At 57.1% G+C, this 57,671-nt stretch carries 51 protein-coding genes and 4 tRNA genes (2 of these 55 cut by a window edge); 33 read left to right on the top strand and 22 right to left on the bottom strand.

Annotated features, from left to right (window positions below; translation table 11 throughout):
* The 10 genes from cheZ to ACIGG6_RS06855 all read left to right on the top strand — a co-directional run.
* Positions 1–547, top strand: partial view of a protein phosphatase CheZ gene (cheZ, locus tag ACIGG6_RS06900; RefSeq protein ID WP_399843428.1) — the 3' portion only. It extends 149 nt beyond the left edge of the window; 547 of the gene's 696 nt are visible here — the last part of the coding sequence; its start codon lies beyond the left edge, outside the window; its stop codon occupies positions 545–547.
* A 133-nt stretch (positions 548–680) separates the two neighbouring features.
* Positions 681–1,847: a flagellar biosynthesis protein FlhB gene (flhB, locus tag ACIGG6_RS06895; RefSeq protein WP_399843484.1), complete on the top strand. Its 1,167-nt coding sequence runs from the start codon at positions 681–683 to the stop codon at positions 1,845–1,847.
* Complete coding sequence (gene flhA / locus ACIGG6_RS06890; protein WP_083026253.1) at positions 1,844–3,925, top strand: flagellar biosynthesis protein FlhA; 2,082 nt, start codon at positions 1,844–1,846, stop codon at positions 3,923–3,925. The genes flhB and flhA overlap by 4 nt, the downstream gene beginning before the upstream one ends.
* 52 nt (positions 3,926–3,977) lie before the next feature.
* Entirely contained in the window at positions 3,978–6,167 is a 2,190-nt protein-coding gene (gene flhF, locus ACIGG6_RS06885) for a flagellar biosynthesis protein FlhF (RefSeq protein ID WP_399843425.1), read from the top strand.
* Positions 6,164–6,763 (top strand): hypothetical protein, encoded by a 600-nt coding sequence (locus ACIGG6_RS06880; RefSeq protein WP_399843423.1) that lies wholly within the window; start codon positions 6,164–6,166, stop codon positions 6,761–6,763. Before flhF ends, ACIGG6_RS06880 begins: the two co-directional genes overlap by 4 nt.
* 171 nt (positions 6,764–6,934) lie before the next feature.
* Positions 6,935–7,285, top strand: a complete 351-nt coding sequence (locus ACIGG6_RS06875; RefSeq protein ID WP_399843421.1) for a flagellar protein FlhE — start codon at positions 6,935–6,937, stop codon at positions 7,283–7,285.
* Between the two features lie 26 nt (positions 7,286–7,311).
* Complete coding sequence (locus ACIGG6_RS06870) at positions 7,312–8,013, top strand: RNA polymerase sigma factor FliA (RefSeq protein WP_399843418.1); 702 nt, start codon at positions 7,312–7,314, stop codon at positions 8,011–8,013.
* Positions 8,014–8,052: 39 nt separating this feature from the next.
* Complete coding sequence (locus ACIGG6_RS06865; protein WP_399843415.1) at positions 8,053–8,868, top strand: motility protein A; 816 nt, start codon at positions 8,053–8,055, stop codon at positions 8,866–8,868.
* Positions 8,869–8,872: 4 nt separating this feature from the next.
* A complete protein-coding gene (locus tag ACIGG6_RS06860; RefSeq protein WP_399843413.1) occupies positions 8,873–9,544 on the top strand; it encodes a flagellar motor protein MotB in 672 nt (223 codons plus the stop codon).
* Positions 9,545–9,567: 23 nt separating this feature from the next.
* Positions 9,568–11,595: a sensor domain-containing diguanylate cyclase gene (locus ACIGG6_RS06855; RefSeq protein ID WP_399843410.1), complete on the top strand. Its 2,028-nt coding sequence runs from the start codon at positions 9,568–9,570 to the stop codon at positions 11,593–11,595.
* On the opposite strand, the gene ACIGG6_RS06850 is transcribed toward ACIGG6_RS06855, so the two are convergent.
* A complete protein-coding gene (locus ACIGG6_RS06850; RefSeq protein WP_399843408.1) occupies positions 11,567–12,157 on the bottom strand; it encodes a hypothetical protein in 591 nt (196 codons plus the stop codon). The two genes, ACIGG6_RS06855 and ACIGG6_RS06850, sit on opposite strands and share 29 nt — an antisense overlap.
* Before the next feature lie 193 nt (positions 12,158–12,350).
* On the opposite strand from ACIGG6_RS06850, the gene ACIGG6_RS06845 reads away from it, so the two are divergent.
* Together ACIGG6_RS06845 and ACIGG6_RS06840 are read left to right on the top strand one after the other, a co-directional pair.
* Positions 12,351–14,462 (top strand): adenosylcobalamin-dependent ribonucleoside-diphosphate reductase, encoded by a 2,112-nt coding sequence (locus ACIGG6_RS06845; RefSeq protein WP_399843406.1) that lies wholly within the window; start codon positions 12,351–12,353, stop codon positions 14,460–14,462.
* Positions 14,463–14,520: 58 nt separating this feature from the next.
* Complete coding sequence (locus tag ACIGG6_RS06840; RefSeq protein ID WP_399843403.1) at positions 14,521–15,276, top strand: ribonucleoside-diphosphate reductase; 756 nt, start codon at positions 14,521–14,523, stop codon at positions 15,274–15,276.
* 61 nt (positions 15,277–15,337) lie between these two features.
* Here the strand turns inward: ACIGG6_RS06840 and ACIGG6_RS06835 are convergent, their stop codons facing one another.
* Both ACIGG6_RS06835 and uvrA read right to left on the bottom strand, forming a co-directional pair.
* On the bottom strand, positions 15,338–16,075 hold the full coding sequence (locus ACIGG6_RS06835; RefSeq protein WP_083026246.1) for a Crp/Fnr family transcriptional regulator: 738 nt from the start codon (positions 16,073–16,075) through the stop codon (positions 15,338–15,340).
* 123 nt (positions 16,076–16,198) lie between these two features.
* On the bottom strand, positions 16,199–19,048 hold the full coding sequence (uvrA, locus tag ACIGG6_RS06830; RefSeq protein WP_399843400.1) for an excinuclease ABC subunit UvrA: 2,850 nt from the start codon (positions 19,046–19,048) through the stop codon (positions 16,199–16,201).
* 170 nt (positions 19,049–19,218) lie between these two features.
* Between uvrA and ACIGG6_RS06825 the strand changes: the two genes are divergently transcribed.
* The 4 genes from ACIGG6_RS06825 to ACIGG6_RS06810 all read left to right on the top strand — a co-directional run bounded on the left by ACIGG6_RS06825 (position 19,219) and on the right by ACIGG6_RS06810 (position 22,971).
* Positions 19,219–20,598: an MFS transporter gene (locus ACIGG6_RS06825; protein WP_253503457.1), complete on the top strand. Its 1,380-nt coding sequence runs from the start codon at positions 19,219–19,221 to the stop codon at positions 20,596–20,598.
* Positions 20,599–20,677: 79 nt separating this feature from the next.
* Positions 20,678–21,271 (top strand): single-stranded DNA-binding protein, encoded by a 594-nt coding sequence (gene ssb, locus ACIGG6_RS06820; RefSeq protein WP_253503459.1) that lies wholly within the window; start codon positions 20,678–20,680, stop codon positions 21,269–21,271.
* A 75-nt stretch (positions 21,272–21,346) separates the two neighbouring features.
* Positions 21,347–22,240, top strand: a complete 894-nt coding sequence (locus ACIGG6_RS06815; RefSeq protein ID WP_062360473.1) for a sugar nucleotide-binding protein — start codon at positions 21,347–21,349, stop codon at positions 22,238–22,240.
* Positions 22,237–22,971, top strand: a complete 735-nt coding sequence (locus ACIGG6_RS06810) for a lysophospholipid acyltransferase family protein (protein ID WP_253503461.1) — start codon at positions 22,237–22,239, stop codon at positions 22,969–22,971. Before ACIGG6_RS06815 ends, ACIGG6_RS06810 begins: the two co-directional genes overlap by 4 nt.
* 61 nt (positions 22,972–23,032) lie before the next feature.
* On the opposite strand, the gene fabB is transcribed toward ACIGG6_RS06810, so the two are convergent.
* Positions 23,033–24,250 carry a beta-ketoacyl-ACP synthase I gene (fabB, locus tag ACIGG6_RS06805; RefSeq protein ID WP_253503463.1) on the bottom strand — a complete coding sequence of 406 codons (1,218 nt, stop codon included), beginning with the start codon at positions 24,248–24,250 and terminating at the stop codon, positions 23,033–23,035.
* A gap of 12 nt (positions 24,251–24,262) precedes the next feature.
* Complete coding sequence (fabA, locus tag ACIGG6_RS06800; RefSeq protein ID WP_228168895.1) at positions 24,263–24,778, bottom strand: 3-hydroxyacyl-[acyl-carrier-protein] dehydratase FabA; 516 nt, start codon at positions 24,776–24,778, stop codon at positions 24,263–24,265.
* 270 nt (positions 24,779–25,048) lie between these two features.
* Between fabA and ACIGG6_RS06795 the strand changes: the two genes are divergently transcribed.
* Entirely contained in the window at positions 25,049–26,887 is a 1,839-nt protein-coding gene (locus ACIGG6_RS06795; RefSeq protein WP_399843394.1) for a putative bifunctional diguanylate cyclase/phosphodiesterase, read from the top strand.
* On the opposite strand, the gene ACIGG6_RS06790 is transcribed toward ACIGG6_RS06795, so the two are convergent.
* From ACIGG6_RS06790 to ACIGG6_RS06750, 9 genes are all read right to left on the bottom strand, one after another.
* On the bottom strand, positions 26,888–27,388 hold the full coding sequence (locus ACIGG6_RS06790; RefSeq protein ID WP_399843481.1) for a DUF2878 family protein: 501 nt from the start codon (positions 27,386–27,388) through the stop codon (positions 26,888–26,890).
* Between the two features lie 18 nt (positions 27,389–27,406).
* Complete coding sequence (locus ACIGG6_RS06785) at positions 27,407–28,675, bottom strand: class I SAM-dependent methyltransferase (protein WP_399843392.1); 1,269 nt, start codon at positions 28,673–28,675, stop codon at positions 27,407–27,409.
* Positions 28,672–29,436 carry a DUF1365 domain-containing protein gene (locus tag ACIGG6_RS06780; RefSeq protein WP_399843389.1) on the bottom strand — a complete coding sequence of 255 codons (765 nt, stop codon included), beginning with the start codon at positions 29,434–29,436 and terminating at the stop codon, positions 28,672–28,674. The genes ACIGG6_RS06785 and ACIGG6_RS06780 overlap by 4 nt, the downstream gene beginning before the upstream one ends.
* Positions 29,433–30,782, bottom strand: a complete 1,350-nt coding sequence (locus tag ACIGG6_RS06775) for an NAD(P)/FAD-dependent oxidoreductase (RefSeq protein WP_399843386.1) — start codon at positions 30,780–30,782, stop codon at positions 29,433–29,435. The genes ACIGG6_RS06780 and ACIGG6_RS06775 overlap by 4 nt, the downstream gene beginning before the upstream one ends.
* The gene (locus tag ACIGG6_RS06770; protein WP_399843383.1) at positions 30,779–31,564 is read right to left on the bottom strand and encodes an SDR family NAD(P)-dependent oxidoreductase; all 786 of its coding nucleotides are present in this window, start codon (positions 31,562–31,564) and stop codon (positions 30,779–30,781) included. The genes ACIGG6_RS06775 and ACIGG6_RS06770 overlap by 4 nt, the downstream gene beginning before the upstream one ends.
* Positions 31,565–31,629: 65 nt before the next feature.
* Positions 31,630–32,061 (bottom strand): nuclear transport factor 2 family protein, encoded by a 432-nt coding sequence (locus ACIGG6_RS06765; RefSeq protein ID WP_399843380.1) that lies wholly within the window; start codon positions 32,059–32,061, stop codon positions 31,630–31,632.
* A gap of 102 nt (positions 32,062–32,163) precedes the next feature.
* Entirely contained in the window at positions 32,164–33,576 is a 1,413-nt protein-coding gene (gene phrB / locus ACIGG6_RS06760) for a deoxyribodipyrimidine photo-lyase (RefSeq protein ID WP_399843377.1), read from the bottom strand.
* A gap of 33 nt (positions 33,577–33,609) precedes the next feature.
* Entirely contained in the window at positions 33,610–34,530 is a 921-nt protein-coding gene (locus tag ACIGG6_RS06755) for a MerR family transcriptional regulator (protein ID WP_399843375.1), read from the bottom strand.
* Between the two features lie 236 nt (positions 34,531–34,766).
* A complete protein-coding gene (locus ACIGG6_RS06750; RefSeq protein WP_399843372.1) occupies positions 34,767–35,831 on the bottom strand; it encodes an NAD(P)/FAD-dependent oxidoreductase in 1,065 nt (354 codons plus the stop codon).
* A 187-nt stretch (positions 35,832–36,018) separates the two neighbouring features.
* Here ACIGG6_RS06750 and ACIGG6_RS06745 point away from each other — a divergent pair, with 187 nt between their 5' ends.
* Positions 36,019–36,921, top strand: a complete 903-nt coding sequence (locus ACIGG6_RS06745; RefSeq protein WP_399843369.1) for a TIGR01777 family oxidoreductase — start codon at positions 36,019–36,021, stop codon at positions 36,919–36,921.
* Between the two features lie 25 nt (positions 36,922–36,946).
* Here the strand turns inward: ACIGG6_RS06745 and rapA are convergent, their stop codons facing one another.
* Together rapA and ACIGG6_RS06735 are read right to left on the bottom strand one after the other, a co-directional pair.
* Complete coding sequence (gene rapA / locus ACIGG6_RS06740) at positions 36,947–39,892, bottom strand: RNA polymerase-associated protein RapA (protein ID WP_399843366.1); 2,946 nt, start codon at positions 39,890–39,892, stop codon at positions 36,947–36,949.
* A gap of 114 nt (positions 39,893–40,006) precedes the next feature.
* Complete coding sequence (locus tag ACIGG6_RS06735) at positions 40,007–40,810, bottom strand: TlpA family protein disulfide reductase (protein ID WP_399843363.1); 804 nt, start codon at positions 40,808–40,810, stop codon at positions 40,007–40,009.
* A gap of 66 nt (positions 40,811–40,876) precedes the next feature.
* Between ACIGG6_RS06735 and ACIGG6_RS06730 the strand changes: the two genes are divergently transcribed.
* Complete coding sequence (locus ACIGG6_RS06730; RefSeq protein WP_399843360.1) at positions 40,877–41,125, top strand: hypothetical protein; 249 nt, start codon at positions 40,877–40,879, stop codon at positions 41,123–41,125.
* 97 nt (positions 41,126–41,222) lie between these two features.
* Positions 41,223–42,431 (top strand): ABC transporter substrate-binding protein, encoded by a 1,209-nt coding sequence (locus ACIGG6_RS06725; protein WP_399843357.1) that lies wholly within the window; start codon positions 41,223–41,225, stop codon positions 42,429–42,431.
* A gap of 72 nt (positions 42,432–42,503) precedes the next feature.
* On the opposite strand, the gene ACIGG6_RS06720 is transcribed toward ACIGG6_RS06725, so the two are convergent.
* The 6 genes from ACIGG6_RS06720 to typA all read right to left on the bottom strand — a co-directional run bounded on the left by ACIGG6_RS06720 (position 42,504) and on the right by typA (position 50,059).
* On the bottom strand, positions 42,504–43,829 hold the full coding sequence (locus ACIGG6_RS06720; protein ID WP_399843355.1) for a branched-chain amino acid ABC transporter permease: 1,326 nt from the start codon (positions 43,827–43,829) through the stop codon (positions 42,504–42,506).
* Positions 43,829–44,833: a branched-chain amino acid ABC transporter permease gene (locus tag ACIGG6_RS06715; RefSeq protein ID WP_159340648.1), complete on the bottom strand. Its 1,005-nt coding sequence runs from the start codon at positions 44,831–44,833 to the stop codon at positions 43,829–43,831. Before ACIGG6_RS06715 ends, ACIGG6_RS06720 begins: the two co-directional genes overlap by 1 nt.
* A 16-nt stretch (positions 44,834–44,849) precedes the next feature.
* The gene (locus ACIGG6_RS06710; RefSeq protein WP_399843351.1) at positions 44,850–45,578 is read right to left on the bottom strand and encodes an ABC transporter ATP-binding protein; all 729 of its coding nucleotides are present in this window, start codon (positions 45,576–45,578) and stop codon (positions 44,850–44,852) included.
* Between the two features lie 107 nt (positions 45,579–45,685).
* Positions 45,686–46,456 carry an ABC transporter ATP-binding protein gene (locus tag ACIGG6_RS06705; protein WP_399843348.1) on the bottom strand — a complete coding sequence of 257 codons (771 nt, stop codon included), beginning with the start codon at positions 46,454–46,456 and terminating at the stop codon, positions 45,686–45,688.
* Between the two features lie 48 nt (positions 46,457–46,504).
* Positions 46,505–47,947, bottom strand: a complete 1,443-nt coding sequence (locus tag ACIGG6_RS06700) for a sodium-dependent transporter (protein ID WP_399843346.1) — start codon at positions 47,945–47,947, stop codon at positions 46,505–46,507.
* Positions 47,948–48,232: 285 nt separating this feature from the next.
* On the bottom strand, positions 48,233–50,059 hold the full coding sequence (typA, locus tag ACIGG6_RS06695; RefSeq protein ID WP_399843344.1) for a translational GTPase TypA: 1,827 nt from the start codon (positions 50,057–50,059) through the stop codon (positions 48,233–48,235).
* A gap of 163 nt (positions 50,060–50,222) precedes the next feature.
* Between typA and ACIGG6_RS06690 the strand changes: the two genes are divergently transcribed.
* The 13 genes from ACIGG6_RS06690 to rpoB form a co-directional block, all read left to right on the top strand.
* Entirely contained in the window at positions 50,223–51,206 is a 984-nt protein-coding gene (locus tag ACIGG6_RS06690; RefSeq protein ID WP_253502945.1) for a biotin--[acetyl-CoA-carboxylase] ligase, read from the top strand.
* Positions 51,203–52,042: a type III pantothenate kinase gene (locus tag ACIGG6_RS06685; protein WP_054644986.1), complete on the top strand. Its 840-nt coding sequence runs from the start codon at positions 51,203–51,205 to the stop codon at positions 52,040–52,042. The genes ACIGG6_RS06690 and ACIGG6_RS06685 overlap by 4 nt, the downstream gene beginning before the upstream one ends.
* 127 nt (positions 52,043–52,169) lie before the next feature.
* Positions 52,170–52,253, top strand: a tRNA-Tyr gene (locus ACIGG6_RS06680).
* 106 nt (positions 52,254–52,359) lie between these two features.
* Positions 52,360–52,433 (top strand) — tRNA-Gly (locus ACIGG6_RS06675).
* Between the two features lie 15 nt (positions 52,434–52,448).
* Positions 52,449–52,523: transfer RNA gene (locus tag ACIGG6_RS06670), tRNA-Thr, on the top strand.
* Positions 52,524–52,674: 151 nt separating this feature from the next.
* Positions 52,675–52,750 (top strand) — tRNA-Trp (locus tag ACIGG6_RS06665).
* A gap of 72 nt (positions 52,751–52,822) precedes the next feature.
* The gene (gene secE, locus ACIGG6_RS06660; RefSeq protein ID WP_188640082.1) at positions 52,823–53,206 is read left to right on the top strand and encodes a preprotein translocase subunit SecE; all 384 of its coding nucleotides are present in this window, start codon (positions 52,823–52,825) and stop codon (positions 53,204–53,206) included.
* A gap of 8 nt (positions 53,207–53,214) precedes the next feature.
* Complete coding sequence (gene nusG, locus ACIGG6_RS06655; protein WP_159340656.1) at positions 53,215–53,748, top strand: transcription termination/antitermination protein NusG; 534 nt, start codon at positions 53,215–53,217, stop codon at positions 53,746–53,748.
* A gap of 122 nt (positions 53,749–53,870) precedes the next feature.
* Positions 53,871–54,302, top strand: a complete 432-nt coding sequence (gene rplK, locus ACIGG6_RS06650) for a 50S ribosomal protein L11 (protein ID WP_139527863.1) — start codon at positions 53,871–53,873, stop codon at positions 54,300–54,302.
* A gap of 2 nt (positions 54,303–54,304) precedes the next feature.
* Complete coding sequence (gene rplA / locus ACIGG6_RS06645; RefSeq protein ID WP_253502942.1) at positions 54,305–54,997, top strand: 50S ribosomal protein L1; 693 nt, start codon at positions 54,305–54,307, stop codon at positions 54,995–54,997.
* Between the two features lie 302 nt (positions 54,998–55,299).
* Positions 55,300–55,806 (top strand): 50S ribosomal protein L10, encoded by a 507-nt coding sequence (gene rplJ, locus ACIGG6_RS06640; protein ID WP_062373728.1) that lies wholly within the window; start codon positions 55,300–55,302, stop codon positions 55,804–55,806.
* Positions 55,807–55,918: 112 nt separating this feature from the next.
* Positions 55,919–56,290 (top strand): 50S ribosomal protein L7/L12, encoded by a 372-nt coding sequence (rplL, locus tag ACIGG6_RS06635; RefSeq protein ID WP_253502939.1) that lies wholly within the window; start codon positions 55,919–55,921, stop codon positions 56,288–56,290.
* A gap of 361 nt (positions 56,291–56,651) precedes the next feature.
* On the top strand, positions 56,652–57,671 hold the 5' portion of the coding sequence (rpoB, locus tag ACIGG6_RS06630) for a DNA-directed RNA polymerase subunit beta (RefSeq protein ID WP_399843338.1). The gene runs 3,057 nt beyond the window's last position; the window shows 1,020 of its 4,077 coding nt (coding positions 1–1,020); it begins with the start codon at positions 56,652–56,654; its stop codon lies off the right edge, out of view.

The raw sequence follows: 57,671 nt of genomic DNA, 5'->3' as shown, positions 1-57,671 counted from the left end.
GATCCCCGACGCCCGTGACCGGCTGCACTACGTGGCGACGATGACCGAGCAGGCTGCAGACAAGGCGTTGAACGCCATTGATCGTGCGCAGCCGCTGCAAGATCAGCTCTCTGAGCGTGCGGAAGCACTCGACAAGCGTTGGGCCGAGTGGTTCGAAGCACCAAAAGAGCTAGACGACGCAAAGGTGTTGGTAAAAGAGACGCGCACCTACCTGAGCGACGTGCCAGAAATTACCTCAGCGACCAACAAGGAGCTGATGGACATTATGATGGCACAGGATTTCCAGGATCTTACCGGTCAAGTCATCAAGAAAATGATGGATGTAATCCGTGAGATCGAACATCAGCTGGTACAGGTACTCATCGACAATGTTCCCGGTGTTGAAGCTCGTGAAACGATGCAGCGCAAGGCCGAAGATCAGTGGAAAAATGAGAAAGCTCGCCGCAATGAAGATCTTCTTAATGGGCCGCAGGTGAAAGAGAACGCCCCTGATATCGTTACCGGCCAGGATCAGGTAGACGACTTATTGGACGAATTAGGCTTTTAATGCTGGGTTATTAGCTCATTGTAAGCCGCTGCATCTGGCAAAATAGGTAGACTGTTCAGCCGTCCTTTAGGGCGGCTGAGTTTATGGTATGCCTTATTTTGGTCAACTGGCCACTCGTCAGCCGGATAACAGCATGGCAGATAACGACAGCGATCAGGAAAAAACCGAAGAGGCCACGCCCAGGCGATTAGATAAAGCCCGCGAAGAGGGTCAGGTGCCTCGATCCCGCGAATTAACTACCTTCATGATGCTGCTGGGTGGGGTGATGGGGTTGTGGGGTATGGGGCAAATGCTCTATGACCAGCTTGGGATGGTCATGGAGCAGGCGTTTTTATTTGAGCGCCGCCATGCCATGGAAAGCACACCTATGTTGGTGAATGCGCTGGATCTTGGCCAGCGAACCCTCATCGCTATGCTTCCCTTATTTTTACTGCTCACGGTGATTGCACTGGTTGCACCGGCACTGCTAGGTGGCTGGTTAATCTCTTCAAAATCGTTGCAGCCTAAATTTTCAAAATTAAACCCAGTGAAAGGGTTAAAAAGGATATTTTCTGCTCAGGCCCTTGCTGAGCTGGCTAAGGCGATTGCTAAGTCCATCTTGGTGGGCAGTGTGGCAGCTGGCTTTTTATATTTTAATATTGGCAAATTCATGGGGCTAATGGACCAGCCCGTGCAGCAGGGACTGGTCAGTGCGCTGAATATGGCAGCGCTGGCGGCGGGCCTCATCGTCCTGTCACTGATCGTGGTTATTCTCATTGATGTGCCATTTCAGCTGTGGAATAACGCCAAACAGCTGCGTATGACCAAAGAAGAGGTGAAGCAAGAGCATAAAGACTCTGAGGGCGACCCCCATGTGAAGGGTCGTATTCGCCAGCAGCAGCAGGCCATGGCCCGCGGGCGCATGATGAGCAAAGTACCTGAAGCTGATGTCATTATTACCAACCCAACCCACTATGCGGTGGCGCTGGTTTACCAGGAGGGGCGTATGGGGGCTCCTCGGTTGGTGGCCAAAGGGGCCGATGCTGTTGCCGCTCGAATCCGTGAGATTGGCGAGGAAGCAGGTGTTCCGCGCTTGGAGGCAGCACCCCTGGCGCGCGCCCTGTATCATCATGTCGACTTAGAAGCTGAAGTGCCCGCCGAACTGTACACTGCCGTGGCCGAAGTGATGGCCTGGGCCTACCGCCTGAAACATGTTGCACAACAAGGAGGCGAGGTGCCCCCCACACCCGATAATTTACCGGTACCCCCGGAAATGGATAGTCCCGGCCGTCGTGCCGATGGCAATGAGGCGCAACCATGAAAGGCTTAAGCCAGTTGATCAATCAGCGTAACTGGATGAACGATGTGAGCATGAAGCTGCTCGCCGGTCCGCTGCTGATTTTAATGATTCTGGGCATGATGATTCTGCCCCTTCCGCCGTTCGCGCTGGATCTGCTGTTCACTTTTAATATTGCGCTATCGATCATGGTGCTGCTGGTCAGTATGTTTGCCGAGAAACCGCTGGATTTTGCCGCGTTTCCGGCCGTTCTACTGTTTACCACACTGCTGCGACTCTCCCTTAACGTGGCTTCGACTCGTGTGGTATTGATGGAAGGCCATGAAGGGGGAGATGCGGCCGGCAAGGTCATTGAGGCCTTTGGTACGTTCCTGGTAGGCGGTAACTTTGCGGTAGGCTTGGTGGTCTTCTTAATCCTGGTCATCATCAACTTCATGGTGATCACCAAGGGTGCCGGCCGTATTGCTGAAGTGGGCGCTCGCTTCGTGCTTGATGCCATGCCCGGTAAACAGATGGCAATTGATGCCGACTTGAATGCCGGCCTGATTGGCGAAGATGATGCGAAAAAGCGCCGCGCCGAAGTTGCTCAAGAAGCTGACTTTTATGGCTCAATGGACGGTGCCAGTAAGTTCGTCCGTGGTGATGCCGTGGCAGGCTTGGTCATCATGGTGGTTAATATCATTGGCGGCCTGCTGATTGGCATGATGCAGCACGATCTGGGATTTGCCGATGCTGCCCGCACTTATACGCTGCTAACGATTGGTGATGGCTTGGTTGCCCAGATTCCGGCGCTGGTGATCTCCACGGCGGCAGGTGTGACTGTTTCACGCGTCAACACCGAGCAGGATGTTGGTCAGCAAATGATCAGCCAACTGTTTGTGAACCCCCAAGTAATGATCTTGGCGGCCATGGTAATGGGCCTGTTAGGCCTAGTACCTGGTATGCCCAACTTCGTGTTCCTGCTATTTACAGCGCTGCTGGGTGGTTTAGCCTGGTACCTGATCCGTCGAAAAGAGCAGACCTTGGTGAAGGAAGAAGTCTCCGCTGCACCGCCTCAAATACAGGAAACCCCTGAAGCCAGCTGGGAAGATGTTCAGCTGGTAGACACGCTTGGTTTAGAGGTGGGGCATCGCTTGATCCCCTTGGTGGATTCCCGGCAGAAGGGTGAACTGCTGGGCCGTATTAAAAGCGTACGCAAGAAGTTTGCCCAGGAAGTGGGCTTCCTGCCGCCCGTGGTGCACATTCGCGATAACTTAGAACTACCACCCAATACCTATGTGCTCTCCATGAAGGGAGCGGAAATTGGCCGCGCTGAGGCGCAGACCGGTAAATGGCTAGCCATTGATCCTGGTCAGGTCTCTGGGGAGCTTCAGGGTACACCGACCCAAGACCCTGCCTTTGGCTTGCCAGCAGTATGGATTGACGCTAACCAACGGGAGCATGCTCAGGTATACGGGTACACGGTCGTGGATGCTAGTACGGTCATCGCCACGCACCTTAACCATCTGCTGCACCGTCACTCGCCTGAAATGCTGGGCCGCCAGGAGGTTCAAAAGCTGCTGGACAAGTTGGGCGAAGATCAAAAATCGCTGGTCGAAGAAGTAGTGCCGAAGTCCATCACCCTCACCGTGCTGCAGCGCATTTTGCAGAACCTACTGGATGAGGATGTCTCGATTCGTGATATGCGTACCGTGCTGGACACCCTGGCAGAGTATGCGGGTCAGCAGAAAGATCCCAACGAGCTAACGGCTCTGGTGCGTATTGCGCTGGGCAGGGCCATTACCCAGCAGTGGTTCGCGGGCCAAGATACGCTGCATGTGATGGGGCTGGATGCGCAGTTAGAGCAAGTGTTGTTGCAAGCAATGAACGGCAATGGTGCGATGGAGCCAGGGCTGGCGGATACCTTGATGAATCAAGCGCAGCAAGCGCTAGAGAAACATGAAGGCAGTGGTGAAGCGCCTGTGCTGGTGGTTCAGCACTCGCTACGGGCCGTGTTGTCGCGCTTCCTGCGCCGCCGCATGCGCCACTTAGTGGTGATGTCTCAAGCGGAAATTCCCGACGACCGCACCCTGCGCGTTACTACGCTGGTGGGTGGCCGCTAATGGCCACACTTCGAGCGGTAACAGCCTTTTACGTTTTGGCAACAGGTGAAACATGAGCGTTAGACGTTTTGTCGGAGCAAACAGCCGCGACGTAATGCGCCAAGTGCGCGAAGTGTTAGGTGATGATGCACTTATTGTCGCCAACCGTCGCACCGAAGGCGGCGTTGAAATTCTCGCCATGGCGGATGACGCCGTTGACCAGTTCGACCCGTCGCCGACGACGCCAGCGGAGGAGCCGAAGGCTAGCCCCGCGCCAGCGCCTGTCTTTTCACTGCCAAAGCAACCAGACCCCCTAGAGGCGATGAGTGAGCGTCTGCTTCGGGAAATGCAAGATATGCGCGAACTACTGGCCCGCCGCCAGCCGTTGCCAACGACTCAAAGCGGTGCAGACACCGCCTACGAGCACCTACGGCAGTTGATGGCCCGGGTTGGCTTCAGTGCAGAGCTGAGCGAAGAGGTGCTGGAAGCATTGCCAGATGAGTTGAGCGCGCTCGAGGCTACTAACGACGCGCCGCTTAACTGGCTGCGTGAGCAGTTAATGGCACGGCTTAACGTGCTGCAGCACGAAGAGAGCTTTTTTGATCAAACGGGCATCGTCGCATTGGTTGGCCCCACTGGAGTGGGTAAAACGACCACTACTGCGAAGCTTGCGGCACGCTTTGTGATGCGCCACGGCACTCGCCCAGTGGCGCTAGTGACCACGGATAGCTTCCGTATCGGCGCTCATGAGCAGCTGCGCATTTATGCACGGCTCTTGGATACGCCAATGTATGCCCTAGACGCTGAACAGCCGATTGATGAATTGGTTGGTCGGCTACAAGGCAAACAGTGGGTGATTATTGATACCGTGGGGATGAGCCAGCGGGATCAGCGGGTGATTGAACAGATCGCCCATTTACAGGGTGGAAAGTCCACCGTGCGTCTGGTGCTGTTGCTCAACGCCGCCAGTCAGCCGGAAACGCTAGAAGAAGTCGTATTGCGCTACCGCCAAGCGGCGAGAGCCGCAGGTGCCGAGTTAGACGACTGTATCATCACGAAGCAAGACGAAGCTGGGCGGCTTGCGCCGGTATTAGACATCGTCATGCGCCATGGTATGAGGGTGTTGTTTGGCTCCTATGGCCAGCAGGTGCCAGAAGATATGGCGGTCGCGACACCACCCGCACTGATTGATCAAGCACTGTCGGCCAACGTTTCGAGTAGCGCGCGTGCTGAAACAGCCCCACTCAGCTTGCCACGCTGGTCGCGGGATGTGTTAGGGCAGGGGCGCAGGCTCTCCTCGGTGTTAACCCGCTTGCGTCAGCGTGTCGTCGATTTTCACCGCTTGGAAGCCGCCTGGGACATCGCAGCGCTGCCGGGGGTGATACAAGACCAGCGCCTAGATGAGCTGTTAGCCGAAGCCTCCACCACTCGTGACGCGTTAGGGGTGGTTTGGTCGCCCCGCCGCAACGAGCGAGGTTGTGACTGGTCGATGCCAGATGTTGCCCTGAATGAGCAAGGTGCTTGGCTGGCACTGACTCGCCTTCAGCACCGTCAGCCAGCGGGCTGGCAGCCACGTTTGGTGCGTTGTGCAGGAGATGTTGCGGTTCATCTGCTGCCTACCCTGCCAGACGCTGAGGCGCTGGCTTGGCTAAACGCTCAGCATCTGACGTGGGTCAGCATGGTGCCCGCGAGCCAGCGGGTATACTGCCAGGGCGAGCGCTATACCCTGCGCTCCCTGTTCCAAGAAAGCACCTTAACCCATAGCGTGGGCATTCGTTTCCGCGGGCAAAGCATGCAGCTTTCCAGCGCCTATGTTGAAGCGCAGGACGTATCAGGTAACCCCGTATTGGCGTGGGTCGGTGAGGTAAGCGACCCTGAAAGCACTAAGCGAATCGTGCGCCGCTACTGGCTAACGCCTGCACGTTTGGGCAGCGATGTGTTAACGCTTTTAATCACTCAACTGCAGAGTGACGGACTGGCATCGCTCACCAAGCGTGCTTGGCAGCAGCTTAAAGAGGCCGACGGTGGTGATGTCAGCAGCGAGCTGCGCCTGCTGATGGCCAGCGGCGCGGCTGCAGTAGCTGGCCATCTAGATATCGTTGACGATGAGGACGCTCAGGCCCTGCGAGCCGATTTGCTGCGCTTGTTAGGAACCCAGCGCAAGCGGCGTGATACGGCACTGCTTGATGCATTAGTACACGTTCTGATGGCGCGCGATGCCATTCGTCAGCTAGGTAGCGTCAGTCGTGAGGGCGTGGTATGAGTGGCCAGGATCAGGCGGCTGGCCTGCGCAAATGGGCCGATTTACAGCGCCAGCAGCGCGGTGCTGATGAAGTCGGCCATAACGTGGAAAGTGACGAGACAGTGCCTGCCGCTCCCGTTAACGAAGAGGAAGCCGCCGCGTATACCCAGGAGGCTATGGCACCGACGGTAGCTGCTGCTGCCGAGCCTGCCACCGTGGCGCCTCCAAGACCGAAAAAAACGTTAGTGGTAGTAGGCTTACCTCATGCTGGCGCAGCGCAGGTGGACAAAGTGCGAGGTCGGCTGGGGCAATGGTCGGCCCTTGGGAGGCAATGGGCAGGTGACCCACAGGATTGGGATGTTCATATTGTCATGCCTGACAGCGCCTCGCTGACTGACTTAGCCGAGCGTTACTCACGCTGGGCGTTGTGGATCAACAGTGATGCTGACGCCTTTGCCACTATGTACCGAGTGTTGCGCCAATTACGCGAGCATGGCGGTCCGCAGCGTCTTCTAGCCCTTCATGAACCCCACCTGCCGCGCCAGGGGTTGCTGGATAATTTGGGCAATGCTTCCGCTCGTTATTTAGATATTGAGCTTCTGCTGCTGGCGCGCTAGCGGCGGGCCAGGGTGCATTTGTCGCTCAAGGGGAGAGTTATGCAGAGTTTGGCGAGTTGGGTAAGTAACGCTAAGCAGATGGCTATTGAGGCGTTGATAAAACCTGCAAAGTTGTTAACAGTAAGAAAAATGGGCTGTTTAGGGCTAGTAGCAGGGTTATGGTTTTTCGCGTTGAATACGCAGGCCGCAACCGGTAGTTGGAGCAGCCAAGTGCCTAGTGTGATGGTAGCAATGAGCGACCGTACCAGCAGCAGCCAGGCGATAACCCCGCCAGCGGGCGTCCCGCTGCGTAATGCTGCGCTGTCGCGAATTCAATGGCGCTTTGAGTCACCGCCGGGAACGCCTGTGAACGCTTGGCTATGTCATCCTGAACGCTGTGTTGCACTATCAGGCATGCGCGGTAGCACGACCGCTCTATCGGGAATGTTGGCGAGCGCACCGCTGTACTTTCGGTTTACGCTGCAGCCAGGGCAACGCCCTGTGCGAGTACAGGGGTTACAAGTGATCGTGAACTATCAGTAAAGGTTGTTAAGCCGCGAGGCACGAGGATGTATACAGCACAAGGCAGGATCAAACAGAGTGAGCTGTTAACTCAATACATGCCACTGGTGAGACGTCAGGCCTTAACGCTGCAGGTAAGGTTGCCCGCGAGTATTGAGCTGGATGATCTGATCCAGGCGGGTATGGTGGGCTTGTTAGAGGCATTAGGGCGCTTTGATGCTGCCCAGGGAGCAACATTTGCTACCTTTGCAAGCCAGCGCATCCGGGGCGCGATGATGGACGAGCTGCGCACTCGTGACTGGCTGCCCCGCAGCGTACGCCGCTCGGCACGGGCGGTAGATGATGCTGTGCGTCGTTTAGAGCAGCAGCTGGGGCGCCCCCCGGAAGAGGGGGAGATTGCCCGTGAACTGGAGATGCCGCTAAGTGATTACCAGCAACTGCTCAACGATACCAATAGCGGGCAATTATTGCCGTTCGAAGAGCTCATTGCGGATGGCGGCGAGCCTGCGGGGGACGACACTCACCGACAGCCGTTTGAACAATTATTGGATGAACAGCAGCGGCAAACGCTGATCGACGCCATTGAAGCACTGCCCGAGCGCGAGAAGCTGCTAATGGCGCTGTATTACCAAGAAGAGATGAATCTAAAAGAAGTGGGCGCTGTGCTCGGTGTCACCGAATCACGGGTTTCACAGCTTCACAGCCAGGCGGTGAGTCGGCTGCGTGCTCGCCTACATGAGACTAATTAACCCTCTCACTCACTAACCATAACCGGCGAGGAGCCGTTGATGAATCCATCTACGCTGATCGGTATATTTGCCAGCATGCTGCTGTTGGTAAGCGTTTTATTTTTTACCGCAGAGTCGCCCGAGAGCTTTATTAACCTCCCGGGGCTTGCCATTGTCATCACCGGTACGCTGGCGGCCACGTTTATCAGCTATCCGCTGAAAGAAGTGCTGCGTGTGGTGCGTCTGGTTGGTTTAGTTTTCCGCCGTGAAAACACCTATGTGCGAGATGACATCAATGAGTTGGTTTCCATGTCGCGCCTTTGGTTTAAGGGGGATGTTAGAGCGGTTGAGAAAGAACTGGAACATACCCGTAATCCGTTTTTGCGCACCGGTATTCAACTGGTCATTGCAAATACAAAAGAGGATGAAATCTTCGACATGCTGCGCTGGCGTATTGCGCGGCTGAAAGCCCGCGAGCATGCTGAAGCCCAAATTTTCCGCACCATGGCCACCTATGCACCGGCCTTTGGCATGATTGGTACTTTGGTAGGCTTGGTCAACATGCTCGAAGTGATGGACGCGGGTGACCTGGAAGTAATTGGGCCTCGGATGGCGGTGGCGCTATTGACTACCTTCTATGGCATCCTGTTGGCCAACTTGGTGTTTAAACCGATTGCCGTGAAGCTAGAGCGGCGTACGGAAGAGCGTCTTATCACTATGAACATGGTGCTGGAAGGCATTTCGCTAATTACCAAGCGCCGCCTGCCGTCGTTTATTGAAGAGACGCTTAATTCCTTCGTAGCGAATTACCACGACGAAATTCGTGACGCGAACGTTAAGCCTCGGCCCGATATGGGTTCCGCATTAAAAGGGTAGCGTCATGCTCGACCGCGATTCACGGCATGCTTTAGAGCTTCCCGCCGAAGTGGGAGAGAGTGACGAGAGCTGGCTGACCAGTTACCTGGATGTATTGACGCTGCTGATTACCCTGTTTGTACTGCTGTTGGCGCTTACGCCATCCGGCGGTGGCGAAGGGAGTGAAAGCAGTATCATGGATCCCTCGAATGCCGTTACGTCACTGCCATTGGCTAGCTTAGCCACAGGAATACTTCCCCGCCACGATGGCTTACATCCCCAAATGGCAGGGCTTGATATCCCTGGGGTGAGTGTCTCCCAGGGACAAGAGGGCGTTACGCTACGTATTGACGATAGCCTTTTATTTCCCAGTGGCAACGATGTACTAACGCCCCAGGGGCAAGTTGTGTTAGAACGGCTCTCTTCGGTGCTACAGACTTTTGATGGTCAAATTTCCATTGAGGGCCACACCGATAACGTGCCGATCGCGACCGCTCGGTTTCCGTCGAACTGGGAGCTTTCAGTGGGGCGGGCCATCGCAGTGGTACGCCAGTTAGAGCGGCAGGGTATTGCCATTTCACGTATGCGGGCCGTCGGCTATGCTGACACCCAACCCATGGAAAGTAACGCTACTGCGGAAGGACGAGCTGCCAACCGACGCGTTGAGCTGTTGCTGAAGCAACAGGTCGAGGGGTAAAGAGATATCTCGAGGCTATCTTCGTGTCGAAGCAACGTTCTCTACTTCAATCGTTTGGCGCTGTCATGGTGCTGGATGAAGAGTGTAGACACATTCAAGCGGTGAGTAACAATCTCACCCAACTGCTGGGCATGGCTGAGCCAGCACACCAGCCGCTGACGTTAGGCAGCGTGTTGGGCAAACGGCTAAGCCGTCGGCTAAGCAAGGAGCTCCAGGGGCAACAGCGGCTAGCGGGGCCATTAGCGTTTAGCCGTGGCGCTATTCGCTTTCAACTGCACGCTTACCGCACCGAGAGTAGCGTGATAGTGGAGATTGAGCCGTTGAACCCACTCGGCAAACGCCGCTTGTTGGGCACCGTCAACGAGCGGCTAATGCGCCTAGCGGAAGCCACCCAGCAAGAAGAGCTGTTGGATTATCTCGTAACGGCGGTGCAGCAGCTAACTGGCCATGACCGTGTCTCCGTTTGCCATTTCGACACCGATTGGCATGGACTGATTGTCGCTGAAGCGCGGGGGGGGCATCTGCCTGCTCTTTTAGGACAGCGTTTTCCGGCCAGTGATTTTCCCCTGACGCTGCGGCGCGCTTATGAAAGCCATCCGGTTCGGCTGATTGAAGATACTGATGCGCCAAGCGAACCACTTGTGCCAAAAGGCACAGGCGCAAACCTGCGTCACTGCTTTCTACGTGCGCCTGCCCCGGCCCGTCAGCGCTACTTACGTCGTCTTGGCGTGCGGGGTGCGCTGAGTATGGCCATGCAGGGTGATGCCGGCTTATGGGGGCTGCTGTTTTGCCACTCGGCCACTCCCCATCCAGTAGCGCCGCCCGTACGTGACGCGGTGCGTACTCTGGTACAGATGGCCACCCAGCGGCTGCTGTTACTCCGAGCACGCCAAGAAGCTCGCTATCTGCAACGCGTTCAAGATAGCTTGGTACTGTCGGCCAATGCCCGTTTAGAGCCGCAAAGCCCACAGGAGATTATCCATCAGCAGGCTGAAACGTGGTGTTCGCTATTTCGTGCCCACGGCGTTGCGCTATGGCTGAAGGGCAGTGTGCATGCGAGTGGTACTACACCAGACTCACCTACCATTAGCCAGTTTGTTAAGCGTCTTGAAAAAGCACATCAACATAGTGGCCCCTGGTGTACGCGGGGGATTGCCGCTGAGCCGCTAACGTCATCGCTTTGTATGCCTGAGCAGTGCGGTATCCTGGCTGTACCACTTCCGATGAGCCCGGCGCAGCGAGGGTGGCTGATCTTCTTTCGCCCAGAACAGGTGGAAACACTCTATTGGGCGATGCAGCCAACCTCCGTACCCCAACCCCAGCCTGCGATTATGATGGCGCCTTCTGCTGCCTGGCGTGAAGAGGTAGTGGGAAAAAGCGAGGCGTGGCAGCGTGTTGAGCGACTTGCCGCTAAGGACTTAGGCGAAGATTTGACGCTGGCAATTTCCGCCTATGAAATCAGTACATTAAATATGCACCTGGAGCGGGAACGCAAAGCGTTAGCCGATGCCAATCAGCGCTTAGAGCAACTGGCGCATTTTGACCCGCTCACCCAGGTATGGAACCGTTACCGTATTGAGCAGGCTATTGATGCCGAGCTGGTGGCCGCCAAACGCTACGGCGCCACGTTTGCGCTGCTACTGTTTGACGTTGACCGTTTCAAACAGATCAATGACACCCACGGCCACCATATTGGGGACGATGTGCTCGTGTCGCTGGCGCGTCTAGTCGAGGAGTCACTGCGTGGCTGCGACCATCTAGGCCGTTGGGGCGGTGAAGAGTTCGTGGTATTGGCTACCCACTCCGATATGGAAGCGGCGGTAGGGCTTGCCGAGCGCCTGCGTGGCTTGGTGGCCACCCTGCAGGTAGAGGGAGTTGATCAGCCAATTACCATTAGCATTGGTGTCGCTGTCTGGCAGCCAGGCGACAGCTGTAAAACGCTGATGGCCCGGGCCGATGCCGCTATGTATCAAGCCAAGCACAGCGGCCGTAATCGAGTAGAGGTTGCGGAAGAGCGTGCGCTTAACCCGGAGGAGCAGGTGCCTCTGTGAGAGAGGCGCCGCTACACAGCGACTGCATGCGTTGAATGGCGTTGCCAGCACCTTCCAAACTAAAGGTCATGTACCACGGTTCCTGCTCACCCTGGTCAAATCCTAAAAACAGCTGCTCGCCCGACTGCATCTCAGCGATCAGCGTCTCCATGTCGCTCAAATAGAAATGGGCATAAAAGCCGTCATCGCCCCGCTCGGTAATAAACTCCGCCATGGTATCGACAATCGGGTTGTCACCAATCCGCAGCCGAGTGGGTACCAGGTTCACCGCTCGGCTCTCTCCCTGCTGCTGCGCTAGGGTGACGCGCATCTCCAGCCACGGTAAATCACAGACTTCTTGAGTAGCATTTATGCTTAGCGTGGCATCGGAGTAGCTGTGGGTCTCCACAGCACGAAAGTGGCGCTCTTCTCCTAGTGTCAGTGCCATGGATTGCCAGTGCCCATGGGTAGCCACTGATTCCACATTAAATGTAGCGGCCAATGAAAGGGGGGCTGTGACAAGCAGCATGGCGGTGACGGCGAAAGTTGATGTTTTCAGGAAGTTCATAGGTCGTATCGTCATCGAAAACCTTAAGCCTATAGCGTGTTGGGAATAAGCAAAAGGGTAAGGTGCTGATTTTTCTATATCTAGTGTTGTTGACGTCAAAAAACGGCCCATATAGTAGAAAGTCGGGGCTATACTCCCCTACGATGCCACGTATAATCGGCCCGTTTTTTAGCGCTATCGCTACCCATCGTGAAGGAGTTTCGTGAACATGAGTACCGCAGCCAAGGCGATGAAGACATCCAGTGAAGTCCCTATGCAGGCTCCATCTAGGGAAATCTGGAATGCCAAATATCGGTTAAAAGATCGTCATGGCCAACCGGTGGATCAAGATGTCGCAGCGACCTTTGAGCGCGTGGCCCGGGCCCTAGCTGCCGTAGAGGGTGAAAAGGCCGATGAGTGGCTACCCAAATTTCGCTGGGCGCTGGAAAATGGTGCTATTCCCGCTGGGCGAATTCTCTCTAATGCGGGGGCCGAAGCCTACAAGCCCGCCGTCAGTCTGATTAATTGCACCGTTTCTCGCACTATTCGTGACTCCATGCGCGATATCCTCGACTCCGTGGTCGATGCGGGTATGACATTGAAGTCGGGTGCCGGTATTGGCTACGACTTCTCGACCCTGCGCCATAAAGGTGCCTTTGTGTTTGGCGCAGGAGCGGGCACCAATGGCCCGCTGGCGTTTATGGATATCTACGACAAGATGTGCTTCACCGTGGCGTCTGCCGGAGGCCGTCGCGGCGCGCAGATGGGTACCTTTGATGTGGGGCACCCGGACGTGCGCGAGTTTATTCAAGCCAAGCGCGAAGCAGGGCGGCTGCGTCAATTTAACCTGAGCCTACTCATCACCGATGAGTTTATGGAAGCGGTGAAGCACAACGCCGATTGGCCGCTGGCCTTCCCACTGCATCCTGGTGAGAAAGAGGATGTGAGCGCCGAAGAGGTGATTTACCGTGACTGGCCGGTAGTGGAAGAGGGCTACACGGTGGATGCCGAAGGGCGCGTGGCCTGCCGTGTTGTCGAGGTAATTAAAGCTCGTGAGTTGTGGGACACGATTATGTCTTCTACCTACGACTACGCCGAGCCGGGCTTTATCCTGATTGATCAAGTGAATCGCATGAACAATAACTGGTTCTGCGAGGATATCCGCGCCACTAACCCCTGCGGCGAGCAGCCACTACCGCCAGAGGGCGCTTGCCTGCTGGGCTCGGTCAACCTGACCAAGTTTGTGATCGAGCCGTTTAGCGCCGAGCCGCGGTTTGATTGGGAGCGCTACCGTAAAGTCGTGGCGATTTTCACCCGTATGCTCGACAACGTGGTGGAAATTGCTGGTCTGCCACTACCTCAGCAACAGCGCGAAATTGAAGCTAAACGCCGCCACGGTATGGGCTTTTTGGGGCTTGGTTCGACGCTGACCATGCTGAAAATTCCCTACGGCTCTCAGGCGTCGCTGACGTTCACTGAAGAGGTCAGTCGTCATTTGGCGTTGGAAGGGTGGAAGCAGGCGCTGGAGCTTTCTAAAGAGAAGGGCATGGCGCCAGTGCTTGAAGAGGAGCACACCATTACGCCCAAGATGATGCGCGAGCGCCCTCAGCTCGCCAGCGACGGCTACGAGGTAGGTGACAAGGTGCCGGGGCGGATCCTGCACGCCCGCTACAGCCAATACATGGCCAAAGTGGCCGAGCTTGAGCCGGAGCTGGTAGCGCAGCTCGCCGAGCACGGTGCGCGGTTTACCCACCACAGCTCGATTGCCCCCACGGGCACCATCTCGCTCTCCATGGGCAACAACGCTTCCAATGGCATTGAGCCGTCGTTCTCCCATCGCTATTTCCGCAACATCATCCAGTCCGGTAAAAAGACCAAGGAGCAGGTGGAGGTAGTGTCGTTTGAACTAGCGGCCTACCGTCACTTTATGGCTGCCGATGCGGTAGAAAGCGATCTGCCGGACTACTTCATTACCGCAGACTCTGTCACTCCCGAGCAGCACGTCGCCGTTCAAGCGGCAGCTCAGCAGTGGGTGGACTCGGCGATTTCCAAAACGGTCAATGTACCCGCCGAGTTCCCGTTTGAGCAGTTCCAAGACCTCTATCTGCAGGCCTACGAGAGCCGTTTGAAAGGTTGCACTACCTTCCGCTTTAACCCGGAAGCCTTCCAAGGCGTACTGGTGCGTGAGGATGACCTGAAAAACACCACCTATGTGTTTGAGCTGGAAAATGGTGAAACCCTTGAGCTAACTGGCGATGAGAAGGTGCTTTACGACGGTGAAGAGCACAATGCCGCTAACCTGTTTGATGCCTTGAAAGAGGGCACCTACGGCAAATGGTAATCGTAAGCGCAAGCAAGGCTTAGCTTGATGAGCTGTCTAAAGAACTGGGGAGAACGTTATGGCGGTTGAAATTACGTCGAAAATTGTCGGTTACCGTATTAAGCAACAAGGGCAGCCCGCGCCTGCTCCAGAGCTATCAGATGAAGACCCATTAACGGTCCGCATTCCATCGCGCCCGGAAGGCACACTGGAAGCAGTGTCTGAAAAAATCTCTTATGTGGGGGCTGAAGGGCGCAAGAAGGTCTACTTGCTGGTCTCGTTTATGCCAGTGGAAGGCGTGATTGGCGGCCAGCGTGTGGTGATTGAGCGTCCGGTGGAGTTCTTCTTTCCCTCTGGGCAGCTCTCCAGCGAGCATCAGTGGATCACTGCTACCATGCGCAGCCTATCGCTGGCAGCGCGGGGGGGATATGTCACCCAGGCAGTGGCAGACTTACGCAAGGTGGCCTGGGATAAAGGCTTGGTACGTTGTGGCATGAACCGCTGGAACAAGCCCATGTTTCACGACTCGGAAGTGGCTGCGATTGCCTGGTCGATTCAGCGGATTCTCTATCGGCGCGGTTTTTTAGATCAGGAGGGCAACCAAGTGCCGGTGGAAACGCTGGTTGCACGCTATGCGCACCGCATGCAGCATGGACATGCTTGGCAGCCGGAGGAGCCCCCGGCGGCTGAAGACTCTGCCGTCGCATCGGCTTCTGGCGAAGCAAGCGGCGGCCCCGCTACGGTAGGCACATGCCCTGAGTGTCGGGGTGATTTGATCATGATGGATGGCTGCCCAACCTGTTATGCCGGGTGCGGCTGGTCAAAGTGCGGTTAATAGCACGCTGATAAAACTGCCGTGTACCTGGCAAAGGGCGCGGCGTTTTATTGTCGCAACCTCAGTCCTTAAATAGCGGCCTGACATTATCGGTAAGATAGCAGTCGTCAAACTCACCTTCCGTGGCCAGCGCCTCAAGGTTTGGAATCGAGACATGGTGGCGGTCGCGGAAGACCAAGCCATCTTCGCTCAGCGCGCTAAAGGTGCGACTCACGTGTACCGGGCTTAAGCCTAAAATATCGGCGAGCTGCTCCTGAGAGAGCGGGAGACGAAACTGTCCGCCAATATCGTCGTTGGTTTGGCGCAAACGCAGGTACATCTCATGGAGAAAGTGTGCCATTTTCTGGCGTGCGCTGCGTCGGGCCAAGTTCACCAAACGCTCAGTGAGCAGCGCTTGTTGACGGCTGCCGATGGCAAACATGACCGACGTGAGCGGCAGTGACTGGCTAAATATATCCAGCATACGTTTATGGGGGAAATGGCACACCACGCCATCGGTAATCAGGCGCACGTTCTCAAGGCGTTGAGAAAAGGCAAATTCCCGCAGGCCAATGATATCGCCCGGGAGAAACACTTCGAGAATCTGCCGATCACCGTTTTCCAGATGACGGTAAGAGTAAGCCCAGCCGCTGCGCAGCGTGCAAAACTCGTTGGCTGGCGAGCCCATTTCCCACAGTAGTGCGCCTGACTTAATCTCAGTCGGGCTCTCCTCTAACGAGTTTAGCAACTGCTTTTCATCGTCAGTCAGTGTGCAGTAGTGGCTAAAGTGGCGAATAATGCAGCTTTTGTCCTGATCCACAGCGTCCTTCTCCTAAACGGTATCAACCATTGTTAAACGGCATCGCTACATACTATAAGCAGTACCCGTTGGGCTTGCTTACTCTTTTGATGTTCCCGGCACCGGGTGCCGGGTAGCTAAGCGTTAGGAAGTGGATGATGCGCGTTTGGCCCGCTCCAGTAGTGGCGCCAGGAAGCGCCCGGTATGCGAAACGCTCTGCTTGGCAATCTGCTCGGGCGTGCCCTCAGCAATAATTTGCCCGCCGCCAGAGCCACCTTCCGGCCCAAGATCAATGAGCCAGTCGGCGGTTTTGATCACATCCAAGTTGTGCTCAATCACGACAATCGTATTGCCGTGATCGCGCAGTCGGTGGAGTACGGTCAGCAGCTGGCGAATATCTTCAAAATGTAGGCCTGTGGTAGGTTCATCCAAAATGTAGAGCGTTTTGCCGGTGTCGCGCTTAGCTAGCTCTCGGGCCAGTTTGACACGCTGTGCTTCACCGCCGGATAACGTGGTGGCGCTTTGCCCTAAGCGAATATACGAGAGCCCTACGTCCATTAGCGTTTGCAGGCGGCGGGCAATGGCGGGCACCGGGCTGAAGAATGCCAGCGCGTCCTCCACGGTCATTTCCAGCACTTCGTGAATGGTCTTGCCTTTATAGTGAATATCCAGCGTTTCGCGGTTGTAACGCTTACCTTTACACACATCGCAGGGTACGTAGATATCCGGCAGGAAGTGCATCTCTACCTTGATCATGCCCTCGCCCTGACAAGCTTCACAGCGCCCGCCCTTGACGTTAAAGCTGAAGCGGCCTGGCTTATAGCCCCGCGAGCGCGCCTCTTGGGTACCCGCAAACAGCTCGCGAATGGGCGTGAAAATACCGGTGTACGTCGCAGGGTTAGAGCGCGGCGTACGGCCAATGGGGCTCTGGTCGATATCGATCACTTTATCGAGCTGATCAAGCCCTTCAACCTTCTCATAGGGCGCTGGGGTCAAGGTGGTGGCGCGGTTCAGCTCACGGGCGGCAATGGGCATCAGCGTGCCGTTAATCAGCGTTGATTTACCCGAGCCAGAAACCCCCGTCACGGCAATAAATAGCCCCAAAGGTAAGCTCAGCGTAACGTTTTGCAGGTTATTGCCTGTCGCGCCACGCACGACCAACTGCTTTTCCGGATTGCCGGGAATACGGTAGGGCGGCACGGCGATTTCACGGGTGCCGGAAAGATACTGACCGGTGAGCGAGTTGGGGTTGTCCATCACTTGCTGGGGCGTGCCTTGAGCGACGATTTCACCGCCATGAACACCGGCGCCGGGGCCGATATCCAGTACATGGTCCGCCGCGCGAATGGCGTCTTCGTCGTGCTCCACCACAATCACGGTATTGCCCAGGTCGCGCAGGCGTTCCAGGGTTTTCAACAAGCGGTCGTTGTCCCGCTGGTGCAGGCCGATAGAGGGCTCGTCCAGAATGTACATGACGCCCACCAGCCCCGCGCCGATTTGGCTGGCTAGACGGATGCGCTGGGCCTCGCCACCGGAAAGAGTGTCGGCGCTGCGCTCAAGGTTCAGGTAATCCAGGCCCACATTGACCAAGAACTCTAGGCGGGCATGGATCTCGTTAACGATCTTATCGGCAATTTCGCCTTTAAGCCCCGGCAGGGCCAGCTCGGCAAAGTAGCGCCACGCCTCGCCAATCGGCAGATGCACAATATCGGCAATATTGTGGTCATCCACATACACATGGCGCGACTCTTTACGCAGCCGTGAGCCACTGCAGGTCGTACACGGCTGCACGGCAATATATTTGGCGAGATCATCGCGCACCATGTTGGATTCGGTTTCCCGATAGCGGCGCTGCATATTGGGTAGAACGCCCTCAAAGGCGTGCTCCCGGGTCACTTTGCGGCCGCGATCCCCTACGTACACAAACGGAATTTGCTCATCACCGCTGCCGTTAAGAATGATGTCGCGCTCGTGGCGGGCAAGCTCCTGCCAGGGGGCTTCAAGCTCAAACCGATAGTGCTTGGCCAGCGCCTGCAACTGGGTGAAATAGTAAATGTTGCGCCGATCCCAGCCTTTAATGACGCCTTCTGCGAGGGAAAGCTCTGGATGGCTAATCAGCTTGTCTGGGTCAAAGTACTGCTGAACGCCGAGGCCATCACAGGTAGGGCAGGCGCCCGCAGGGTTGTTAAAAGAGAACATGCGCGGCTCAAGCTCCGAGAGCGAGTAGCCACATACCGGGCAGGCAAAGCGCGAGGAAAAGGCGAGGTCTTCCTGCTCGCCATCCATAAAGTGAATCATCGCCGTGCCGTCGGCCAGGTTTAGCGCGGTCTCAAACGATTCCGCTAAGCGCTGGGCGATATCGTCGCGCACTTTAAAGCGGTCCACTACCACGCTGATATCGTGCTTTTTGCGCTTATCCAACGGCGCGATATCGTCTAACTCCAGCACCTGACCGTCGATTTTCACCCTGACAAAGCCCTGGGCGCGAAGTTCGGCGAGCAGTTGCAGGTGCTCACCCTTGCGACCTTTTACCACTGGGGCCAGCAGCATTAGCTTGGTGCCCTCGGCGAGGTTCATTACCTGATCGACCATCTGCGAAATGGTCTGGGCTTCTAAGTCTTCACCGTGTTCTGGGCAACGGGGCGTGCCTGCGCGGGCAAACAGCAGACGCAGGTAGTCGTAAATTTCGGTGATAGTACCCACGGTTGAGCGCGGGTTGTGGGAGGTGGATTTCTGCTCAATAGAGATCGCAGGAGAGAGACCTTCGATGTGGTCCACATCGGGCTTCTCCATCATCGAGAGGAATTGGCGTGCATAGGTAGAGAGCGACTCCACGTAGCGACGCTGCCCCTCGGCATAGAGCGTGTCAAACGCCAGCGATGACTTACCGGAACCGGAAAGCCCGGTAATGACGATAAGCTTGTCGCGAGGCAGCTCCACATCGATCTGCTTGAGGTTGTGGGTGCGGGCACCCCTGACCAGAATGCTGTCCATCAACACCTCGAATCGCGTGGCAAAAGCGTAATTATACGATTGCTGTCCCCTTCCCGGCAAAACTGTCTCTGCCTGCGTCACCGCGCTTGGCGTTTCCAGCGTGATGACAAAGCGCTAGAATGGACGGTTATCTCAGGCCGTTCGGCCCATCCACCATACACAAGGGCATTATGCGCAAGGTTTCCGCACTGCTGCTGGTCGCTGAACGCCGTGCAATCAGCGGTTTGGCCGGTCTTTACGCGTCTCGTATGCTGGGACTGTTCATGGTTCTGCCGGTGCTCGCGCTTTATGCCGACACGTTGACAGGCGCTACGCCGCTACTGGTTGGCGTGGCGTTAGGCATTTATGGCTTAACCCAGGCGACGCTGCAAATCCCGTTTGGTTTGCTCTCTGACCGCATTGGTCGTAAGCGTGTCATTGCGATGGGGCTGCTGATTTTTGCGTTTGGCAGCGTGGTAGCGGCCATGGCAGATAGCATTGGCGGGGTAATTTTAGGTCGCGCCCTTCAGGGGGGCGGTGCCGTGGCGGCCGCCATAATGGCTCTATTGGCAGATCAAACCCGCGAGCAGGTACGCACGGCGGCCATGGCCACTATTGGCCTTTCGATCGGCGTATCGTTTGCCATTGCCATGGTGCTTGGCCCTTGGTTAGCCTCCTGGGCGGGGCTCTCTGGGGTGTTTTGGTTTACCGCACTCCTAACATTGGTGGGACTGTTAGTCCTTTGGCGCTGGGTGCCGCCTGCGCCGCGCCGGTTACGCCACCGTGACGTAGGGCTGGATCGGAAGCAGTTTAAAAGTGTGATTACCCGGCCGGATTTGTGGCGGCTTGATCTATCGATTTTTGCGCTGCATCTTGTCCTCATGGCAATCTTTGTGGCTATCCCCTTCCGCTTACTCAATGCGGGGGTAGCAGTGGAGTACCATGGATTAGCCTACCTAGGCATTATGGCACTCTCTTTTGTGGCGATGGTGCCGCTGGTGATCATAGCGGAAAAGCGCCAGCGTATGAGGCTGATGTGCCTATTGGCGATTGGAGCCATCGCTGCCAGCCTAGCCAGCCTAGGGTTGTCGCTTTCCCAGGGGCATTGGCTGTTTGTTTGGCTATTTGTTTTCTTTACCGGCTTTAATTTGCTGGAGGCAACGCTGCCTTCCATGCTTAGCAAGTTGGCCCCAGCGGGTGCTAAGGGCACCGCAATGGGGGTGTATTCCACCAGCCAGTTTCTCGGCGCTTTTTTAGGTGGCACGTTGGGCGGCTTGCTGGCGAATACCTGGGGGCTTAACGCGGTATTTATTGGTTGCGCGGTGCTAGCGCTGGCTTGGTGGGTAGCCATGTGGCGGATGCCTTCTCCACCGCCGCTCTCCAGCGAAGTGGTGGCGTTACACGATACGCAGCCTGATGCGATCAACTTATTGATGGAGCATCTTGCCGACGTGGTTGGTGTGGAAGATGTGATGGTCGTGCCGGAGGAGCGCCTCATGTATTTGAAGGTAAACCGGAAAGAGCTCGATCAAGCGGCGCTGGCAAAACTGATTCCACCGCCGCGACCCTAAAGAATTAGCGCTCATCTGCTAAAAACAGCAGGTAGCGACCTACTCAGTTATTTGTCCGATTACGTAAAGGAGCGACCTCATGGCGCGCGGTATTAACAAAGTTATTTTGATTGGCAACCTGGGCCAAGATCCTGAAGTGCGATTCACCCCTTCTGGCACGGCGGTAGCAAACTTAAACCTAGCCACTTCCGATACCTGGATGGATCGCCAAAGTGGCCAGCGCCAGGAGCGCACCGAGTGGCATCGCGTGGTGCTATTCAACAAAACCGCTGAAATCGCCCAGCAGTACCTTAAAAAAGGCTCAAAAGTGTATATTGAGGGCCGCCTGCAAACGCGCAAATGGCAGGACCAGAACGGTCAAGATCGTTACAGCACGGAGATCGTGGCTAACGATATGCAAATGCTGGATAGCCGTGGCGGCGACTTCCAGGGCGGTGGTGCCCCGCAGGGTGGCTACGCTCAGCAGGCCCCGGCTCAGCAAGCGCCTCCTCAACAAAACTATGGCCAAAACCAGCCCCAGCAGGGCGGCTACCCCCCTCAGGGTGGGGCTCCTCAGCGCGGTGGACAGCCAGCGCCGCAGCACCCGCAGCCGGCACCGAATAACCAAAACAACAGCTATGGCGCCCCCGATCCGGGCAATTTTGATGATTTCGACGACGAAATTCCGTTCTAAAAAGCACCTTACACATGTTCGTCGATGCGTGGCGCAGTTGCCGCCACGGTTTTGGGTTGAGGGGGAGAGGCTGTCTTGAAGCTGCTGATACTAGATGCCGGGCACTGCTTAAGTTTAGCGCTAGCCCGTGAAGCGAGCCGGCGCGCGGATACCGAGCTAGTCATTGAGCAAGGCCTTGCTGTTTCGCCGAGTCAGCTACAGGCGATAGCGCCCGATGCGGTGCTCATTCCCCCGCTGGCGCACCCGCTGAGCATGACGCCCGCCGAGGTGAAAGCCCATGCGGATGCCGTTGATCGCTGTGTGGATGCCTGCCAAGCCCAAGACGTGGCGCTGGTGTGGTGTGTCTCGGATCAGCTCTATGAAGAGGGATTTGATATCCCGATTGATGAGCATGTCGTGCCTGCCCCACGTGATGAGTGTTTGCGTCGATTGGTGCAAACAGGCGATCGTATCCGTGCCGAATACCATCGCCATCTGATTGTGCGTTTAGGGCCGCTGTTTGCGTTGGAAGGTAGCCACGCCTGGCTGAGTGAAATTATCGACAGCTTTATCACGGGGCAGACGGTGCGCGCAGCAGAGGACGTAGTGTTTTGCCCCACCTCTGCCGACGCGGTCGCCATGGCGTTGATTGGCATGCTACAGCAGCAGGCCTGCGGCGCTGATGCCTGGGGAGCCTATCACTTGGCGGGCACTGAGCCGGTCAGTGCGTTCACTTTTACATCAATGGTGCGTACTCAGCTGGCCACTCACCTAGAAGGGCGTGGCGAACATATTGATTTAGGGGAGATACAGGCCCTTAATCATCATCACGACGCCAAGCTGCGTCGGGTATTAAACTGCCGTCGAGTGTTGGATGTTTTTGGTGTGCATCAAAAACCTTGGCGGCTGGAAGTGGGACGCATGCTGGATGCGTGGTGCTTAACCCGTGACCAGCAGCGTGATGACGTTGGGACAGGAGAATCAGTTTGATCAATGTGGTGCGCAGCCTGGTGTTCTATGCGGGTTATTTTACTGCCATGCTGCTTATTGGCGTTCTGTTTCTACCCATCGCGCCGTTTCTGCCGTTGGCGGGTCGCTATCGATTGTTAAACCTCTATAACTACTTTTTGGTGGTTTGGTTTCGCATTGCCTGTGGCGTGCGCTACGACATTCAGGGGCGAGAGAATATTCCGTCAGGGCCCTGCGTAATTCAGGCGAACCACCAGTGCGAGTGGGAAACCGTATTTCTGCAGGTGATGAAGCCGCCGGTATGTACTGTGCTAAAGCAGGAGCTACTGCGCTTTCCCATCTTTGGTTGGGGGCTGCGTCTGCTGCGCCCGATTAGTCTTGATCGCTCAAAGCCAGCCCGCGCCATGAAGCAGGTACTTACTCAGGGTGTTGAACGCTTAGGCACAGGCCTTTCCGTGCTGATTTTTCCCGAAGGTACTCGCGTTTCCCCCGGCGTGCGTAAGCGCTACAACAAAAGCGGTAGCGTGGTGGCGTGCCGTGCAGGTGTGCCAGTCCTGCCGGTGGCACACAACGCTGGTGAGCGCTGGCCTGGGCGGCACTGGGTAAAGCATCCGGGTGTACTGCGGGTGCGCATTGGAGCGCCCATTGAGACTTCCGGGCGTACGCCCGATGAAGTCTTGGAAGATGTAGAGGCTTGGATAGAGGGTCAGCTACAGGAAATTTCAGAGGTACCACGGCCAGCGTCTCGCTAATCGTTTTATAACGCAAAACGGCGCCTCGAAAGGCGCCGTTTTTATGCTGCTTAAGTGCTGATCAACCGTTATAGCGCTGGAAGACTAAGCAAGCGTTCGTACCGCCAAAGCCAAAGCTATTAGACAGCACGCGGTCGATGGTGACGTTATCGCGACGCTGGGTCACAATATCGAAGCCATCGGCCTGCTCATCCAGCTGATCAACGTTTGCCGAGGCAGCTACAAAATTGTGCTGCATCATCAACAGTGAGTAGATGGCTTCTTGTACGCCTGTTGCTCCCAGGGAGTGGCCCGTTAGCGACTTGGTCGAGCTCATAGCAGGCGTTGAGTTGCCAAACACATTGCGGATGGCCTTCAACTCAGCCACATCACCAACCGGCGTAGAGGTGCCGTGGGTATTGATATAGTCGATATCGCCCTGCACGGTCGCCATCGCTTGGTGCATACAGCGTGTAGCACCTTCGCCAGAGGGAGCCACCATGTCGTAGCCATCAGACGTTGCGCCATAGCCCACCAGCTCGCCGTAAATCTTCGCGCCACGAGCTTTGGCATGCTCCAGCTCTTCAAGCACCAGCATGCCGCCGCCGCCAGCGATCACAAAGCCGTCGCGCGCCTGGTCGTAGGGGCGAGAAGCCTTGTCAGGCGTGTCGTTGTAGTGGGTGGAGAGGGCGCCCATTGCATCAAACAGGCACGAGAGCGTCCAGTGCTCCTCTTCGCCACCACCCGCAAACACCACATCTTGCTTGCCTAGCTGGATCTGCTCCATGGCATTGCCGATACAGTGAGCTGAGGTTGCGCAGGCGGAAGAGATTGAGTAATTCACACCTTTGATTTTAAACGGCGTTGCCAAGCACGCAGACACTGTGCTGCCCATGGTGCGGGTAACACGGTATGGGCCTACGCGGCGTAGGCCTTTCTCGCGCATGGCGTCGGCAGCTTCAACTTGGTTGGCGCTTGATGCTCCCCCCGAGCCTGCAATCAGCCCCGTACGCACGTCAGAAACCTGGGCTTCAGTTAGCCCGGCGTCTTCGACTGCTTGAGCCATGGAGACATACGCATAGGCTGCTGCGTCGCCCATAAAGCGGCGCAGTTTGCGGTCGATTAACGCGTCCAAGTCGATATCAACGCTGCCTGCTACATGGCTACGGAAGCCACGCTCAGCGTACTCTTCCTTAAAACGAATACCGCTGCGCCCGTTTTTGAGCGCGTCTAGGACCTGTTGCTGGTCGTTGCCTAAGCACGACACGATGCCAAGGCCGGTGACTACCACTCGTCGCATGGGAGCCTCCTGTTAGAAATTCGCAGTGGAGGTGAATAGGCCAACGCGCAGGTCATTAGCCTGGTAGATGTCGCGTCCGTCAACGGACACAGTGCCGTCGGCAATGCCTAGGATAAGCCGACGAGTAATAACGCGCTTCATATTAATGCGATACGTCACTTTTTGTGCGTCGGGCAAAATTTGGCCGCTGAACTTCACTTCGCCACAGCCTAGCGCACGGCCACGGCCAGGATGGCCAAGCCATCCCAGATAGAAGCCCACCAGCTGCCACATCGCATCAAGCCCTAAGCAGCCGGGCATCACGGGGTCTCCTGGGAAGTGGCAATCAAAAAACCACAGATCAGGTGTGATATCCAGCTCGGCGATCAGTTCGCCCTTGCCATGCTCACCGCCTTCTTCGTGAATGTGCTTAATGCGATCAAGCATCAGCATGTTAGGAGCTGGCAACTGTGCATTGCCGGGGCCAAATAGTTCGCCGCGCGAGCAGGCCAGCAGTTCTTCGCGATCAAAGGAATGTTGCTTGGTCACTGAATCGTTCCGAGTATGAAGATGGTTGTTGCGCCTAGTCTACTTCCCGAAACCGCTGAATGCACGTCGCGGGCGGCTTATCGTAACGTTCTAACACTTTTTAATGGGTTGCCGATAACCCAGGTTACCTTATTGTGTTGTTCGGATTAGTGAATTCGCCCAATAAACGGTGTATTGACGTAATATGCTCTATCCAAGATTTTAGTGAGACGGCATGATGTCGTCATCGTTTGTTTTTGTTAGTGACTGATTAGGACAACAAGAATCGCCATGTGGCTGCCTGTCTCTCTTAATCGCCCGTTGGTATGGGTGGCGCTGATGGCGCTACCTGCCTGCGTGTGGATCCCCGATGCGGCGCTGCGTATGGTCGCGGCTAGCTTCGTTACTTTAGGCTTGTGGGATGCCTGGAACCAAGTGCGTCAGCAGCGTCTACGCCTGCGTCTTTCACAGGATGCGTTGGGGTTGTCTGGTGATGCGATGGTCATTAGTGATGTCCAAAACCGTGTGCTAGCGGTGAATCCGGCGTTTACCGAAATTACCGGTTATGAAAGCCAAGAGATGATAGGCCGAAAGCTAGACACCCTGGCGGCTCAGCGCCATGACAAAGCGTTTTATGAAAACTTTTGGAGCACCCTAAAAGCCACTGGGCGGTGGGAAGGCGAAATGTGGAACCGTCGCAAACATGGCGATGAGTACCCTGAATGGCTCAAAGTGCGTACCGTCACCGACAAGCGAGGCAAAATCACCCACTTTATCAGCTGGTTCTCCGATATTTCGGCACAAAAAGCTCGTGAGAACGATTTAAGGCGTATCGGCTATGAAGATCCGCTAACAGGCCTACCTAACCGGCGTCGCTTGCATGACTTAATGGCGTCCAGGCTGCGCCACCTGCGTGCAGGTGAAAGCTTGGATATGGCGCTGATTGATATTGACGGACTTAAGTCGGTTAACGATAGCTTAGGCGTTGAGCAGGGCGACCGGCTGCTGGCTCGATTTGCCCAGCGGCTCACCAGCTATATGGCGGGAAGCGTAGTGGGGCGGCTGGGTGGTGATGAGTTTATGGTGATTCGCACCACCACCTTTGATGACCACGACAAGTGGCTAGGGAATCTGCGCGACCATATGTGCAGCCCCTTCGAGATTAATGAGCAGTCGCTGCGATTAGGCCTCACCATTGGTAGCTGCCGTGCGCCGGAAGATGGTCAAGATTCCAGCGTGCTGTTTCAGCGTTTAGAGTCAGCGCTTTACAGCGCTAAGCGGCTGGGTCGCAACCACAGCCTGCGGTTTCGCCCCGCGCTGGATAAACAGGATAATCCCCAATTAGCATTAGTCAGCGACCTGCGTGCCGCGCTGATCTCCGGTGACCAGTTAGAGCTTCACTACCAAACCCAACACCATCCCGGTAGCGGTGAGTTGGTAGGTATGGAAGCACTGCTGCGCTGGCGTCACCCCAAAGGTGGCATGATATCGCCGGGAGAGTTTATTCCCCTGGCCGAGCGTCACGGCTTGATGGCAGAGTTAGGCAGTTGGGTGATCGAAAAAGCCTGTGCTCAGCAAGCGCATTGGCAAAATAGCGGCATGCCGAAGACCACTGTTTGGGTCAATATCTCTGCCCTTCAGCTCTTTCAGGGCGATCTAGAAACCCAGCTTGCCACCTGTCTTGAGCGTTACCAGCTAGAGCCGTCACAACTTGGTTTGGAGCTGACCGAATCGGTGTTACTAGACGAGCGAGCAGGGGACATGGGGCCACGTCTGCAGGCACTAAGAGAGCTTGGCTACTCAATCGCTATTGACGACTTTGGCACCGGCTACTCGTCGCTGGGATATTTGAAGCGGCTACCAGTAGATAAAATTAAATTAGATCGCGCTTTTATTAGCGAGTTGCCCAACGACCAAGCAGATGCCGCGATTGTTACAGCGGTACTGGCCATGGCAAAAGGCATGGGGCTGGAAGTGATCGCCGAAGGAGTCGAAACCCAGGCCCAGTGTCAGTTCCTGGTAGAAACAGGCTGCACCCTGGTACAAGGATTTTACTTTGCTAAACCGATGCCCGCCGCCGAGCTTGAGCAGCGCTGGGCACCGCTACCGCAGGCAGAAGGCGCACATTAATTAATTGCTAGCGGCTAAACGCTGAATGTAACGGCTGATGCCCCAGCAGAGCGCTGCCCAGATGACGGCCTGTGCTGGAAGTAGCCACGGTGCCAAGCTAACGTTTGCCAGCGCTGCACCGCCTAAGTAAGAGAGCGGCCCGCTAATCGCACCGCACACGGCGGCCACTAGCGGGTAGCGCCACAGCCAAGCCAGGGAGTGAAACACCAGGGTGGCGAACAGGGGCCACAGCATCCATAACCACAGCGGCAATAAGCCCGCGACTAATGTCTGCTCGCCAAAATCGAAACCGCCCGCCAAGTGTAGTCCACCGTCTAACGCTAGACCCAGCAGCGCAAATAGCGCAATAAAACGCCATTCGCCAGGCTTGGCCCAGTGCCAGAAGTGCCAGCCAAGCAGCGCTGCCCCAGTCGCTGCGGCGACCCATGAGCCGCCTAATACACACAGCATCCAGCCCGCCTCAAAGCGCAATGCGTTAAACAGCATCGCACGCACGGGCATATGGGATCGCTGTGCCACTTACAAGGCTCCGGTAAGCGGTACCGGTTTGGCCGCGGGCTTCGCCAGCAAGAGGTGGCAGGTGCCGATGGAGCGCTCGATAAAGCCGCCCTCGCAGTAACATAAGTAGTAGCGCCACATGCGAATAAAGCGCTCATCGTAGCCCTGGTTGCGTACTTGATCGAGGCTCGCCTCAAAGCGGTGGCGCCACTCCCGTAGCGTACGCGCATAGTGCTGACCAATCTCGTCAAGGGCGACCACGTTCAGCGACGTTTTACGCATCACGCCAGAGAGCATAGCGTGGTGGGAGGGCAAAAAACCGCCGGGGAAAATGTAGCGTTTGATAAAGTCCATATCCCGCTTGGCCTCTTCAAACCGCTGGTCGCGAATGGTGATGGCCTGCAGCATGGCCTGCCCATCGTCGGCCAGCAGGCTGTCCACCTTCTCCAGATACGTATTGAGATACTGGTGGCCAACCGCTTCGATCATCTCCACGGAAATCAACCGGTCAAAACGTCCGGTGAGTTCGCGGTAATCCTGCTTAAGCAGGGTGATTTTATTTTCCAGCCCCTCTTCTTTGATGCGCTTGGCCGTATGCGCGTGCTGCTCTTCGGAAATCGTGGTGGTTGTGACGTGGCAGCCACGCGTTTTTGCCGCGTGTATGGCCAGCCCGCCCCAGCCTGTGCCAATTTCCAGCAGGTGGTGCTCAGGCCGCACATCCAGCTTTTCTAGCATGATATCGAGCTTGTAGGTGGAGGCCTCCTCCAGGCTGGCTTCCGGGTAGGGGAAAACGGCGCTGGAGTACATCCAGTGGCGTTTATCCAGGAACGTCGCAAACAGGTCGTTACCAATATCGTAATGGGCGGCGATATTGCGCTTAGAGCCGGACAGGCTGTTGCGCTGGAAGCGGTAAACAAGCCCCAGTAGCCAGCGGGTAAAGCGCGCGCTACCGTTCTCCATATTGCCATTGACGTGCTCCAGGTTCGCCGCAAATAGGCGCACCAGAGCCACCACATCATCGGCATCCCAATCGCCATCCATATAGGATTCCGCAGCGCCGACCGTGCCGCCAAAGGCAAGCCGTTTCCAAGCGCGGGAGTGTCGGATCACCACGGTCACCTGGATTTCTCCCTCCTGGCCTAGGTGGTGGCATTGGTTGCCTTCAATCAGCGTAATTCGGCCGCCGCGAAAGGCACCCAGCTGCGCCATTAAGCGCGGCTTTAGCCAGCGGGTGAAGCGATCTTGACGCGCTGGCTGACTGTTGGGGGGTGTGGTACGCAGGGTGGTCACTTTGAAGTCTCCTTGCGCTTAGGGTGGTTATAAACGGGGATGCGCTTAAGCCATAGGCGAAGCGCTTCAAAATGGATTCCCGCGACCGTTTTCAGACTCATCCAAGGGTGCTTGGCGAGGGTTCCCAGCAGCACATCGCGCGTGGCGGGCGCTGCCTCAAGGGTGAGCGTGGCATCAAAATGAAGCTGCTCGTGCTGCCAGTTTTCCATGTGTAGATAGAGCTGCTCGCCGGGGGCGTTGAACTTCCAGCGGTAAGTCATCTCCATGGGATTAAACGGCGATACGTGCATCGCTTTGGCAAAGCTTGCCTGATGGGTATAACGGCCAGTCTCAACGTGGCAGGCGTAGCAGGTGCGCTCCCGCCAGGGCATATTGGTGACTTCGCCTAATACAGCCGCTAGGCGGCCATGCTCATCGTAGGCGTAATACATCGTAATCGGGTTAAACATCGTGCCCAGGATGCGTAGCTGGGTCAGCATGCAGATCCGCCCGCTGGGAGCGCTGCCCAGCTGGCGGGTTAGCTCTTCACGCACGGCGGTACGCAGTGGCCGGTCAGTAGGGGCCAGATAATCTTCGCGGCGAAAGCGTGCCAGTGCAGGCCTGCGGGCGCTAAACCCAGGCACGCCGTCGAACAGCGTCGGCAGCTCGTCAAGGTCTAGCCACACCATCCACATCTGATAGCTAAACGCGTGTGTTTTCGGCGTAAAGCGGCGGTGGCGTAGCGTACCGCGATAGATGCGCGAACGCGGCGCGGCAATCATCCCAGCCCCTCCCCCACGCTATTAGGCATCAGTTCATGCGCAGGTAGCGCGGTAGGCGTGGCAGGTGGCTCTGCTGCTTCATCGCAGCCGAGCGCCTGCGCCACGCGTAGCGCGCTCCAAACGCCGTCTTCATGAAAGCCGTTGCGCCAATAGGCACCGCAAAAGTGAGTGCGTCGCGCTACGGACGAAATTTCATCATGGCGCATTTGCGCCGCTTGGCCTGCCAGGGTGAACTGGGGGTGGGCGTAGGTATAGCGTCCCAACACCTTGCTGGGATCGATGCTGTCTGAATCGTTGAGCGTGACGCAGAAGGTGGTATCCGCCTCTAGGCATTGCAAGATATTCATGTTGTAAGTCACTGAGACGCGCTCATCGGCACCTCGCCCGTCCAAGCGGTAGTTCCAGCTCGCCCAGGCGTGCTGACGGCGGGGTAGCAGCGCTGTGTCGGTATGCAGCACCACCTCGTTATCCTGGTAAGGCATCGCCGATAGAATATCGCGCTCGGCAGGTGTCGCATCGCCTAACATCGCCAACGCTTGGTCGGCGTGGCATGCCAACACCACCTGATCAAAACGCTCGCTGCCTTGGGCGGTTGTAATGGTCACGCCGGTATCGCTGCGAGTAATGTTGGTCACCGGTGTATTCAGGCGAATACGTGCGGCATAGGGAGCGGTCAGCGCCGGAATATAGCGCTTTGAACCGCCTATCAAGGTGTACCACTGGGGGCGGTGATTCACCGACAGCAGCCCGTGGTTACGGAAAAAGCGCACAAAAAACGTCAAGGGGAAGGCGCGTAAGTCGCCGATGCTGGCTGACCAAATGGCAGCTCCCATGGGGAGTAGGTAACGGCGCTGAAATGCCTCTCCATAGCCGTGTTGGTCAAGGTACTCACCCAAAGTCATGTCGGCAGGTAGCCGCTTGCTCTCAAGATCGGCTGTGGCCTGCTTGTTAAAGCGCAAAATGTCGCTGAGCAGGCGATAAAAAGAGGGGTTGAGCAGGTTGCGCCGCTGGGCAAACAGCGAGGCTAGCGTATGGCCATTGTACTCAAAGTCCACATCCGTCTCGTGAACCGAAAAGCTCATTTCAGTGGCTTGGCTGGGCACGCCAAGGGTGGCCAGCAATCGCTGAAAGTGCGGGTAGGTCCAATCGTTGAAAACGATAAATCCAGTGTCGATGGCGTACTGCGTGCCGTTCACCTCAACGTCCATGGTGGCGGTGTGGCCCCCTAGCCGGCTATCGGCTTCAAACAGAGTCACCTCATGCTGAGAGGAGAGGTACCATCCGGCCGCCATGCCGCTAATGCCGCTGCCGATGATGGCGATGCGCTGTGACGCTGTGGCGCTCATGGGTGCTCCTTGGTTTGCCGCGTCATACGCAGGCCAATCCACCGCCGCAGGGCAGGGGGTAAAATGCCCAAGCATTTCACGATATAGGTGAAGCGCCGTGGAAAATGAATATCCAAACGTCCTTTTGCGAGCCCAGCAATAATCGCCTCGGCAGCTTCATCGGCAGTGACTTGCATGGGCATGGGAAAGTCGTTGCGGTCGGTAAGCGGCGTTTTCACAAAGCCCGGGTGAATCAGGCTTACGTCAATCCCCTCCTGGTGAAGATCAAGACGCAGAGATTCCAAAAAGTAGCTAACGGCTGCTTTCGAGGCGCCATAGGCCTCCGCGCGGGGCAGCGGCAGATAGGCTGATGCGCTCGATGTAGCGGCCAAGCGGGCAGGTTTGCACTCTCGGCGAGCGGCACGCAGCAGTGGAAGTGCCGCTTCAACGCCATAAAGCGTGCCAAACAAGTTAGGGGTAAAAACGCGCTCGACTAGCGCCATATCGAAGTGTCGCGCATCCAGGTATTCACAGGTGCCAGCATTGAAGAGTGCAATGTCTAGTGCGCCCAGCCACTCAGCGATCTGTTCACCCGCCGCGAGCACGGCTTGATGGTCGCTCACATCCAGCGGCAGCGGGTAAGCGTTGCTATGGCCATCGCAAAGGGCGTTGAGCGCCTCTTCGTTGCGGGCGCTGAGAACAACGCTGTGGCCCTGGGCGATTAGCTGCTTAGCTAGCGCCTCACCAATGCCAGAGGTCGCGCCGGTTAACCAGATTCGCTGGGGTGTTTTCCATGTGCTCATCCTGCTCTCCTGTAGCGGCCTGGTAGCACGCAACCTGCGTGCGTATAAACGAGATCACACTCCTTTCAGCCAAGGCGCTGCTTTAGCCAGCGTATGATGCGCCCCATGATAGGGAGGTGCTCATACAACATGGCGCCGGCGTCAAAGTAGTCACGGTGTCGCGATACTCTTCCGTCCTCTGCAAACGTTAAGGCGCTGCAGCCTTCAACACGAATCGGCGTGCCACCAGCCAGGCGCGGATGAGTGAATTCCATTGTCCATGTCACAAAGGCCTGATTCGCTTGTCGTTGCTGCGTGTGAAAGGTGAACTGACAACGCTCAACGTTCTCGTACATAGTGGCGAAATAGCGTTCAAGCGCCTCGCGACCTTCAATGTGATGTAGCGGATCGTTGAAAACAATATTTTCAGTATATACCTCGTATAGTTTTTCTGTACAGGTATTGTCTAGTTTATTAAAGAAGGCGCAAAAGTTGGCCAAGGCTTGATCGTTGTTCATCACGGATTCCTTGCCTGGTTGCGTTGCGTGTTGGGGAAGAGGGACGCGATAGTTAGCAGAATAGCGGCGGGACGCCGCTATGGAGAGGTGCTGAGGTTAACGTTATTTGGAGAGCGCTTTGAAGGCATCCAGCGCCCGCTGGCGAGCCGCTTTGTGGTCAACGATGGGCGCTGGGTAGTCAATCGGGTTGAGCATGTCCTGAGGCGGCGCATGGCGCGCTTTGGCAGGCAACGTCTTGAGCTCGGGTAGCCACTGAGCAATAAATTCGCCGCCTGGGTCGAAGCGCGTGGATTGGGTCGTGGGGTTGAAAATGCGGAAGTAAGGTGCCGCATCGGTACCCGTTGAGGCTGCCCACTGCCAGCCGCCGTTATTGGCGCAAAACTCGCCATCGACCAAGTGGCGCATAAAAAAGGCTTCGCCCCGCCGCCAGTCAATCAGCAGATGCTTGCTGAGAAACATGGCCGTAATCATTCGCAGGCGATTGTGCATCCAGCCGGTTGTAACGAGCTGGCGCATGGCGGCATCCACAATCGGATAACCGGTGCGGCCTTCGCACCAGGCGGCAAACCCTTCGTCGTCATCCCGCCATTGCAACTGCTTGGTGTGCGCTTGAAACGGCTGGTAGCGGCATACCTGAGGAAAGCCGACCGCTACATGCTGATAAAACTCGCGCCAGATGAGTTCGTTTACCCAGGTGGTAAGGCCTGCATCGCCATCGGCAAGGTGCCCGCCGTTTTCGCTCATGACCGCTTGCAGGCACTGGCGGTGGGAAATAACGCCCAGCGCTAAGTAGGGCGAAAGCTCGCTCGTGCCGCGCACCTTAGGAAAGTCACGCTGATCTTTATAGTGACGACCCCGAAAGCGTAAAAAACGCTCAAGGTTATCGCTGGCAGCATTTTCACCCGCAGGCCAGAGACGCCCATCCAGCGGCTCATCATCTAGCGTTGGCAGTGCTGGTAATGGATCACTGTCAATGGCTAGCGGTGACTGCACGCTGGGCGTGTCGCGCAGGGCTAACTGCTCGGCGGTAACTTGCTTGTGCCACGCTTTTGAAAACGGGGTGAAGACGCCGTAGTAGTCGCCTTTGCCTGTCAGCAAGGTACCGGGGGCAAACGCCACCGCGTCGTGATGGCCTTGGGCGGTAATACCGGCCTGCTGAAAAGTCTCCAGCACCGACTGGTCGCGGCGCTGCTCGTTCAGCGGATACTCATAATTGAAGTGGAGCTGCTTGATGCCATGCTCGCGGGCAACCTCTAAAAGCGCCTTGGGGGCGTCGTCGAAACGCCCAATATCGCGATGCAGCAGCGGAATATTCAAGCCATTGAGCGAGGCCTTAAGCGCGCTAACACCACGCGCCCAGAAATCGAGCTTATTTGCGCCGTGGCCGTGGTCACGCCACTGCTCAATGCTACGCAAAAAAACCGCCACTACCGGCCCTTTGGCGGCAGCGGCGGCGAGTGCGGAATTGTCATGAATACGTAGATCGCTGCGAAACCAAACAAGCTGCAGGGTCATGCAAAGTCCTTAGGTTGGCGACTTTTCGTGCGCTTAAAGAATGCCTGATTCACGCAGCAGAGGGCGTAGCCGGGCGATCGCCTGGGGTAGATCGTCGCCCAGCATATGAACAGGACCGTCGCGCAGATCGTTCTCACGCAGGCGCGCGACTTCACCGCATACGCCGATAGGCACGCCCAGCGCTTCAGCGGCTTTGGGTAGCGCTACGCGAATATAGTTGTCGCATTCCCGCTGGCCGCTAGAGAGCAGAACCATTGAGGAGTGCAGGCGAGACACCGCTTGTGCAAGGTCTTCGAGTGCCAGCGAATGATCAAACAGCTGGACTCGGTAGCCCTGCTCGCTGGCCATCAGTGCACTCATCAGTACCCACAGCGGGCCAGGATCGTCGGGCATGGCGCTGAGCAGAATCAGCGGGCCGCGGGTTGCCTGGTTGGCGTAGTGCAGGCGAATACCCACCTGACTACGCAAAAAGGCCTCAAAGGTGCGGCGCACCAAGTCATCTGGCTGCGCCGCCCATTTAGCTTCTAGGGTCAGAATGACGGGCTGCCACAGCTCGTTAATCGCCACGCTTAGCGGATAGAGCGCTAGGCTTTGATGGTAGAGCGCTTCCAGCTTGGGAAGGTCGACGGCTTCAATGACCGCCAGAAGCTGCTGGCGCTGGCTAGACCAGTCCCCGGCATCTGGGACGGGGGCCTCTACCGTTTCGGGCTGGTCAAGCAGGTCGGCGACCTGGCTGACCGGCACGCCTCGGTTGAGCCACTGGAGAATGCGTTCAATACGGCTGATATCGTCCTGGGCATAGAGCCGGTGACCCTTAGGGGTCCGCTGTGGGCGAATTAATCCGTAGCGTCGCTCCCAGGCGCGCAGGGTGACCGAGTTCACACCCGTTAAACGGGAAACTTCCCGGATCGGATAGAGCGGGGTATCGGGTGGGTGGGTCGCCTTGTTGCTCATGGGCGCCATTGCCTCTTGGTTGCCTGCAGCCAACGCTGCAGGGGTCTGTCAATAATTGCGATGGCCGTATTGTCGCGCCAGCTCGGCGCCAGGCCACTTAGTCGTATAGCGATTCGTTGAATAGCACCTAATCGGTTAGATAGGGTCACGCTATTATAGGCACCTTTGTACAACTTGTGGCTACTGGGTACAACCTTTGCTGTGTCCATGTAGGTGCACCTTGGCCTTGGTTGGCATTAGACCGACCGGCCTAATAACGCCTCTGCTAACTCATCCCCAGAGAGCCAAGCATCCTCGATTCGGCTGCCGCGAAAGCTGTCACCGCACAGCGATAAGCCGCGCTCGCTGTATAAGAAAGACTGGCTGCCCGCGGAGGCGGGTTGGGCGTAGCGCCAACGATGGGCGCCCAGCTCTACCAGGGTGGGGAGCGGTGTGTCACGGGGCAGTGTGGCAATAAATGCATCCAATAACTGCTGCGCCGCCGCTTCTAGCGTTTCCTCAATATGGGCATCGCTCCAGTCCAACTGGGCCAGCAGACTCAGGCTTTCAGGCTGGGCGTCTCTGCCGGGCTTGGTGTGGTTTCGAGACACCAAGCGCAGGGCAGGATGATGCGCATGCAGACTCTGCCAGCCCGCATCAACGCCTGGCAGGGGCGGAAGCGGCGACTCAAAGATGGCCCACGCCGCCCAGCAACCCCGCTGTGGGCATGCGTCACAGGCGGCGGAAAGCGTCGGCTCCCAGTCTGCCAGCAGCGCTTTTGCCTGAGGAGGCGGCGCGCTGATCACCACATGATCGAAGTGACCATACTGTTTACCGTTGGCATCCCTGAGCTGCCATCCCTGAGGCGTGCTCTCTAGTGCTGTAATGGTCGTTTCTAATAAGAGCGCTGCATGGGGAAAAGCGTTAAGCCCATCGGCGAGGTGGCGGGTAATCGCGCTCATACGCGGTGCTCCGCAGTAGCGTACCTGGCCGTCATCGTGTGTTTGCCAGCCGGATGCACTAGCCTGATAGCTGTGTACTGGCCACATTGCTACACAGCCAGCGGCTTGCCAGTCGGCAACTTTGCTCGCAAAGCGTGCATCGCGAACGGTAAAGGCCTGGGCGCCTAAATCAAGCGTGGCAGAGGGGCGCTGCTTACTCGACATTCGCCCGCCAGGGCCGCGCGCTTTATCAAATAGCTGAACATTGACACCCTGCTGTGCCAGCCGATGTGCGCAGGCTAACCCGGATAGCCCGGCACCAATAATCGCCACGGTGGGCGCGGCGGAGGGAGTGAAGGTCACGCTTGCCGGTTCAGCCATAAATCCTCGCGAGTAAGGTAGTGCTCAACTAAATTAATTGTAGCAGTTGTGTATAGATATCGTACAATTAAGCGCTATGCAACGTGCGCGACGGTGCGGTTACCACTTTTTGATATCAACCATCTGATGGATCAGTAGTGGCGACTACGCTGGCGCAAGTGACGTCCAACGCCAAAGGAGTGACACCATGCGGGTATTAATTACCGGGGGAAGCGGCTTTGTAGGCCAACGGCTCTGCCAACAGCTCATTGCCCAGGGGCACGATGTGCAGGTGGTATCTCGCACGCCCCACGACGTGCGGGGAAAACTACCCAAGGCATGCGATATCCGTGATAGTGCCCAAGCCTTTGTAGATACACCGCCGGATGCGCTGGTGAACTTGGCAGGTGAGTCCATCGCCGCAAAACGCTGGAGCGCCGAGCAGAAAGAGCGGCTGATTCGTTCACGGGTGGAAAGTACTCAGCAGCTGATTGTGCTCTGTGAGCAGCTAGCGGCCAACGGCCAGCCGCTGCCGAGCGTGATGGTGAGTGGTTCTGCCATGGGCTATTACGGTGATCAGGGTAGCAAAGTGGTGGATGAATCCACCACGCCCCATGATGAGTTCGCCCATCGGCTCTGCGCCCAATGGGAAGCCGCGGCAAAACCGATTGAAGCCATGGGGGTTAGACTAGCGGTTTTACGGATTGGCTTAGTGCTAGAGGCGGGCGGCGGTACGCTGCAGAAAATGCTGCCACCGTTCAAACTGGGATTAGGCGGGCGATTTGGCGATGGCACACAGTTTATGCCCTGGATTCACCGGGATGACTTGGTAGCGGCGATTATGTTTCTGATCAACGAGCCGACCTTGTCAGGTGCCTTTAACGGCAGCGCGCCCCACCCAGTGACCAACGCTGAATTTACCCAAACGCTGGCTAAGCAATTGCATCGTCCGGCCATGTTTCCGGTGCCCGCTTTTGTGCTGAAAGCGGGCTTTGGGGAGATGTCACAACTGCTGCTTACCGGTGCGGATATGCGCCCGGCGCGCTTGAGCGAGGCAGGCTTTCATTTCCAGTACCCGACGCTGAAGCAAGCGTTGGCGGCGATTTTATAGCGCCACCAGCGGGTACTTGCCTGGTTTAAGCGTTCGGGTCGACGGTGATAATGACCCGTACGGAGTCAAGCCGCAGGCGGGTATTCTCAATCGAGCTGCTCAGTGCTTGGCGCTCCTGTTTCAGCGCTTCCAGCTCCTCGCTGCGTACTGCCGGATTGTGCTCTGCCAGCGCCGTCAGGCGGGCCAGCTCGGCATCCAGTTGTGCGCGCATACGGGTTTCAGCGGCCTCAACAATGCTCGGCAGCTCCCGTTCGGCTTCGCCTTCTCCTTGGGTGAGAAGTTCGCGTAACTGGTCATGGCGGCTTTTGATCAAGTCCCGCGCTAGCGACTTGTTCACCTTCTGCAGATTTTTGCCCAGCCCGGTGAAGGAGATCTTGCTAGTCAGGTTAGCCCCTGATTCATCCAACAGTACCCGCACGGCGGTGGGCGGCAAAAAGCGGTTCAGGTGCAGCGATTTGGGTGCCGGGCAGTGGGTGCGGAACACCAGTTCCGCCATTAATCGCCCGCTGGGGATCGCCGGGTGGCGCAGCAGCGCCAGCGCCGTGTTGCCCATGGTGCCGTCTAATATACGCCCCATCATCTCCCGCAGCAGCGGGTGCTCCCAGGAGAGCCGCTGAACATCATCCCGCGCCAGCGCCTGAGCGCGGCTATAGGTGGCGGAAAAGCCCTCTTCGCCTTTTACCAGCCCCGGCAGGCCATCCAGCATGTGCTGGCTGGGCTGAAGGTAGAGCAGGCCATTGCCGATCTCCTGGCTATCGACGCCGAAGATATCCAGCGCGCGCTCGACGTAGCGGGGCAGCGCCGGGTCCTCGTCCAGCTCGCGTACCGCCTCAATCACCTGTTGCGCCCGCGCTGGACGGCAAGCGTTAAGCTCCAGCAGGCGGTTGCGGCCCGCGTCCCGTTCGGACAGCTTGGCAGTGAACATCTCGCGCGTCTCTTCGATAATCTCGTCGAGCGCTTCGTCGTCGAGCAGCGCATCGGCCAGAGCATCGCCAAAGGCATCAAACAGGTCGCTGCCGATGCCGTGGGGCGCGCTGAAGGCATCCATACCCTCGTGGTACCAGCGCATCAGGCGCTCGCCGGGGCTGCCGGTGAAGTTGGGCACGTGCAGCTCAATAGCGTGGCGCTGGCCGATCCGGTCCAGGCGGCCAATGCGCTGCTCTAGCTGGTCGGGATGCTGTGGCATGTCAAACATCACCAGGTGGCGGCAGAACTGGAAGTTGCGCCCTTCCGAGCCGATCTCTGAGCAGACCAGCACTTGGCAGCCCTCTTCTTCATCGGCAAAGGCAGCCGCTGCGCGGTCGCGCTCTATCAGTGACAGGCCTTCATGAAACACGGGCGCTTGATAGCCGCCCAGGACCCGAAGGCCCTCTGCTAATCCTTCCGCCGTCTCGCGATGGTGGGCAATCACCAGCACTTTGTCGTTGGCAAAGCCCGATTCGCTATCGTCGCTGAGTTTTTCCAGCAGCCAGTTGACGCGTGGGTCGATATGCCACCAGGACTCGGTGTTTAGCGGATCGTTGCTGAGCTCGCGGTACATGGCATCCGGGTAGATCAGTACATCCGGGTGGTCCATGCCGGTTTCGATCAGCAGCTCGTCCAGGTAGTCGTCGTCGCGCTCCAGGCGGCGTAGCACGCGACGGTAGGCGGAGGGCAGTTCCAGTGACGCCAGATGCAGGCGTCGCTCAGGAAAGCCGCCCACATGACGGCGGCTGTTGCGGAACATCACGCGACCAGTGCCGTGGCGGTCTAACAGCGCATCGCGCAGTTGGGCGCGGGCGGCGTCCTGCTGCTCTGGGTTGGCTTCTGCGTTACACAAGGTCGCCAGCAGCGCTTGGCTGTCGCGGTCGTCGGCCACCGTGGCAACGCGCTCTCGAGCGCTAGCGGTTTGAGGAAGTTCATCCAGGGCATCGATGGCGCTGGCCACCGCTACGTAGTGCTGCTCCTCTTCTTTGAAGCGCTCGATATCGTGGTAGCGCTCGGCATCTAGCAGGCGCAGGCGCGCGAAGTGGCTCTCCAGCCCCATCTGTTCCGGCGTGGCGGTGAGCAACAGCAAGCCCGGGATCTCAGCGGCGAGCTGTTCCACGCACTGGTAGCCAGGGCCACTGCTTTCTGGGCTCCAGTCCAGGTGATGCGCTTCGTCGACAATCAGCAGGTCGAAGCGGCTGGCCAGTGCCTGGTCTTGACGGTGAATATTGGCAAACAGCCAGCCTTGGCTAGCCAGCACGAGCTGTGCGCTCTCGAATGGGTTAGCACTGCCGTGGGCTTGGCTCTGGTGCTCATCCAGTAGGGTGACGTTCAGCGAGAAGCGGCGCAGCAGCTCTACCAGCCACTGGTGGGTCAGGCTGTCGGGCACCAGAATCAGCGCGCGCTCTACCCGGCCTGCCAGCAGCAGGCGGTGGAGAATCAAGCCCGCCTCGATGGTTTTGCCCAGGCCCACTTCGTCGGCCAGCAGTACCCGCGGCGCATGGCGTCCGGCCACTTCATCGGCGATATAGAGCTGGTGGGGGATTAGATCAATACGCGGCCCAGCAAAGCCCAGCGCGCTGTGCTGCTCAATGCGCTGATAGTGGTGCAGCGTACGAAAGCGCAGATCGAACCAGTCGTTGCGGTCTACCTGACCGGTCAGCAGGCGATCACGGGCTTGGTCAAACTGCATGGTGTCGGCCAGCTTAGCCTCAGGCAGTTCGCGTAGGTTGCCTTCGCTATCTTCACCAATGTAGGTGATCAGGCCGCGGGTCTCTTTGCTGTCATCAACGATCATCTGCCAGCCATCGGCAGAGAGCACGCGGTCGCCGCTGCCGAACATGACGCGGGTCAGCGGTGCTTGGCGGGTGTTGTAGGTGCGGGTTTCCTGGCTGGCACTGAACAAGATGGTAACGCTACGGGCGTCGCAGTTAAGCACGGTGCCGAGTCCAAGCTCAGCCTCGCCGTCGCTAATCCAGCGCTGGCCGGGAGAAAAATCGCTCATGATGCCTCGAGGAAGTCGTCAAAATCGGTCGTACGCCGCCGGGGCAGGTCACCAGCGGCAAACAGGGCGGGGGATTCTAACGCAAAGCAGCGGGGGTATTAAGGTCTATCGTGGTCAATCGCTTAACCAGCGCTCTAACTGCGCTCGAGTGAGCTCTCCCACATGAACGTCCAGCGTCTTGCCTGTCTGGTCAAATAGCACGGTAGTGGGGAGGCCTGGGGCTTGAAACTGGGCCATTAGGGTTTGCTGTGGGTCGCGCAACGGGTAGCGAAAGCTCAGCGACTGCTCGTCTAGGTAGCGTGCGATAGGCAGTAAGTCCTCGCCCTGATTGGCCACCACGACAGTAACGCCCTCGCGCTGGTCGGCCTCTTCCAGCAGCGGCATTTCACGCAGGCAGGGGGGGCACCAGGTGGCCCATAAATTCACGATAATGCGTTCATCTTGGTTTGTCAGCGAGGAGAGACTAACCGCGTTGCCATCGAGGTCTTCCAGGGTGACGTCGGGCAGCGATGCCACGGCAAATTGCTGGCCTAGCGGGGCCAGCGTGACCAGTACTAACCAGAGGCTAACGGCCCCTACCGTCATGGCAAGAGCGCCGATCATCGCCAGTAGCCGTGCGCGCAGCGTCCAGGCGGTCCACAGTAAACCGGCGAGTAGCCCACCAAGCGCGTGATAGCCCGGTTGCCACACCTTCAGGGCGTCGAGTGGGGTGGCGCTGTAGCTCTCCCAGTTGAAGGCCACAAACGTGACGCGTGCTGCTAATAGCCACACCACCAGCAAGCCATTAAACCAGCGGCCATGCTGCTTGGCAGACAGCCCCAGCAGGAAGCGGCTGCTTAATAAAAGCAGCAGTGCACAGCCAAACGCATAGAGGCGGGGAGTGGAAATCAGCAGTGGACCGAGAGCAATGGCATTCATAGTCGTTCCGATAAGCAGGTACACTGGGCAACCATACCATGCACGCTTCACATGACGGAGATGTCGATGCCGCAATCCTCTTTTGACACCCTGCGCGCGCTGGCCATTGGCACCCAAGCGCTGGGCCTTACGCTGATCATTACCTTGGAAACCGTGCTGGGCGATGGCGCACGCCCCTGGCAGGGCGTTGTGTTAGCCGCCATGGTGGCGTGTGCACTAGCGATTGCGCTGGTGCGCATGTACCGCAATAAACGCCGCCAGAAGCAGTTGGCCGAACATTTAGAAGCCTCAGCCTCTAAAAACACCAAGCGTTAGAAACCGTTGCTTGTGTTTTTTGCGTTACGGTTCCAGATTAAGGGGAGCCCTGCGCTGGACAGTCGGGGCACTTAACACACTGGGAGCGACAAACAATATGATTAATAAGCGCGCATTAGCCATTGCCGTAGCGGCCTCATCACTTGCCTTAACCGGGATGGCCCAGGCGGAGGTCAAAGTTGGCTTCTTGGGCGGCTTTACCGGGGGAATTGAAAGTCTGACACCGCCAATCTTTGCAGGTGCTCAGCTGGCGGTTAAGCAAGTCAACGAGCAGGGCGGCATTTTAGACGGGCAAACCCTGGAAATGCCTTCGGGCGACACGACCTGTTCCGACGCATCGGCCGCCTCTAACGCCGCCGACCGTATGGTGAATTCTGAAAACGTGACCGCTATCGTCGGCGCGCTGTGCACCGGTGCCACGATTGCCGCTGCTAACAATGCCGCGATTCCTGGCGGTGTGCTGATGGTGTCTCCTGCATCGACCGCACCTGCGGTATCGGAGCTGGACGACAATGACCTAGTGTTCCGTACCGTGCCGTCAGATGCCTTCCAGGGTGAAATTTTGGCCAAGCTGCTGCTGGATAAAGGCATTGACTATGTGGCCGTCACCTTCGTGAACAACGACTATGGTCGTGGCCTGTCGGACGCCTTTAGCGCCGCGTTTACCGCCGGTGGTGGTGAAGTAGCGGCCAACCTGGCCCACGAAGATAATCGTGCTGACTACCGCTCGGAGTTAGGGTCGCTGTCGGCCAGCGGCGCGGACACCCTGGTCGTGTTGGCTTACGCGGACACCTCAGGTCAAACGGTACTGCGCCAGGCCTACGAGAGCGGCATGTTCACCCAGTATGTGGGTGCTGATGGCATGGTGGGCGACAGCTTAGTAGAGGCAATTGGTGCAGACGTGTTGGATGGCATGATTGCGACCCGCCCTGGCAGCCCAGAATTACCCGGCACCGAAATATTTAACAACGCAGCGACTGACGCTGACATCGACCCCAGCGCCGTGTTTGCGGCCCAGGCGTACGATGCGGCCTTCCTGATTGCGCTGGCGATTGAGCAGAACGGCAGCGCCGACCGTGAAGGGCTCTCTGAGGCGCTGCGCAGTGTATCCAGCGCACCGGGTGAAGTGATTCTACCGGGCGAGTGGGAAAAAGCGGTTGAGCTGATCGCTGCGGGTACCGACATCAACTATGAAGGCGCCTCTGGCTCCCATGAGTTTGATGATAACGGCGACGTACCGGGTGTGGTGGTTGAAATGGCCGTAGAGAACGGCACCTTTACCAGCAAAGGTCAGGTGGATCTGTAATTACTTACCATCTGCCGATAGCAAAACGCCCCGCTCAAATGAGCGGGGCGTTTTTTTGTGGCGCTGATGGTATTAGCCGTGGCTTTTGATCTTTTCAGGCAGCAGCCCTTTGGGCGCAAAGCGCAGTACCAGGGTAATCAGCATGCCGATCACCAAGACCCTCGCCTGTAGCGCTCGGCTGTCCATATTGCTGGGCGCATCCCAACCAAAAGCACCCTCGCCAAACGCGACGGCTAGCTGCATTAAAAACAGCGCCAGCGGCTCTGACATAATCCAAATAATGTAGACCGCCACGGCCCCAAAGATGGTACCCAGGTTATTGCCGGGGCCGCCCAGAATGACCATCACCAGCACCAGGAAGGTGTGGTTCAAAGGCAGGTAGCCCTGCGGGTCGAACAGGCTGTTGAACGTGCCCAGCATACCGCCCCCCAGGCCCATTAAAATGCAGCCCAGCACGAAAATCTCCAAGCGACGCTTGTTGATGTCCTTCCCCATGGCCGCCGATGAGACTTCGTTATCGCGTATCGCGCGAATCATCCGCCCCCAAGGGGCGTGGTAAGCGCGATGCAGCAGGAAGAAGATCACTGCAATGACCACCGCCGTCACCGACAGGTAAATCGCTCGGGAAAGGGTAAACCCCAGCTCGGCAGGGCCAGGCGTCGGCCAGGGCAACGGGGAAACCGTCGCCGTGCCGCGGGTGAGCCAGTCGGAGTTTTTCAAAAACGCCTTGATGATCTCGGCAATGCCCAGCGTGGCAATGGCGAGGTAGTCGCTGCGCAGCCCAAGGCAAACATGGCCGATAAAGTAGCCTACGCCACCGGCCAGCGCGCCGCCGACGATCCAGCCCACCCAAGGCGGCAGGCCAAACCCACCTATAAAGCCCGCCTGGGATTGGATTTGGCTGGTCACGTCGCGCAGCAGGCTGATCACCACCAGATAAAGCACCACCGCCAGTACCACGGCGATCACGGTGCGCAGCGTTTTAGGAACGCCCAGCCGGTCGAGCTTGGTGGCACCGACGACCACGACCGTGGCTGCGAGGCCATAGAGCAGCACTTGGCCTAGCTCGCCCGGTAGCTCCGTGCCCCAAAAGGCGTCGTTGACCGGTACACTAAACAGCATGGCGCAGAAGCCGCCCAGAGCCACAAAGCCCATCACCCCGGCATTGAACTGCCCGGCGTAGCCCCACTGAATCGTTAGGCCCAACGCCAGAATGGCGTAACAGGCGGCTTCGACTAACATGCGCGTGCTATACGCCGCGCCCATCAGGGCATAAACCGCCAGTACGGCGACAAACAGCGCGCCAAACAGTACCAGCTCGCGCAGCGGGAAGCGGCGCTGTGGCGTAGCGTCTTTCGGCGTGTAGGCCGGGTTGCGAGTATTGGTTGGATGGCTCATTAGATCACCTTGCCTTTGAACAGGCCGGTCGGGCGCCACACCAAGATGGCCACCAGAATAAAGAACGGCACCACGATTTTGTATTCAGTGCCCACGAAGGCGAGATTCGATGGCAGCGTCAGCCACTCGGGGAAGCTGTCTTGGAAGGGGCGCAGCAGCACGTTCCAATTGAATACCGCCAGGGTTTCGGCAAAGCCCACCACAAAACCACCGGCAATCGCGCCGTAAGGGTGGCCCACCCCGCCAACAATCGCCGCCGCGAAGATCGGCAATAGCAGGAAGAAGCTAAGGTCGGGCTTGAAGGTCACGTCCAGCGAGAGCAGCGTGCCCGCAATGGCGGCCAGGCCGCCCGCAATCACCCAGGTGACCGCCACGATGGTATTGGTATTAATGCCCGATGCCTGAGCCAGCTCCGGGTTGTCCGACATGGCGCGCATGGCTTTGCCTAACCGCGAACGGTTCAGGAATAGGTGTAGCGCGATCACCGCCACGATGGTAATCACGAACAGATAGATCTGCGGCTCGGTGACGACGATGGGTGCCCGTGCACCCTCGAACGGTAGAGCAATGCGGAAGATCTCTTTGCGGTCATCCACGTAGAGGCTCTGCCCGCCGGTACCTGAGAACAGACGAATGAGGCCCTGCAGCATCAGCGTGACGCCGAGGGAGCCAATCACCATAACGATAGGTTTCACGCCATGGGCGCGCAGCGGCTTGTAAAACGCCTTATCGATACCCACTGCCAGCAGCGCGGTCAGCAGCATGGCCAGCGGCAGCATGATCAGCGCCGTGGGCACGCCAATGCTGGCGCCGACGGCAGGGAACGCCGTGGTGAGCAGCAGCACCATAAAGGCACCGAAGGTCATCATGTCGGCATGGGCAAAATGGGCAAAGCGCATAATGCTGAAAATCAGCGTGACGCCAATCGCGCCAATGGCATAAATCGAGCCTGTGACACTGCCCGCAATCACCACGTTGTTAATAAAAAAAGCCAGTTCGTTCACGCGTTTCTCCCCCGGGCTAGCCGCCCAAAAAGCTTTTGGCGACATCCGGGTCGGCCAGCAGGGCCGCCCCGGTATCCGTAAAGCGGTTCTGGCCTGCCGCCAGGACAAAGCCCTTGTCGGCAATGGCCAGGGCCTGCTTAGCGTTCTGCTCGACCATCAAGATGCCCACGCCTGCGGCGTTGATCTTCTTCACGCGGTCAAAGATCTCATTCATGTAGAGCGGTGATAGGCCCGCCGTGGGTTCGTCCAGGAGTAGCAGGCTAGGTTCTGCCATGAGGGCTCGCCCCATGGCGACCATCTGGCGCTGGCCGCCTGAAAGCTCACCGGCAGGCTGGTGACGTTTCTCCACCAGCGGGGGGAAAAATTCGTAGACCTGTTCCAGCATGCGCTTAACGTTCTGGGGCTTCAGGTAGGCGCCCATCTCCAGGTTCTCTTTTACCGAGAGGCTGGGGAAGACGTTTTTCTCCTGGGGCACAAAGCCCATACCGCGCTCTACCAGCTGGTTGGGCGGTAAGTTGTGAATCGGCTGGCCCTTAAGCAGGATCTCGCCCTGGTTAACGTTCAGAAGCCCAAACACTGCTTTGAGCATAGTGGACTTGCCCGCGCCGTTAGGGCCGACGATGACGCCGACCTCATCGGCATACAGGGTCATATTGACCCCGTTCAGGATATTCATGCTGCCATAGCCGCCGTGCACATCGCGTGCTTCAAGCAGTGGCTGGGGTGATGCTTGTGTGGATGACATAAACGCGTCTCAGCAAGCGTCGCGCTGGGATCTCCAGTCGCGATCATGTTGTTGTAGCCGTTAGTGGTGGCTAATTGTTATAGCGATGGTGAGTAGGTTGCAGTGGCTTAGGCGGCATCAGAGCCGAAGTAGGCTTCAATGACCTCTGGGTTACTCTGTATGTCTTCGATATGACCTTCAACCATCACGCTGCCCTGAGCCAATACAATGACAGGGTCGCAGAGCCGTGAAATCATATCCATATCGTGCTCAATGACCAGGAAGGTGTAGCCCATTTCGCGGTTGAGCCGCTCAATATTGCCCATCAAATCGCCCAGCAGGGTGCGGTTCACCCCGGCGGCAATTTCATCCAGCAGTACGACCTTGGCATCGGTCATCATCGTACGGCCCAGTTCCAGCAGCTTTTTTTGGCCGCCGGAGAGGTTGCCCGCCAGCTCGTTGCGCACGTGGTGTAGCCCGACAAAGTCGATCACCTCTAGCGCGCGGCGGCGCACCTCGGCCTCCTGTTCGCGCACCAGCGATGGCTTGAACCAGGTGTTGAACAGACTTTCGCCGGCCTGCTGAGGGGGCACCATCATCAAGTTTTCCAGCGCGCTCATCTGGCTGAACTCGTGGGCGATCTGGAAGGTGCGCAGCAGCCCTTTATGAAAGCGCTGGTCGGCGCTCAGAGAGGTAATGTCTTCGCCATCCAGCAGAATGTGGCCGCTGTCGGGCATCAGCGCGCCGGCGATCAGGTTGAACAGCGTCGACTTGCCGGCCCCATTGGGGCCGATCATGCCGGTAATCGACCCCTTCTCCACTCGGATAGAGCAGTCGTTGATGACGTGTAGCCCACCGAACGCTTTATTAACGTGTTGTACTTCGATAAGCGGTTGCATGGTGTCCTCGTAAGGCAGGCGGCCTCTCAGCCGCCTGCAGTATGGATATTATGATGACGTTTTAGGTTGGCGCAGTCGCTGGCCAATCGCAAAAGCAGCGACGATGATCAGTGCGCCCAGCGTGGGGATGAGGTACCCCTCAACCTGAGGAATCGTACGCAGAAATACGAATGACACCGCTGCTGGGCCGACAAAACGCACCAGAAAGCGCCAGATCTTAAACCAAGTAGCGTTAGTGCCAAGCTCTTTTATAACCTCGCTTTGGGTCAGTGCCCAACCGGCAAACAATGCAATCATCAGGCCGCCCAGAGGCATAAAGATATTGGTCAAAAGCTCAATAAACTCAAAGGCGCTACGGCCAAACAAGCTATGGAAAATCGTCCCTTCCGCCCATACGTTGAAGCTCAAAACGGTCAGCAGGCCCATAGCCCAAGCGGCAACGACCATAATGGTGACGGCCTGGGGGCGAGTCATATCAAAGCGTTCCACCAGAAAGGCAGCAACTGGCTCAATGAGCGAGATCGACGAGCTGATCGCCGCACCCAGCACCAGGATGAAGAACACGCCGCCCACCAGAGCCCCAAACGGCATTTCGGCAAAGGCCAGCGGCAGCGTCACAAACATTAGCCCAGGGCCTTGGCCGGTCTCCAGCCCCGCGCCAAATACTAGCGAGAAGATCGCTAGGCCTGCCACCATGGCCACCGCCGTATCTACAAACGCCACGGCAATGGCGGTGCGCGTCAGCGATGCTTCGCTGGACATATAGGCACCGTAAGCCATGATCGCGCCCATTCCCAGGCTTAATGTAAAGAAGGATTGGCCCATGGCCTGCAGCCAACCTTCTAGGCTCAAGTCGCTGATATTAAACGTAAACAGGAAGCTGGCGGCGGCACCCACGTCACCGTTGATGATGCCGTAAATTAGCACCACGATCAGAATAACAAACAGCGCAGGCATCATAATGCGCAGGCCGGACTCAATCCCTTTATGAATCCCCATGCCTACAATCAGCGCGGAAGCCGCGATAAACAGCGTGTGGTACAGGGTCATCAGCCCCGGAGAGGCGAGCAGGGCATTAAAGCCGTCGCTGATGGTTTGCGCATCCGCGCCGACGAGCGAGCCAGTGAGCATCAACCAGGTGTAGTGCAGCGCCCAGCCAGCAATTACTGAGTAAAAACTGAGGATTAAGAAAGCAGAGGCCGCGCCCAGCCAGCCAATCGACTCCCACGCCCGCGACGTTTTATGGGTTTTGATTAAGTGGCGCATCCCCATAATGGGGCTTCGGCGGCTGGTGCGCCCCAGCATGGTTTCGGCAATTAAAATGGGAATGCCCACGGCAAAGATGGTTAGCGCATAAATTAGGATAAACGCGCCGCCGCCGTTTTCACCGGTAAGGTAGGGGAAGCGCCAGAGGTTGCCTAACCCAACGGCAGAACCAACCGCTGCCAGCAAAAAGGTACCTTTGTGCGTCCAAACGTTATGACCGCTCATGTGAAGGAGTGTCCATGTAGGGGTGCAAGGATGGGGGTAGGTATCCAAACACTTGTATGAATTGTAGCGTGTCAGCGACCCGAGGCCGTGCTGAGGTTAGCGCTACTTTGCGATAGAACGCCCGTGCTTTCCAGCGTGTTAGCGTTTAGGTTGCGTTAATGGGCACGCTTGGCGTGGACCCGCAGATAGCGGTCCATTCACCTAATGGCGAAAAAGTGATGCCGCGTTGCGACCTTACATAAAAAAGCCCGCACAGTGGCGGGCTTCAGACGAACAGCGGTTAGCTTACTTTTTGCTAGCGCGCTTACGCTCGTTCTCGGTCAGGTGCTTCTTGCGCAGGCGGATGTGGCTGGGCGTGACTTCTACCAGCTCATCGGAGTCCAGGAACTCGATGGCTTGCTCAAGGGTAAACTTGATCGGCGGCGTTAGAACGATGTTCTCATCGTTACCGGTAGAGCGCATGTTATCGAGCTTTTTACCCTTGGTCGGGTTCACCACCATGTCGTTGGCACGGTTGTTAATACCGATCAGCATGCCCTCGTACACTTCTGTCGCGTGGTCGATGATGAGCTTGCCGCGCTCCTGAAGGGCGTACAGTGCGTAAGCCAGCGCTTTACCGCCTACCATAGACACCAGCACGCCGTTACGACGCTCGATAGACGCATCGGGCTTCAGCGGGCCGTAATGGTCAAAACGGCTGGTCAGGATGCCGGTGCCGGAAGTTAGCGTCAGGAACTGGCCACGGAAACCGATCAAGCCACGCGCCGGGATAATGAAGTCCAAACGAACGCGGCCTTTACCATCCGGGTTCATGTTGGTCATCTCACCTTTACGGTAGCCAAGCTCTTCCATGATGGAGCCCTGGTGCTGCTCTTCACAGTCGATGATGACTTCTTCGTAGGGCTCTTGCTTAACGCCGTCGATCTCTTTGATGATAACTTCCGGACGGCCAACGGCCAGTTCGAAGCCTTCACGACGCATGGTTTCGATCAGTACCGACAGGTGCAGTTCGCCACGGCCAGAGACTTTAAACTTCTCGGGCGTTTCGCCTTGCTCGACGCGCAGAGCGACGTTGTGAATCAGTTCCTGATCCAGACGATCTTTGATGTTACGGCTGGTGACGAACTTGCCATCTTTACCCGCGAACGGCGAGTCGTTGACCTGGAAGGTCATAGAAACGGTCGGCTCATCAACGGACAGCGGCGGCAGCGCTTCAACGGCGCTCGGGTCGCACAGGGTGTCGGAGATCGATAGATCTTCGATGCCCGTGATACAAACGATATCGCCAGCCGTGGCTTCGTTGGTTTGAACTCGCTCAAGGCCCATGTGGGTCATGACCTGACCGATTTTGCCTTTCCGAGTCGTACCATCAACACTGATGACTGAAATCTGCTGGTTAGGCTTCACAGAGCCGCGCTTAATGCGGCCAAGACCGATAACGCCGACGTAGCTGTTGTAGTCCAGGGCAGAAATCTGCATCTGGAAGGGGCCATCTACTTCAACTTTCGGCGGCTCAACGATGTCCACAATCGCTTGGAACATCGGGTCCATGTTGTCGGCCAGCGCTTCCGGATCCATACCAGCAATACCGTTCAGCGCCGAGCAGTAAATAATCGGGAAGTCGAGCTGTTCGTCAGTGGCACCCAGGTTGTCGAACAGATCAAAAATCTGGTCGATAACCCAATCAGGGCGTGCGCCGGGGCGGTCGATTTTGTTCACTACCACGATCGGCTTCAGGCCCTGGGAGAAGGCTTTCTGGGTCACGAAGCGGGTTTGCGGCATCGGGCCGTCTACGGCGTCAACCAGCAGCAGAACCGAGTCCACCATGGACATAACACGCTCAACTTCGCCCCCGAAGTCGGCGTGCCCAGGGGTGTCCACGATGTTGATGTGGTAGCCCGTACCATTACCATCCTGCCACTGAATAGCGGTGTTTTTGGCCAGGATGGTAATACCACGCTCCTTCTCCTGGTCATTAGAGTCCATGATACGCTCTTGGCCTTCGGCCTTACGGTCGAGCGTGCCGGACTGGCTTAACAGTTTGTCTACCAAGGTAGTTTTACCGTGGTCAACGTGGGCGATGATGGCAATGTTGCGAAGATTCTCGATCACGACGCGATCCTGCTGGAAAAATAGGGCGGCATTATAGGGTCTGGGGGTGGTCCACTACCAGCGCTGTCTTAAATAAAGCAGCAAGTCAATAACCTAAACGCGGCAGTTTTCGCTGTTGTGGCGCTTCCGTTAAGATAGACGTTTTCCCAGTTGGGGCAAGCACATGACCATCGGTAACCTGATGCGTTTGTTAAGCGATGGCGAGGTTCATTCCGGTGAACAATTAGGCGAAGCGCTGGGCGTTTCCCGAGCCGCCGTGTGGAAACAGCTAAAAAAATTAGAGGCGCTGGGCGTAGAGCTGGTCGCTGTGAAAGGGCGTGGCTACCGGTTGGCTCACCCGTTAGAGCCGCTGGATGGCGCCAAAATCGTCGAGCGGCTGCCCGCCGATGCCCGCCACCTGCTGGCGCGGCTGTTCGTGGAAGATCAGCTTCCCTCAAGCAACGAATACCTGCGCGAGCGCTTCTCTCAAGGGGCAGGGCATGGCGAAGTGTGCTTTGTCGAGCTACAAACCGCCGGACGTGGCCGCCGTGGCCGGGTGTGGTCGACGCCCTGGGGGCAGAGCTTGATGGTGTCAACGGGCTGGCGCTTCGAGTCAGGCATCAATGCTCTGGAGGGGTTAAGCCTGGCGGTGGGCGTGGTGGTCTCTCAGGTGCTTGAGCAGTATGGCGTATCGCCCAAGCTAAAGTGGCCTAACGATGTACTGCTGGCCGAGAAAGGTGATGAGTTAGGTAAGTTGGCCGGTATTTTGATTGAAGTGACCGGTGATGCGGCAGGCCCTTGTGAAGTAGTGATTGGCATGGGCATGAACCTGTCGCTACCGGATAGCTTGCGGGCCACCATTGACCAGCCGGTGGCGGCGCTGTTTGATGCCAAGGCAGGTATTTCCCGCAACCAGTTGGCTGCCGATATGGTATCGGGGCTGTTGGGCATGCTGGCGGGCTTTGAAAACAGTGGCTTTGCGCCTTGGCTTGATGCGTGGAATCAGCGCCATGCTTATGCAGGCCTACCCATCCGAGTGATTCAAGGTGAGCGCTCAAGCGATGCTGTGGCGGGAGATGTGGATGAGAGTGGTAACCTGTGGGTTACTGAAAACGGTCACTCGCGACGCCTATCGGGCGGTGAGATCAGCGTACGTAGGCGCTTATGATTTTGGATTTGGATATCGGCAACACGCTGTCGAAATGGCGGCTTAAAGATGCCGAGAGCAGTGAGATCCGCTCGCGAGGTGCTGTGTGGACACGGGAAGAGTGGCGCCCGGGGGCGGATATTCCCGACCTGGATGTCGTCGAAGCCGTACGGATATCCAGTGTGGCCAGGGCTGCTGTGCTGGATGAGACTGTGACGTTGCTACGCCGTCAGGTGCGTCACGTTTATGTGGCGCGCTCAACGCCAGAAGCGCTCGGCGTGGTCAATGGTTATGAAGAGCCGGGCCGGTTGGGCGTTGACCGCTGGATGGGAGCGCTGGCGGGCTACCAGCTGGCGGGTGGTTGTTGCGCGGTGGATTGCGGTAGCGCCATTACCATTGACTTCGTACTACCTGGCGGTGTGCACCTGGGTGGTTTCATTATTCCCGGCCTGCGGCTCATGAAAGAGAGTCTGAAGCTAGGAACGCGCAACGTCGCCATCGACCCGGAAAGCGAAGCCGATGCATTGCTAGAGCCAGGGCGGCGCACGGTGGATGCGGTTAATCACGGTATCTATATGGCGGCCGTCAGTGCGATTAACCGCATTTACAGTGAAGTGTGTGACCAGCAGGGGGTGGCACTACCGGTACTGCTCACCGGTGGTGATGCCAGAGTCGTTTCCCGCGGTGTGCAGGTGCCCCATGCGGTATGGCCCGATATGGTATATGGCGGGCTTGAGGCCAGTTTTCCGCTCACCTTTGCCGAACGGGCGGGCAAGATGTCAGGTGCTCCTCGGGTTCCAGAACCGGTATCATTAGAAAAAATTCGCGCAGGCCTTGCATTCTCCATGCTGCTTTGACAGAATGCAGCGCGTTCCAGAGCGGAAGCTGCGCTTAAGAAAGCGTTGCATCCAGCAAGCTTTGATAAATAAAGAGTTTGCAGGCTTGACACCGTTTTGGAGGCTGGCATAATGTGCCGCCACAGCTGGAGAGGTTCCCGAGTGGCCAAAGGGAGCAGACTGTAAATCTGCCGCGAAAGCTTCGAAGGTTCGAATCCTTCCCTCTCCACCAGATTTATCAGGCGCTGATTTAATCAGAGTTTGGGAATGAAAAGCCGGTAAGCGGGCATTAGCTACTGTTTCTCGTGCAACGGATTGTCATTCTGTAGGCAAGTTCGGCGGGCGTAGTTCAATGGTAGAACCTCAGCCTTCCAAGCTGATGGTGCGGGTTCGATTCCCGCCGCCCGCTCCAGTTTGATGTGTTTTGGCTCATGTAGCTCAGGGGTAGAGCACACCCTTGGTAAGGGTGAGGTCGACGGTTCAATTCCGTCCATGAGCTCCATGTTGCGAAAAAAGCGAGCGAAGCTCGCTTTTTTTGTCTTTGCCCTTCGGTAGTTCGGGGGAGGGTAAAAGTAAGGGTTGTCAGGTGGAGGTTTCTCCGCTATTATGGCGCCCGCTGTTGCGTAGGCTTTTGCTTGCGTGCATGACGATACAGGCCAGTAGCTCAATTGGCAGAGCAGCGGTCTCCAAAACCGCAGGTTGGGGGTTCGATTCCCTCCTGGCCTGCCAACCTTCCCCAGGTTGGTATGTCTTTTCTAGAATTCCTTTGTCGCTCGCTGCACCCTTAGGAGTCTCGTTTTTATGAAGCCTAGTTCCGTAAAACATGGCGCAGAGGTGCAACAGACGCGCCATGACGGGCTCAAGTGGGCGGCGGTTGTGGCGCTGCTTGTCGTTGCAGTCGTTGGTAATACCTATTTCGCCGATATTGGCCTGCTCTACCGCGTCTTGGGTGTGGTGGTGTTGTGTGCGCTTGCTGGTTTGATCGCCTTAACAACCACCAAAGGTCGCGATTTAGTTGAGCTTGCCATAAGCGCCAAGAAAGAGATTCAGCGCGTTGTATGGCCGACCCGTCCTGAAACCATTCAGACAACCGCCATTGTGCTGGTAGCTGTGTTGGTGGTGGGTCTGATGCTGTGGTTGATCGATACTCTTCTTGGCTGGGCGATGTCCGGCGTCATTGGTTAGGAGCATTCATGTCCAAACGTTGGTACGTCGTCCACGCTTATTCCGGCTTTGAAAAGCATGTCATGCGCTCGCTTATCGAGCGTGTGAAGATGTATGGCATGGAAGATCGCTTTGGCGAGATCCTGGTGCCGACGGAAGAAGTGGTTGAAATGCGCGACGGTAAGCGCCGTAAGAGTGAGCGCAAATTCTATCCCGGCTACGTTCTTGTCGAGATGGAAATGGTAGACGAAACCTGGCACCTGGTGAATGAAACGCCACGCGTCATGGGATTTATCGGTGGTACCAAAGAGAAACCCGCCGCGATTACTACCCGCGAAGCCGAAGCAATTCTGCGTCGTGTGAAAGATGGTACCGACAAGCCGCGGCCCAAAACTATGTTTGAGCCGGGTCAGTCTGTCCGCGTTATTGATGGTCCGTTTGCTGATTTCAACGGTGTCGTTGAAGAAGTGAACTACGACAAGAGCCGCCTGCAGGTCAGCGTACTGATCTTTGGGCGTGCGACGCCTGTTGAGCTTGAATTCTCTCAGGTAGAAAAAGAGTAAGTTCATAATATTGCAGGGTGGTGCGCAGTGCGTGCCACTCTGGATTCATGTAAAGCAGCCCAGCGCTGCTTTACGCGTACCGGGGAGCCGTCAGGCGCTATCACCCAACTGGAGTATTTACCATGGCCAAGAAAGTACAGGCTTACATCAAACTGCAGGTTGCTGCAGGTAAAGCCAACCCGAGTCCGCCCGTAGGCCCCGCGCTGGGTCAGCACGGTGTGAACATCATGGAATTCTGTAAGGCGTTTAACGCTGCCACTCAAGAAATTGAGCCAGGTCTGCCGACGCCTGTCGTGATCACTGTCTACTCTGACCGTAGCTTCACGTTCGTCACCAAGACACCGCCGGCTGCCGTTCTGCTGAAAAAAGCAGCGGGCATCAAGTCTGGTTCTGGTGAGCCGAACAAGAAGAAAGTTGGTACCGTGACTCGCGAGCAGCTCGAAGAGATCGCTAAGACCAAAGAGCCGGATATGACGGCTGCTGATCTCGACGCCGCGGTGCGCACCATCGCTGGCAGCGCTCGTAGCATGGGCTTAAACGTGGAGGGTCTCTGATCATGGCTAAACTGTCTAAGCGCGCGAAAGTTATTCGCGAGAAAGTAGACCCGAGCAAAGCATACTCTTTGGAAGAAGCCGTTGCGCTGCTTTCTGAGCTGTCTACTGTTAAGTTCAATGAGTCTCTTGACGTTGCGATCAACCTTGGCGTTGACCCTCGTAAATCTGACCAGGTTGTACGTGGCGCCACCGTTATGCCTAACGGTACTGGCAAAGACGTACGCGTAGCGGTCTTCACCCAAGGTGCTAACGCCGATGCTGCTAAAGAAGCAGGCGCTGACATCGTGGGTATGGACGAGCTGGCTGAGCAGGTCAAGAAAGGCGTGATGGACTTCGACGTGGTTATCGCCTCTCCGGATGCGATGCGCGTTGTAGGTCAGCTGGGCCAGATTCTTGGTCCGCGCGGCCTGATGCCGAACCCGAAAGTTGGCACCGTAACGCCTGACGTGGCGACTGCGGTCAAGAACGCCAAAGCGGGTCAGGTACGTTTCCGTACCGACAAAAACGGCATTATCCACACCACGCTGGGTAAAGTTAATTTTGAAGCGACCGCTGTTCAGGGCAACCTGGAAGCGCTGGTTGCCGACCTGAAGAAGCTCAAGCCGAGCTCCTCTAAAGGTATCTACTTTAAGAAGATTACCCTGTCCTCTACCATGGGCCCGGGTTTGACTATCGACCACTCTGCGCTGGTATAAGCGAGTTGTCGGCAGGTTTTTAGTAAGAACCGAGCAAGAACTTTGCGGTCCCTCGTTTGGTGTTATGCCAAGCGAGGCGCCGTCAAAGACCGCAGGTGCCGCCTTGTCTTTTGAAGATTGGGCGGCTTAATCGCCCTAGAGCGCCTGCGCAGATGGTGTGGCCGCCAGTTGGTTAACGCTTTTCGCAAGCCGCTTTCTGGTGAGCACCATCCCCTAAGGCTTCCAGGGTTAGCAGTCATAACCTGGAAGAGATGGTAACCACCGGAGCCTTTTATGGGTTCCGGCACGAAGGAGTGATCACTGTGCCACTAGCACTTGAAGGCAAGAAAGCGATTGTTGCCGAGGTCAGTGAAGCGGCCAAGGGCGCACTCTCCGTCGTAGTTGCCGATTCTCGCGGCGTCACGGTTGGTAAAATGACCGATCTGCGTAAGCAGGCGCGTGAGAACGGTGTAGAGCTTCGTGTTGTTCGTAACACGCTGGCTCGCCGCGCACTCGAAGGCACTCAGTGGGAGTGTCTGAACGAGAGCTTTGTTGGTCCTACTCTGTTGGCTTTCTCTACTGAACACCCGGGCGCTGCTGCTCGTCTGTTCAAAGAGTTCGCTAAAGACGAGAAGAACTTCGAAGTTAAGGCGTTGGCCTACGAAGGTGAGCTGATTCCGGCTGCTGACATCGATCGTCTGGCAACCCTGCCGACTTACGACGAGGCAATTGCCAAGTTGATGTCGGTAATGAAAGAAGCCTCCGCTGGCAAGCTGGTTCGTACTCTGGCCGCCCTGCGCGACCAGAAGCAAGAAGCAGAAGCTGCCTAAGCAGCGTTTCTTGCAGGCGGCGTGAACGATGTGATCGATACGCTGCCTGAACCGAGCAATGAACCCCGAGCTCTCGGCCGACCGAGACTCCCGCAAAGTTAGGAATGAAACAATGGCACTGACCAAAGACGATATCATCAATGCTGTAGCCGACATGTCCGTAATGGAAGTTGTCGAGCTGATCGAAGCGATGGAAGAGAAATTCGGCGTTTCTGCAGCGGCAGCCGTTATGGCTGGCCCGGCTGCTGGCGGCGAAGCAGCTGCTGAAGAGCAGACTGAATTTGACCTGGTACTGGCTTCTGCTGGTGACAAGAAAGTTAACGTCATCAAAGCTGTTCGTGAAATCACCGGTCTTGGCCTGAAAGAAGCCAAAGGTGCCGTTGACGGCGCGCCGGCGACCATCAAAGAAGCGATGTCTAAAGACGACGCTGAAGCAGCTAAGAAGAAGCTGGAAGAAGCGGGCGCAACCGTCGAGCTCAAGTAATCCTTGTGCTGATGGCTTTACGCGCTGCGTAAGCTTCCACGGCTGGCGGCGGGCTATCCCGCTGCCGGCCTTTTTCTGTTGTAGTATGCTGCAAGGCAACAGCAGAAGCGCTGCGGTAAAAAGCAGCAAAACAGTAAGACCGTTGTTGTGAAGCGTACGTTGTTGTAACGCGTAAGTTGTGAAGCGCGAGTGATGCTAGCAAGCGACAGCAAAGCGCGAACAGCACTACTGTAACACTGTTATCTATCAAGATTTTTGACGGCGAGCTACCGATTTAGGAGCTTGCTGTCTGCGTCTGAAACGCCCGCGGGGCAGATGACCACGCATCGGTCACCCATGGTGAACAAGCTGGGGAATACAGATGGCTTACTCATATACTGAGAAAAAACGCATCCGCAAGGATTTCGGCAAACTGCCCCAAGTGATGGATGTGCCTTACTTGCTGGCCATCCAGCTTGATTCCTACTACGACTTTCTCCAGCAGGATCGTTCGCCCGACGAGCGCCACGAGGTTGGCTTGCACGCGGCGTTCAAGTCCGTGTTCCCGATCGAGAGCTTCTCCGGCAATGCGGCCCTGGAATACGTCAGCTACCGCTTCGGTACGCCAGCGTTCGATGTCAAAGAGTGTCAGCTGCGTGGCGTGACCTATTCCGCTCCGCTGCGCGTCAAGGTTCGCTTGATCATCTATGATCGCGACTCTTCGAACAAGGCAATCAAGGACATCAAAGAGCAGGAAGTCTACATGGGGGAAATCCCCCTGATGACCGAGAACGGTACCTTTGTCATTAACGGTACTGAGCGGGTTATCGTTTCCCAGCTCCACCGCTCGCCCGGTGTGTTCTTTGATCACGACAAAGGTAAGAGCCACTCCTCTGGTAAGTTGCTCTACTCTGCTCGCGTGATTCCTTACCGTGGCTCTTGGCTGGACTTCGAGTTCGACCCGAAAGACAACGTCTTTGTACGTATTGACCGTCGCCGCAAACTGCCGGCCTCGGTACTGATGCGTGCGCTGGGTATGAGCACCGAAGAGATCCTGGCTGAGTTCTTCGAAACCAGCAAATTCCACATTGAGAAGACCGGCTTTTCTGTGGAGCTGGTACCGTCACGCCTGCGCGGTGAAACCGCGACCTTCGACATCAAGGATGGCGAAGGCGACGTGATTGTGGAAGAGGGCCGCCGGATTACCCAGAAGCACATTCGTCAGCTGGAAAAAACTGGCCTTGAGCGTCTGGAAGTGCCGATGGAGTACCTGTTCGGCAAAACGCTGGCCAAAGATCAGATCGATACCAAAACCGGTGAGCTGATCTGCCCGTGTAATACGGAAATCACTCCGGAAGTCCTTGAGCGTATGGCTCAGGGCGGTATCACGCATATCGAAACC

This window comes from Vreelandella lionensis (assembly GCF_044543515.1).
Taxonomy (GTDB): domain Bacteria; phylum Pseudomonadota; class Gammaproteobacteria; order Pseudomonadales; family Halomonadaceae; genus Vreelandella; species Vreelandella lionensis.
The sequence above is the reverse complement of the archived record's forward strand: the minus strand, read 5'-3'. Positions and strand labels throughout refer to the sequence as shown.

Coding starts and splice junctions, on each gene's coding strand:
- flhB (WP_399843484.1), top strand. CDS start 681: ATGGCAGATAACGACAGCGATCAGGAAAAAACCGAAGAGGCCACGCCC.
- flhA (WP_083026253.1), top strand. CDS start 1,844: ATGAAAGGCTTAAGCCAGTTGATCAATCAGCGTAACTGGATGAACGAT.
- flhF (WP_399843425.1), top strand. CDS start 3,978: ATGAGCGTTAGACGTTTTGTCGGAGCAAACAGCCGCGACGTAATGCGC.
- ACIGG6_RS06880 (WP_399843423.1), top strand. CDS start 6,164: ATGAGTGGCCAGGATCAGGCGGCTGGCCTGCGCAAATGGGCCGATTTA.
- ACIGG6_RS06870 (WP_399843418.1), top strand. CDS start 7,312: ATGTATACAGCACAAGGCAGGATCAAACAGAGTGAGCTGTTAACTCAA.
- ACIGG6_RS06865 (WP_399843415.1), top strand. CDS start 8,053: ATGAATCCATCTACGCTGATCGGTATATTTGCCAGCATGCTGCTGTTG.
- ACIGG6_RS06860 (WP_399843413.1), top strand. CDS start 8,873: ATGCTCGACCGCGATTCACGGCATGCTTTAGAGCTTCCCGCCGAAGTG.
- ACIGG6_RS06850 (WP_399843408.1), bottom strand. CDS start 12,157: ATGACGATACGACCTATGAACTTCCTGAAAACATCAACTTTCGCCGTC.
- ACIGG6_RS06845 (WP_399843406.1), top strand. CDS start 12,351: ATGAGTACCGCAGCCAAGGCGATGAAGACATCCAGTGAAGTCCCTATG.
- ACIGG6_RS06840 (WP_399843403.1), top strand. CDS start 14,521: ATGGCGGTTGAAATTACGTCGAAAATTGTCGGTTACCGTATTAAGCAA.
- uvrA (WP_399843400.1), bottom strand. CDS start 19,048: ATGGACAGCATTCTGGTCAGGGGTGCCCGCACCCACAACCTCAAGCAG.
- ACIGG6_RS06825 (WP_253503457.1), top strand. CDS start 19,219: ATGCGCAAGGTTTCCGCACTGCTGCTGGTCGCTGAACGCCGTGCAATC.
- ssb (WP_253503459.1), top strand. CDS start 20,678: ATGGCGCGCGGTATTAACAAAGTTATTTTGATTGGCAACCTGGGCCAA.
- fabB (WP_253503463.1), bottom strand. CDS start 24,250: ATGCGACGAGTGGTAGTCACCGGCCTTGGCATCGTGTCGTGCTTAGGC.
- ACIGG6_RS06795 (WP_399843394.1), top strand. CDS start 25,049: ATGTGGCTGCCTGTCTCTCTTAATCGCCCGTTGGTATGGGTGGCGCTG.
- ACIGG6_RS06790 (WP_399843481.1), bottom strand. CDS start 27,388: ATGCCCGTGCGTGCGATGCTGTTTAACGCATTGCGCTTTGAGGCGGGC.
- ACIGG6_RS06780 (WP_399843389.1), bottom strand. CDS start 29,436: ATGATTGCCGCGCCGCGTTCGCGCATCTATCGCGGTACGCTACGCCAC.
- ACIGG6_RS06775 (WP_399843386.1), bottom strand. CDS start 30,782: ATGAGCGCCACAGCGTCACAGCGCATCGCCATCATCGGCAGCGGCATT.
- ACIGG6_RS06770 (WP_399843383.1), bottom strand. CDS start 31,564: ATGAGCACATGGAAAACACCCCAGCGAATCTGGTTAACCGGCGCGACC.
- ACIGG6_RS06765 (WP_399843380.1), bottom strand. CDS start 32,061: ATGAACAACGATCAAGCCTTGGCCAACTTTTGCGCCTTCTTTAATAAA.
- phrB (WP_399843377.1), bottom strand. CDS start 33,576: ATGACCCTGCAGCTTGTTTGGTTTCGCAGCGATCTACGTATTCATGAC.
- ACIGG6_RS06755 (WP_399843375.1), bottom strand. CDS start 34,530: ATGAGCAACAAGGCGACCCACCCACCCGATACCCCGCTCTATCCGATC.
- ACIGG6_RS06750 (WP_399843372.1), bottom strand. CDS start 35,831: ATGGCTGAACCGGCAAGCGTGACCTTCACTCCCTCCGCCGCGCCCACC.
- ACIGG6_RS06745 (WP_399843369.1), top strand. CDS start 36,019: ATGCGGGTATTAATTACCGGGGGAAGCGGCTTTGTAGGCCAACGGCTC.
- rapA (WP_399843366.1), bottom strand. CDS start 39,892: ATGAGCGATTTTTCTCCCGGCCAGCGCTGGATTAGCGACGGCGAGGCT.
- ACIGG6_RS06735 (WP_399843363.1), bottom strand. CDS start 40,810: ATGAATGCCATTGCTCTCGGTCCACTGCTGATTTCCACTCCCCGCCTC.
- ACIGG6_RS06730 (WP_399843360.1), top strand. CDS start 40,877: ATGCCGCAATCCTCTTTTGACACCCTGCGCGCGCTGGCCATTGGCACC.
- ACIGG6_RS06725 (WP_399843357.1), top strand. CDS start 41,223: ATGATTAATAAGCGCGCATTAGCCATTGCCGTAGCGGCCTCATCACTT.
- ACIGG6_RS06720 (WP_399843355.1), bottom strand. CDS start 43,829: ATGAGCCATCCAACCAATACTCGCAACCCGGCCTACACGCCGAAAGAC.
- ACIGG6_RS06710 (WP_399843351.1), bottom strand. CDS start 45,578: ATGTCATCCACACAAGCATCACCCCAGCCACTGCTTGAAGCACGCGAT.
- ACIGG6_RS06705 (WP_399843348.1), bottom strand. CDS start 46,456: ATGCAACCGCTTATCGAAGTACAACACGTTAATAAAGCGTTCGGTGGG.
- ACIGG6_RS06700 (WP_399843346.1), bottom strand. CDS start 47,947: ATGAGCGGTCATAACGTTTGGACGCACAAAGGTACCTTTTTGCTGGCA.
- ACIGG6_RS06690 (WP_253502945.1), top strand. CDS start 50,223: ATGACCATCGGTAACCTGATGCGTTTGTTAAGCGATGGCGAGGTTCAT.
- ACIGG6_RS06685 (WP_054644986.1), top strand. CDS start 51,203: ATGATTTTGGATTTGGATATCGGCAACACGCTGTCGAAATGGCGGCTT.
- secE (WP_188640082.1), top strand. CDS start 52,823: ATGAAGCCTAGTTCCGTAAAACATGGCGCAGAGGTGCAACAGACGCGC.
- nusG (WP_159340656.1), top strand. CDS start 53,215: ATGTCCAAACGTTGGTACGTCGTCCACGCTTATTCCGGCTTTGAAAAG.
- rplK (WP_139527863.1), top strand. CDS start 53,871: ATGGCCAAGAAAGTACAGGCTTACATCAAACTGCAGGTTGCTGCAGGT.
- rplA (WP_253502942.1), top strand. CDS start 54,305: ATGGCTAAACTGTCTAAGCGCGCGAAAGTTATTCGCGAGAAAGTAGAC.
- rplL (WP_253502939.1), top strand. CDS start 55,919: ATGGCACTGACCAAAGACGATATCATCAATGCTGTAGCCGACATGTCC.